General features: G+C 66.2%; 63 protein-coding genes and 1 tRNA gene (2 of these 64 only partly in view). 34 read left to right on the plus strand and 30 right to left on the minus strand.

Annotated features, from left to right (window positions below; all coding sequences use genetic code 11):
* The 4 genes in view from glmM to AC07M1_RS15295 are tightly spaced (at most 4 nt apart) and all read left to right on the plus strand, a layout consistent with a single transcriptional unit that may run on beyond the window.
* Nucleotides 1–360 carry the end of a phosphoglucosamine mutase gene (gene glmM / locus AC07M1_RS15280; protein ID WP_495163480.1) on the plus strand. 981 nt of this gene lie to the left of the window's left edge, so only the last 360 of its 1341 coding nucleotides appear in the window; the start codon falls outside the window, past its left edge; its stop codon occupies nucleotides 358–360.
* Entirely contained in the window at nucleotides 360–1211 is an 852-nt protein-coding gene (locus AC07M1_RS15285; protein ID WP_495163481.1) for a DUF4253 domain-containing protein, read from the plus strand. The genes glmM and AC07M1_RS15285 overlap by 1 nt, the downstream gene beginning before the upstream one ends.
* A gap of 4 nt (nucleotides 1212–1215) precedes the next feature.
* Nucleotides 1216–1440: a DUF1272 domain-containing protein gene (locus tag AC07M1_RS15290; RefSeq protein WP_495163482.1), complete on the plus strand. Its 225-nt coding sequence runs from the start codon at nucleotides 1216–1218 to the stop codon at nucleotides 1438–1440.
* Nucleotides 1441–1444: 4 nt separating this feature from the next.
* On the plus strand, nucleotides 1445–1810 hold the full coding sequence (locus tag AC07M1_RS15295) for a DUF6463 family protein (protein ID WP_495163483.1): 366 nt from the start codon (nucleotides 1445–1447) through the stop codon (nucleotides 1808–1810).
* Between the two features lie 2 nt (nucleotides 1811–1812).
* Here AC07M1_RS15295 and AC07M1_RS15300 read toward each other — a convergent pair whose 3' ends face one another.
* Entirely contained in the window at nucleotides 1813–2286 is a 474-nt protein-coding gene (locus AC07M1_RS15300; protein WP_495163484.1) for an Lrp/AsnC family transcriptional regulator, read from the minus strand.
* A gap of 110 nt (nucleotides 2287–2396) precedes the next feature.
* Between AC07M1_RS15300 and AC07M1_RS15305 the strand changes: the two genes are divergently transcribed.
* From AC07M1_RS15305 to AC07M1_RS15320, 4 genes are all read left to right on the plus strand, one after another.
* Complete coding sequence (locus AC07M1_RS15305) at nucleotides 2397–3284, plus strand: EamA family transporter (protein WP_495163485.1); 888 nt, start codon at nucleotides 2397–2399, stop codon at nucleotides 3282–3284.
* Nucleotides 3285–3345: 61 nt separating this feature from the next.
* Nucleotides 3346–4128 carry a bifunctional hydroxymethylpyrimidine kinase/phosphomethylpyrimidine kinase gene (gene thiD, locus AC07M1_RS15310; RefSeq protein WP_495163486.1) on the plus strand — a complete coding sequence of 261 codons (783 nt, stop codon included), beginning with the start codon at nucleotides 3346–3348 and terminating at the stop codon, nucleotides 4126–4128.
* Nucleotides 4121–4741, plus strand: coding sequence for a ribonuclease HII (gene rnhB / locus AC07M1_RS15315; RefSeq protein WP_495163487.1), 621 nt, complete (start codon nucleotides 4121–4123; stop codon nucleotides 4739–4741). The genes thiD and rnhB overlap by 8 nt, the downstream gene beginning before the upstream one ends.
* Nucleotides 4742–4851: 110 nt before the next feature.
* Nucleotides 4852–5286, plus strand: a complete 435-nt coding sequence (locus AC07M1_RS15320; protein WP_495163488.1) for a VOC family protein — start codon at nucleotides 4852–4854, stop codon at nucleotides 5284–5286.
* A 136-nt stretch (nucleotides 5287–5422) separates the two neighbouring features.
* Here the strand turns inward: AC07M1_RS15320 and AC07M1_RS15325 are convergent, their stop codons facing one another.
* Nucleotides 5423–7018, minus strand: a complete 1596-nt coding sequence (locus tag AC07M1_RS15325) for an isocitrate lyase (protein ID WP_495163489.1) — start codon at nucleotides 7016–7018, stop codon at nucleotides 5423–5425.
* A gap of 344 nt (nucleotides 7019–7362) precedes the next feature.
* On the opposite strand from AC07M1_RS15325, the gene AC07M1_RS15330 reads away from it, so the two are divergent.
* On the plus strand, nucleotides 7363–8511 hold the full coding sequence (locus AC07M1_RS15330) for a site-specific DNA-methyltransferase (RefSeq protein WP_495163490.1): 1149 nt from the start codon (nucleotides 7363–7365) through the stop codon (nucleotides 8509–8511).
* 118 nt (nucleotides 8512–8629) lie between these two features.
* Nucleotides 8630–9718 (plus strand): dihydropteroate synthase, encoded by a 1089-nt coding sequence (gene folP, locus AC07M1_RS15335; RefSeq protein ID WP_495163491.1) that lies wholly within the window; start codon nucleotides 8630–8632, stop codon nucleotides 9716–9718.
* Nucleotides 9719–9722: 4 nt separating this feature from the next.
* Here the strand turns inward: folP and AC07M1_RS15340 are convergent, their stop codons facing one another.
* A complete protein-coding gene (locus tag AC07M1_RS15340; protein WP_495163492.1) occupies nucleotides 9723–10265 on the minus strand; it encodes a hypothetical protein in 543 nt (180 codons plus the stop codon).
* A 112-nt stretch (nucleotides 10266–10377) separates the two neighbouring features.
* On the opposite strand from AC07M1_RS15340, the gene AC07M1_RS15345 reads away from it, so the two are divergent.
* Nucleotides 10378–10929, plus strand: a complete 552-nt coding sequence (locus tag AC07M1_RS15345; protein WP_495163493.1) for a cytochrome b — start codon at nucleotides 10378–10380, stop codon at nucleotides 10927–10929.
* A 45-nt stretch (nucleotides 10930–10974) separates the two neighbouring features.
* On the opposite strand, the gene AC07M1_RS15350 is transcribed toward AC07M1_RS15345, so the two are convergent.
* On the minus strand, nucleotides 10975–12405 hold the full coding sequence (locus AC07M1_RS15350; protein ID WP_495163494.1) for a sigma-54-dependent transcriptional regulator: 1431 nt from the start codon (nucleotides 12403–12405) through the stop codon (nucleotides 10975–10977).
* A gap of 86 nt (nucleotides 12406–12491) precedes the next feature.
* Here AC07M1_RS15350 and AC07M1_RS15355 point away from each other — a divergent pair, with 86 nt between their 5' ends.
* The 6 genes from AC07M1_RS15355 (at nucleotide 12492) to AC07M1_RS15380 (ending at nucleotide 17907) form a co-directional block, all read left to right on the plus strand.
* Complete coding sequence (locus AC07M1_RS15355; protein WP_495163495.1) at nucleotides 12492–12680, plus strand: aa3-type cytochrome c oxidase subunit IV; 189 nt, start codon at nucleotides 12492–12494, stop codon at nucleotides 12678–12680.
* A 1-nt stretch (nucleotide 12681) separates the two neighbouring features.
* On the plus strand, nucleotides 12682–13803 hold the full coding sequence (locus tag AC07M1_RS15360; protein ID WP_495163496.1) for an NAD(P) transhydrogenase subunit alpha: 1122 nt from the start codon (nucleotides 12682–12684) through the stop codon (nucleotides 13801–13803).
* A 403-nt stretch (nucleotides 13804–14206) separates the two neighbouring features.
* A complete protein-coding gene (locus AC07M1_RS15365; protein WP_300497114.1) occupies nucleotides 14207–14485 on the plus strand; it encodes an NAD(P) transhydrogenase subunit alpha part 2 in 279 nt (92 codons plus the stop codon).
* Nucleotides 14486–14489: 4 nt separating this feature from the next.
* A complete protein-coding gene (locus AC07M1_RS15370; RefSeq protein WP_495163497.1) occupies nucleotides 14490–15923 on the plus strand; it encodes an NAD(P)(+) transhydrogenase (Re/Si-specific) subunit beta in 1434 nt (477 codons plus the stop codon).
* 37 nt (nucleotides 15924–15960) lie between these two features.
* Nucleotides 15961–16857, plus strand: a complete 897-nt coding sequence (locus AC07M1_RS15375; RefSeq protein ID WP_495163498.1) for a hypothetical protein — start codon at nucleotides 15961–15963, stop codon at nucleotides 16855–16857.
* 132 nt (nucleotides 16858–16989) lie between these two features.
* Nucleotides 16990–17907: a hypothetical protein gene (locus AC07M1_RS15380; RefSeq protein WP_495163499.1), complete on the plus strand. Its 918-nt coding sequence runs from the start codon at nucleotides 16990–16992 to the stop codon at nucleotides 17905–17907.
* A 24-nt stretch (nucleotides 17908–17931) separates the two neighbouring features.
* On the opposite strand, the gene AC07M1_RS15385 is transcribed toward AC07M1_RS15380, so the two are convergent.
* The 3 genes from AC07M1_RS15385 to folK all read right to left on the minus strand — a co-directional run bounded on the left by AC07M1_RS15385 (nucleotide 17932) and on the right by folK (nucleotide 19149).
* Nucleotides 17932–18007: transfer RNA gene (locus tag AC07M1_RS15385), tRNA-Lys, on the minus strand.
* Nucleotides 18008–18050: 43 nt separating this feature from the next.
* Nucleotides 18051–18665 (minus strand): M23 family metallopeptidase, encoded by a 615-nt coding sequence (locus AC07M1_RS15390; RefSeq protein WP_495163500.1) that lies wholly within the window; start codon nucleotides 18663–18665, stop codon nucleotides 18051–18053.
* Between the two features lie 10 nt (nucleotides 18666–18675).
* Complete coding sequence (folK, locus tag AC07M1_RS15395; RefSeq protein WP_495163501.1) at nucleotides 18676–19149, minus strand: 2-amino-4-hydroxy-6-hydroxymethyldihydropteridine diphosphokinase; 474 nt, start codon at nucleotides 19147–19149, stop codon at nucleotides 18676–18678.
* A 23-nt stretch (nucleotides 19150–19172) separates the two neighbouring features.
* Here folK and AC07M1_RS15400 point away from each other — a divergent pair, with 23 nt between their 5' ends.
* A complete protein-coding gene (locus AC07M1_RS15400) occupies nucleotides 19173–19829 on the plus strand; it encodes a uracil-DNA glycosylase (protein ID WP_495163502.1) in 657 nt (218 codons plus the stop codon).
* Nucleotides 19830–20102: 273 nt separating this feature from the next.
* Here AC07M1_RS15400 and aguB read toward each other — a convergent pair whose 3' ends face one another.
* Nucleotides 20103–20957, minus strand: a complete 855-nt coding sequence (aguB, locus tag AC07M1_RS15405; protein WP_495163503.1) for an N-carbamoylputrescine amidase — start codon at nucleotides 20955–20957, stop codon at nucleotides 20103–20105.
* A gap of 78 nt (nucleotides 20958–21035) precedes the next feature.
* On the opposite strand from aguB, the gene AC07M1_RS15410 reads away from it, so the two are divergent.
* Nucleotides 21036–21470, plus strand: a complete 435-nt coding sequence (locus AC07M1_RS15410) for a hypothetical protein (protein ID WP_495163504.1) — start codon at nucleotides 21036–21038, stop codon at nucleotides 21468–21470.
* 129 nt (nucleotides 21471–21599) lie between these two features.
* Here AC07M1_RS15410 and AC07M1_RS15415 read toward each other — a convergent pair whose 3' ends face one another.
* From AC07M1_RS15415 to AC07M1_RS15425, 3 genes are all read right to left on the minus strand, one after another.
* Nucleotides 21600–22262, minus strand: a complete 663-nt coding sequence (locus AC07M1_RS15415; protein WP_495163505.1) for an FABP family protein — start codon at nucleotides 22260–22262, stop codon at nucleotides 21600–21602.
* A gap of 193 nt (nucleotides 22263–22455) precedes the next feature.
* Nucleotides 22456–23421 (minus strand): agmatine deiminase family protein, encoded by a 966-nt coding sequence (locus AC07M1_RS15420; RefSeq protein ID WP_495163506.1) that lies wholly within the window; start codon nucleotides 23419–23421, stop codon nucleotides 22456–22458.
* Nucleotides 23422–23427: 6 nt separating this feature from the next.
* Nucleotides 23428–25074 carry a M28 family metallopeptidase gene (locus AC07M1_RS15425; RefSeq protein ID WP_495163507.1) on the minus strand — a complete coding sequence of 549 codons (1647 nt, stop codon included), beginning with the start codon at nucleotides 25072–25074 and terminating at the stop codon, nucleotides 23428–23430.
* Between the two features lie 124 nt (nucleotides 25075–25198).
* On the opposite strand from AC07M1_RS15425, the gene AC07M1_RS15430 reads away from it, so the two are divergent.
* Complete coding sequence (locus AC07M1_RS15430; protein WP_495163508.1) at nucleotides 25199–27148, plus strand: alpha/beta hydrolase family protein; 1950 nt, start codon at nucleotides 25199–25201, stop codon at nucleotides 27146–27148.
* 62 nt (nucleotides 27149–27210) lie between these two features.
* Here the strand turns inward: AC07M1_RS15430 and rpsD are convergent, their stop codons facing one another.
* From rpsD to rpiB, 5 genes are all read right to left on the minus strand, one after another.
* On the minus strand, nucleotides 27211–27825 hold the full coding sequence (gene rpsD, locus AC07M1_RS15435; RefSeq protein WP_447727493.1) for a 30S ribosomal protein S4: 615 nt from the start codon (nucleotides 27823–27825) through the stop codon (nucleotides 27211–27213).
* A 225-nt stretch (nucleotides 27826–28050) separates the two neighbouring features.
* Nucleotides 28051–28776 carry an RNA methyltransferase gene (locus AC07M1_RS15440; RefSeq protein ID WP_495163509.1) on the minus strand — a complete coding sequence of 242 codons (726 nt, stop codon included), beginning with the start codon at nucleotides 28774–28776 and terminating at the stop codon, nucleotides 28051–28053.
* Entirely contained in the window at nucleotides 28773–29249 is a 477-nt protein-coding gene (nrdR, locus tag AC07M1_RS15445) for a transcriptional regulator NrdR (RefSeq protein WP_495163510.1), read from the minus strand. Before nrdR ends, AC07M1_RS15440 begins: the two co-directional genes overlap by 4 nt.
* Before the next feature lie 172 nt (nucleotides 29250–29421).
* On the minus strand, nucleotides 29422–30729 hold the full coding sequence (gene glyA, locus AC07M1_RS15450) for a serine hydroxymethyltransferase (RefSeq protein WP_495163511.1): 1308 nt from the start codon (nucleotides 30727–30729) through the stop codon (nucleotides 29422–29424).
* A 13-nt stretch (nucleotides 30730–30742) separates the two neighbouring features.
* Nucleotides 30743–31180 carry a ribose 5-phosphate isomerase B gene (gene rpiB / locus AC07M1_RS15455; protein ID WP_495163512.1) on the minus strand — a complete coding sequence of 146 codons (438 nt, stop codon included), beginning with the start codon at nucleotides 31178–31180 and terminating at the stop codon, nucleotides 30743–30745.
* Between the two features lie 107 nt (nucleotides 31181–31287).
* Here rpiB and AC07M1_RS15460 point away from each other — a divergent pair, with 107 nt between their 5' ends.
* From AC07M1_RS15460 to AC07M1_RS15470, 3 genes are all read left to right on the plus strand, one after another.
* Complete coding sequence (locus AC07M1_RS15460) at nucleotides 31288–31755, plus strand: hypothetical protein (protein WP_495163513.1); 468 nt, start codon at nucleotides 31288–31290, stop codon at nucleotides 31753–31755.
* Between the two features lie 185 nt (nucleotides 31756–31940).
* A complete protein-coding gene (locus AC07M1_RS15465; protein WP_495163514.1) occupies nucleotides 31941–33176 on the plus strand; it encodes a BtaA family protein in 1236 nt (411 codons plus the stop codon).
* Nucleotides 33177–33196: 20 nt separating this feature from the next.
* On the plus strand, nucleotides 33197–33820 hold the full coding sequence (locus AC07M1_RS15470; protein WP_495163569.1) for a class I SAM-dependent methyltransferase: 624 nt from the start codon (nucleotides 33197–33199) through the stop codon (nucleotides 33818–33820).
* Here AC07M1_RS15470 and AC07M1_RS15475 read toward each other — a convergent pair.
* The 3 genes from AC07M1_RS15475 to AC07M1_RS15485 all read right to left on the minus strand — a co-directional run bounded on the left by AC07M1_RS15475 (nucleotide 33817) and on the right by AC07M1_RS15485 (nucleotide 35571).
* The gene (locus tag AC07M1_RS15475) at nucleotides 33817–34392 is read right to left on the minus strand and encodes a hypothetical protein (protein ID WP_495163515.1); all 576 of its coding nucleotides are present in this window, start codon (nucleotides 34390–34392) and stop codon (nucleotides 33817–33819) included. The genes AC07M1_RS15470 and AC07M1_RS15475 overlap by 4 nt on opposite strands.
* 8 nt (nucleotides 34393–34400) lie before the next feature.
* Nucleotides 34401–35177, minus strand: coding sequence for an SDR family oxidoreductase (locus AC07M1_RS15480; RefSeq protein ID WP_495163516.1), 777 nt, complete (start codon nucleotides 35175–35177; stop codon nucleotides 34401–34403).
* Nucleotides 35178–35280: 103 nt separating this feature from the next.
* On the minus strand, nucleotides 35281–35571 hold the full coding sequence (locus tag AC07M1_RS15485) for a 4a-hydroxytetrahydrobiopterin dehydratase (RefSeq protein WP_495163517.1): 291 nt from the start codon (nucleotides 35569–35571) through the stop codon (nucleotides 35281–35283).
* A gap of 39 nt (nucleotides 35572–35610) precedes the next feature.
* On the opposite strand from AC07M1_RS15485, the gene AC07M1_RS15490 reads away from it, so the two are divergent.
* Genes AC07M1_RS15490 through AC07M1_RS15500 form a run of 3 tightly spaced genes read left to right on the plus strand, consistent with a single transcriptional unit; the run spans nucleotide 35611 to nucleotide 37240 of the window.
* Entirely contained in the window at nucleotides 35611–36018 is a 408-nt protein-coding gene (locus AC07M1_RS15490; RefSeq protein ID WP_495163518.1) for a metallopeptidase family protein, read from the plus strand.
* Nucleotides 36015–36599, plus strand: a complete 585-nt coding sequence (gene ccmA, locus AC07M1_RS15495; RefSeq protein WP_495163519.1) for a heme ABC exporter ATP-binding protein CcmA — start codon at nucleotides 36015–36017, stop codon at nucleotides 36597–36599. The genes AC07M1_RS15490 and ccmA overlap by 4 nt, the downstream gene beginning before the upstream one ends.
* Nucleotides 36596–37240, plus strand: a complete 645-nt coding sequence (locus tag AC07M1_RS15500; protein WP_495163520.1) for a heme exporter protein CcmB — start codon at nucleotides 36596–36598, stop codon at nucleotides 37238–37240. Before ccmA ends, AC07M1_RS15500 begins: the two co-directional genes overlap by 4 nt.
* 130 nt (nucleotides 37241–37370) lie before the next feature.
* Here AC07M1_RS15500 and AC07M1_RS15505 read toward each other — a convergent pair whose 3' ends face one another.
* The 8 genes from AC07M1_RS15505 to AC07M1_RS15540 all read right to left on the minus strand — a co-directional run bounded on the left by AC07M1_RS15505 (nucleotide 37371) and on the right by AC07M1_RS15540 (nucleotide 43746).
* The gene (locus AC07M1_RS15505; RefSeq protein ID WP_495163521.1) at nucleotides 37371–38255 is read right to left on the minus strand and encodes a class I SAM-dependent methyltransferase; all 885 of its coding nucleotides are present in this window, start codon (nucleotides 38253–38255) and stop codon (nucleotides 37371–37373) included.
* A 150-nt stretch (nucleotides 38256–38405) separates the two neighbouring features.
* Nucleotides 38406–39806, minus strand: a complete 1401-nt coding sequence (thrC, locus tag AC07M1_RS15510) for a threonine synthase (protein WP_495163522.1) — start codon at nucleotides 39804–39806, stop codon at nucleotides 38406–38408.
* Nucleotides 39807–39849: 43 nt separating this feature from the next.
* The gene (locus tag AC07M1_RS15515) at nucleotides 39850–40509 is read right to left on the minus strand and encodes an SURF1 family protein (protein ID WP_495163523.1); all 660 of its coding nucleotides are present in this window, start codon (nucleotides 40507–40509) and stop codon (nucleotides 39850–39852) included.
* Nucleotides 40510–40623: 114 nt separating this feature from the next.
* Nucleotides 40624–41529, minus strand: a complete 906-nt coding sequence (locus tag AC07M1_RS15520) for a cytochrome c oxidase subunit 3 (RefSeq protein WP_495163524.1) — start codon at nucleotides 41527–41529, stop codon at nucleotides 40624–40626.
* 136 nt (nucleotides 41530–41665) lie between these two features.
* Nucleotides 41666–42199 (minus strand): cytochrome c oxidase assembly protein, encoded by a 534-nt coding sequence (locus AC07M1_RS15525; protein WP_495163525.1) that lies wholly within the window; start codon nucleotides 42197–42199, stop codon nucleotides 41666–41668.
* Between the two features lie 2 nt (nucleotides 42200–42201).
* Nucleotides 42202–42348 carry a cytochrome c oxidase system small membrane protein gene (locus tag AC07M1_RS15530; protein ID WP_495163526.1) on the minus strand — a complete coding sequence of 49 codons (147 nt, stop codon included), beginning with the start codon at nucleotides 42346–42348 and terminating at the stop codon, nucleotides 42202–42204.
* Nucleotides 42345–43247, minus strand: a complete 903-nt coding sequence (locus AC07M1_RS15535; RefSeq protein ID WP_495163527.1) for a heme o synthase — start codon at nucleotides 43245–43247, stop codon at nucleotides 42345–42347. Before AC07M1_RS15535 ends, AC07M1_RS15530 begins: the two co-directional genes overlap by 4 nt.
* A gap of 70 nt (nucleotides 43248–43317) precedes the next feature.
* Nucleotides 43318–43746: a GFA family protein gene (locus tag AC07M1_RS15540; RefSeq protein WP_495163528.1), complete on the minus strand. Its 429-nt coding sequence runs from the start codon at nucleotides 43744–43746 to the stop codon at nucleotides 43318–43320.
* Between the two features lie 95 nt (nucleotides 43747–43841).
* Between AC07M1_RS15540 and AC07M1_RS15545 the strand changes: the two genes are divergently transcribed.
* Nucleotides 43842–44186: a winged helix-turn-helix transcriptional regulator gene (locus tag AC07M1_RS15545; protein ID WP_495163529.1), complete on the plus strand. Its 345-nt coding sequence runs from the start codon at nucleotides 43842–43844 to the stop codon at nucleotides 44184–44186.
* Here AC07M1_RS15545 and AC07M1_RS15550 read toward each other — a convergent pair.
* From AC07M1_RS15550 to coxB, 3 genes are all read right to left on the minus strand, one after another.
* The gene (locus tag AC07M1_RS15550; protein WP_495163530.1) at nucleotides 44179–45267 is read right to left on the minus strand and encodes a serine hydrolase domain-containing protein; all 1089 of its coding nucleotides are present in this window, start codon (nucleotides 45265–45267) and stop codon (nucleotides 44179–44181) included. The two genes, AC07M1_RS15545 and AC07M1_RS15550, sit on opposite strands and share 8 nt — an antisense overlap.
* Nucleotides 45268–45417: 150 nt before the next feature.
* Nucleotides 45418–47094, minus strand: a complete 1677-nt coding sequence (gene ctaD, locus AC07M1_RS15555) for a cytochrome c oxidase subunit I (protein ID WP_495163531.1) — start codon at nucleotides 47092–47094, stop codon at nucleotides 45418–45420.
* Nucleotides 47095–47097: 3 nt separating this feature from the next.
* Nucleotides 47098–48228 (minus strand): cytochrome c oxidase subunit II, encoded by a 1131-nt coding sequence (coxB, locus tag AC07M1_RS15560; protein ID WP_495163570.1) that lies wholly within the window; start codon nucleotides 48226–48228, stop codon nucleotides 47098–47100.
* 214 nt (nucleotides 48229–48442) lie between these two features.
* On the opposite strand from coxB, the gene pyrE reads away from it, so the two are divergent.
* The 7 genes in view from pyrE to AC07M1_RS15595 are tightly spaced (at most 6 nt apart) and all read left to right on the plus strand, a layout consistent with a single transcriptional unit that may run on beyond the window.
* Entirely contained in the window at nucleotides 48443–49027 is a 585-nt protein-coding gene (gene pyrE, locus AC07M1_RS15565) for an orotate phosphoribosyltransferase (protein ID WP_495163532.1), read from the plus strand.
* Nucleotides 49024–49752 (plus strand): pyridoxine 5'-phosphate synthase, encoded by a 729-nt coding sequence (locus AC07M1_RS15570; RefSeq protein ID WP_495163533.1) that lies wholly within the window; start codon nucleotides 49024–49026, stop codon nucleotides 49750–49752. Before pyrE ends, AC07M1_RS15570 begins: the two co-directional genes overlap by 4 nt.
* On the plus strand, nucleotides 49749–50153 hold the full coding sequence (gene acpS / locus AC07M1_RS15575) for a holo-ACP synthase (protein WP_495163534.1): 405 nt from the start codon (nucleotides 49749–49751) through the stop codon (nucleotides 50151–50153). The genes AC07M1_RS15570 and acpS overlap by 4 nt, the downstream gene beginning before the upstream one ends.
* A gap of 2 nt (nucleotides 50154–50155) precedes the next feature.
* Nucleotides 50156–51031, plus strand: coding sequence for a signal peptidase I (gene lepB, locus AC07M1_RS15580; protein WP_495163535.1), 876 nt, complete (start codon nucleotides 50156–50158; stop codon nucleotides 51029–51031).
* Nucleotides 51032–51037: 6 nt separating this feature from the next.
* Nucleotides 51038–52174: an AI-2E family transporter gene (locus tag AC07M1_RS15585; RefSeq protein ID WP_495163536.1), complete on the plus strand. Its 1137-nt coding sequence runs from the start codon at nucleotides 51038–51040 to the stop codon at nucleotides 52172–52174.
* Complete coding sequence (maiA, locus tag AC07M1_RS15590) at nucleotides 52171–52797, plus strand: maleylacetoacetate isomerase (protein ID WP_495163537.1); 627 nt, start codon at nucleotides 52171–52173, stop codon at nucleotides 52795–52797. The genes AC07M1_RS15585 and maiA overlap by 4 nt, the downstream gene beginning before the upstream one ends.
* Nucleotides 52794–53110: the start of a TonB-dependent receptor gene (locus AC07M1_RS15595; RefSeq protein WP_495163538.1), read on the plus strand. Its footprint extends 1717 nt past the window's final position; 317 of the gene's 2034 nt are visible here — the first part of the coding sequence; it begins with the start codon at nucleotides 52794–52796; the stop codon falls past the right edge of the window. Before maiA ends, AC07M1_RS15595 begins: the two co-directional genes overlap by 4 nt.

Consider the following 53110-nt stretch of genomic DNA (forward strand, 5'->3'; position numbering starts at 1 on the left):
TCAGGCCACATCATCCTGTCGGACTATGCCACCACCGGCGACGGCCTTGTCGCGTCACTTCAGGTGCTGGCCGAACTGGTCCGTTCGGGCGTGCCGGCGAGCGAGCTGCTCCACCGCTTCGACCCGCTGCCACAATTGCTCAAGAATGTCCGCTTCTCGGGCGGCAAGCCGCTCGACAATGACGAAGTCCAGTCGGTGATCGCCGCCGCCCGGGCCGAGCTCGACGGCACCGGCCGCATCGTCATCCGCGCCTCGGGCACCGAACCGGTGATCCGCGTGATGGCGGAGGGCGAGGACCCCAAACAGGTCGAGGCGGTGGTCGACCGCATCTGCGACGCGGTGCGCAAGGCCGCCGCCTGATGCTCTCCCGGCGGGAGTTCGGGATTGCGGCGACGGTATCGCTGTTCTTGCCTCACTCCCTGAGAGCGGGTCAGGCATCACCCGATCTCTCGGCGCTGACACCGGAGCAACGCGACCAAGCCAAGGTGCACCATGCCCGGATGCTGGCCGCATTCGACTATGAACGGTTGCGCGTACCCGGCTCGAACGCCCTTACCGAATGGGAGAGGCGTTCGGCCCTTTCGGCCAAGATACCGGTCGTGGTCGGCGACGCTGAACAGCTTGAGCGCCTCGCCGATCAGTTCACGATTGACGATGAAACCGTATCGGGTTCGGGAAACAAACGTCCCCCTCCCGTGTCCGAGATACTTGCCGCAGCGTCCAGGCTGCAATTTCCCGATGATCTGGGGAAGTGGCCGGGCGCCTATGCGGCGACCGATCTGACGGCGCCGCTCGGGGAATGGCCCAAGGCCGTGGTGAAGGCGGACCTTCCCGGCCTGACCGTCGCGAACGACCCGGTGTCGGGCAGGCCGTTATCCGAAGTCTATCTGCTGTTGCTTCCCACGCGGGCGTCCTGGGAGATTCCGGCCTATCTGCGCTGGGGCAACTGGAATGCCTGCCCGCCGGCTGAATATCACGTCGCCGCCCTTAAACGCTGGCACGAGCGCTTCGGGGCAGAGCTGGTCGGCATCGACGCGGATACGATGAATGTCAGGGTAAAACAGCGGCCGTCCACGCGCGACGAAGCCCTCGCACTGGCCGACGAGCAGTATCGCTATTGCCCCGACATCATCGATCAGGGGGTAGGCAGCCGGTCCGCGCTGGCCGCCTCGCTGATGGCCAGCGACTGGTGGTTTTTCTGGTGGGATTAGACTGATGCTTGAGATGCGCCCGGATTGCGAACGCTGCGGCAGCGACCTTCCCGCCGATCAGGGCGGGGCGTTCATCTGCTCGTTCGAATGTACCTTCTGCGCGCCTTGCGCCGACTCGATGGATGAGGTCTGCCCCAATTGCGGCGGCGAGCTGCTCGACCGCCCCGCGCGCGTCGGCGACGCGCTCAAGCGCAACCCGGCAAGCACCAAACGCATGTTCAAGGGCTGAACGGATGGAAACTGGAACCCCCCGCCGCTGGATCGGCCGCTGGATCGTCGCCGTCGGCCTGCTTCACGCGATCGGCGCCCTGTTCATCTACCCGGCGCCGCTGCGCGAGATGGCCGGTGCCGGACTGATCGCCACCGCCGACGACTATTCGCTGCGCGCGACGGCCTATTGGTTCTTCGCCTTCGCACCCATTCTCGCGGTGCTGGGCCTACTGGTCGATGCGATCGAGGCGCGCCGCGTCCCGGTTCCGTTCGGCGCCGCCTTACTCCTTCTGCTCACCTTGATCGCCATGGTCGCGGTGATGCCCGCCAACGGCGCCTGGCTGCTCTTTCCTCCGGTGATCGCCCTGCTGCTACGCAGCCGCGGCTAAGCTCAGTCCGCCACCGGAATCGGGCTCAGCTCCTTGAGCTCGCGGATCACCACCAGGGTCTGGAACGCGCGCACCCGCGGGTTGGCGGAGAACAGCCGCACCACCGTGTCGTCATAGCTTTCCATGTCGCGCGCGATCATCCGCACCGCGATGTCGAAATCGCCGGTGACGTTCCACGCCTCGATCACCTCGGGCTCGGCGCGCAGGATCGCCATCATCTCCTGCGTGGTCCGCGCGTCCTCGCGTTCCAGCGTCACCATCACCAGCATCGACAGTGGCCAGCCCAGCGTCCGGGGCCGCACGATCGCGACCTCGCGCGCGATCGCGCCGCTCGCGCGCAGCCGCCGCATCCGGCGATAGCAGGCAGGCACCGACAGCCCGACCGCCTCGGCCACCGCCGCCATCGGCCGCTGCGTGTCCTGCTGCATCAGTTCGAGCAGCTTGAGGTCGAATGGGTCCAGCGCGTCATTTCGCATCGCGAACGTCCATCTTATCGATAAAAATTATCGACATAACGTCAAAATCGAGCGCCTTTGTCAAAACCTCCCGGTAAATTGCCAATGACAACGTTTCCCCGAGTGAGTCCATGACCGTCCTTGCTTCCCGGCCGGCGCCCGCGCGCGTCGATATCCTCGCCCTGCTGACCTTGCTCGCCGCGATGATTTCGGTCGCGACCGGCGCGTCGTTCGCCAAGACGTTGTTCCCCTCGGTCGGGCCGGAGGGGGCGACGACGCTGCGCCTGATCATCGGGGCGATTATCCTCTCGGCGATCTTCCGGCCGTGGCGGCTGAACTGGCGCGGCGGCTGGCGCTCGCTCGCCGGCTACGGCCTCGTCCTCGGGCTGATGAACCTGACCTTCTACAAGTCGCTCACCTTCATCCCGCTCGGTATCGCCATCGCGATCGAGTTCATCGGGCCGCTCTCGGTCGCCGTCCTCACCTCGCGGCGCAAGTCCGACCTTGTCTGGATCGGTTTCGCGGTGGCCGGCCTGTTGCTCCTGCTCCCGCTCTGGGGCGGCACGACTCAGCTCGACTGGCGCGGCATCGTCCTAGCGCTGATCGCCGGTGCCTGCTGGGCGGGCTATATCCTGCTTGGCAAGCGCGCGGGTGAGGAACATGGCGCGGGCGCTGTCGCGGGCGGCATGATCGTCGCCGCCTTCGTCGCCGCACCCGTCGGCATCGCCCATGCCGGCACCGCGCTGCTCCGGCCGGAGATCCTGATGCTCGGCGTCGCCGTCGGCATCGCGTCGAGCGCCATCCCCTTCGCGCTTGAGATGATCGCGCTGCGCCGCCTTCCCTCGAACACCTTCAGCACCATGATCAGCGCCGAGCCCGCGATCGGCGCGATGGTCGGCGTCATGCTGCTCGGCGAGCATCTCTCGCCCTTCCAGTGGTTCGCGATCCTGCTCGTCGTCCTCGCCTCGGTCGGCGCGGCGCTCGGCAGCAAGAACATACCGGCGCCCGAACAACCCTAGTCCCCGCGCACAGGGATGGCGCTTTGCGCCACCCCCATCCCTGTGCAATGGGGTTCGCCTCATGAGCATTCCCCGCATCCTCATCATCGCCGGATCGGACTCGGGCGGCGGCGCGGGCATTCAGGCGGATATCAAGACCGTCACCATGCTCGGCGGCCACGCCATGACCACGATCGCCGCGATCACCGCGCAGAACACGCTCGGCGTCACCGCCGTCCACCCGGTCCCGGTCGAGATGGTACTGGCCCAGATCGATGCGGTCGCGTCCGACATCGGCGTCGACGCGGTGAAGATCGGCATGATCGGCTCGGCCGACATCGCCCATGCCGTCGCCGACCGGCTCGAAACATTGCCGGGCGTCCCCGTCGTGTTCGATCCCGTCATGATCGCCACCAGCGGCTCGATCCTCGCCGACAATGCCACGATCGCGGCGTTCGAGCGGCTGATGCGGCGCGCGGCGGTCGTCACCCCCAACCTCCCCGAACTCGCCGCGCTCGGTGGCCGCGAGGCCGTGCTCGCTCATGGCTGCCACCTCGCCGAAAAGGGCGGCCATGCCGAGGGCGACAGCGTCCACGATCAGCTCTTCGCTCCCGACGGAGCCCTCGTCGCGGAGATGGTCGAGCCGCGCCTCGACACCGTCCACACCCATGGCACCGGGTGCAGCTTCGCCAGCGCGCTCGCCACCGGCCTCGGCGCCGGCCTGCCCGTCGCCGACGCCTTCACCCGCGCCGTCCGCTATGTCCGCGCCGCGATCCGCCACGCGCCGGGCCTCGGCGCCGGCCATGGGCCGATCGGCCATACGCTCGGCACAATCCCGTTCGACCGGCTCGCCCCCGATGCCTGACCTCGCCTACGAGACCCGCCACGGCATCCACGGCCCCGTCGCCGGCGTGGACGAGGCCGGGCGCGGCCCGCTCGCCGGCCCGGTGGTCGCCGCCGCGGTGATCCTCGACCCCGCCCGCATCCCTCCCGGCATCGACGATTCGAAGGCGCTGACCGCCGCGAAACGCACCCGGCTCCACGACGCCATTCTCGCATCCGCGCGCGTCGGCATCGGCATCTGCAGTGTCGAGGAGATCGACCGGCTAAACATCTTCTGGGCGACGATGCTGGCGATGACCCGCGCGGTGGCCGCGCTCGATCTTCGCCCCGGTTTCGTCCTCGTCGACGGCAATCGCTGCCCCGATTGGGAGCATGCATCAGAGGCCGTGGTCGGCGGCGACGCGCGCTGCTTGTCGATCGCCGCCGCCTCGATCGTCGCCAAGCAGCACCGCGATGCGATGATGATCGAGCTCGACGCCCTCCACCCCGGCTATGGCTGGGCGAGCAACAAGGGCTATGCCGCCAAGGTCCACCAACTGGCCCTGCGCACCCTCGGCCCCACCCCGCACCACCGCCGCAGCTTCGCCCCGGTGGCGCAGGCGGAACTCGACTTCGGCCCGGCGGTTGGGGTCTGATCGTTTGAAGCCGCACCGGCCCGCTCCCCCACCCGGCCACCCATAGGATATTGGCGTTGGGTGGCCGGGTGGGGGAGCGGGCTGGCGCCGCCAACCGCAAAGGACTCCCCATGGAAACCCAGCAGCTCCACCGCGGCCGCCTGATCGACCATATCCAGCTCGTCGTCGCTGATCTCGACGCGTGCCGCCGCTTCTACACCGCCATCTTCGACACGCTCGGCATCCCGATCGCGGGCAGCGGCGACGATTATCTCTGGGCGGACGAGCTGTTCATCTCGACCGCCGACAGCGAGGCGGCGCTGGGCAAGCTCACCGGCTACCACCATCTCGCCTTCCAGGCCGCCGACCGAGCCATGGTCGACGCCTTCCACAAGGCCGGCCTGGCAGCGGGCGGCACCGATAATGGCGCGCCGGGCGAACGGCCCTATCACCCCGGCTATTACGGCGCGTTCCTGCTCGATCCGGCGGGCAACAATATCGAGGCGGTCTATCACGGCCCCGCGCGCAAGAGCGCCGATTCGGTCCTGATCGAGTTCGAGATGTGACGGAAAAGGTCCGCCGCCACGCAAGGGCGTGACGACGGACCTCCTTTCCTCCCCAGGAAATCGGTTCGTTGGCTTGAGTGCGCCTTGCGGCGCACTGCGGCACCAGCCCGCTCCGGCGATGGCCGGATCCAGCAACCTACGCCGCGAACTGGTTCATCGTGTTGTGCGCGCCGCCCGCCTTGAGCGCGGCCTCACCGGCGAAATATTCCTTGTGGTCGTCGCCGATGTCGGACCCGCTCATATTCTGGTGCTTCACGCACGCGATGCCCTGGCGGATCTCCTCGCGCTGCACGCCCTTGACGTAACCCAGCATCGCCGCGTCGCCGAAATATTCCTTGGCGAGGTTGTCGGTGCTGAGCGCCGCGGTGTGATAGGTCGGCAACGTGATCAGGTGATGGAAGATGCCCGCGCGCGCCGCGGCATCGCGCTGGAACGTCCGGATCTTCTCGTCCGCTTCGGTCGCCAGGTCGGTGCCGTCATAGTCGACGCTCATCAGCTTCGCCCGGTCATAGCCGCTGACATCCTTGCCCGCCTCGGCCCAGGCATCGAACACCTGCTGGCGGAAGTTCAGCGTCCAGTTGAAGCTCGGGCTGTTGTTGTAGACCAGCTTGGCGTTCGGGATCACCTCGCGAATGCGGTCGACCATCGACGCGATCTGCTCGATATGCGGCTTCTCGGTCTCGATCCACAGCAGGTCGGCGCCATGCTGCAGGCTGGTGATGCAGTCGAGCACGCAGCGGTCCGCCCCGGTCCCCTCGCGGAACTGGAACAGGTTCGACGGCAGCCGCTTGGGCCGCATCAGCTTGCCGTCGCGCTCGATCACGACGTCGCCGCGCAGGGTCGACGGATCGGTCACCTCCTCGCAATCGAGGAACGCGTTATACTGGTCGCCCAGATCGCCCTTCTCCTTGGAATAGGCGATCTGCTTGGTGAGGCCGGCGCCGAGCGAGTCGGTGCGCGTGACGATGATGCCGTCATCGACACCCATCTCCAGGAACGCGTAGCGGCACGCACGGACCTTCGCGAGGAAGTCCTCATGCGGCACGGTGACCTTGCCGTCCTGATGCCCGCACTGCTTCTCGTCGCTGACCTGATTCTCGATCTGCAGCGCGCAGGCGCCGGCCTCGATCATCTTCTTGGCGAGCAGATAGGTCGCCTCGGCATTGCCGAAGCCCGCATCGATATCGGCGACGATCGGCACGACATGCGTCTCGAAATTGTCGATCGCGTTCTGGATGCGCGCCGCCTCGACCGCGTTGCCGCTGTCGCGCGCCTTGTCGAGGTCGCGAAACAACAACCCCAGCTCGCGCGCATCGGCCTGTTTGAGGAAGGTGTAGAGCTCCTCGATCAGCGCCGGGACGCTGGTCTTCTCATGCATCGACTGGTCGGGCAGCGGCCCGAAATCGCTGCGCAATGCCGCCACCATCCAGCCGGAAAGGTAGAGATACTTGCCCTTGGTCGTGCCGAAATGCTTCTTGATCGAGATCAGCTTCTGCTGCGCGATGAAGCCGTGCCAGCAGCCGAGCGACTGGGTGTAGGCGGCCGGATCGGCGTCATAGGCCGCCATGTCGCGGCGCATGATGCCGGCGGTGTACTTGGCGATGTCCAGACCCGTCTTGAACCGGTTCTGCAGCCGCATCCGTGCGACCGATTCAGCGTCGATGCCGTTCCAGCGGCCATTCTCGGCGGCGATGGGCGCGTTGGCGCGGGCGATTTCGTCTTGATAGGTCATCTGAGCACCTCGTTCGATTTGAGGTGCGTCTATTCATCTTTACACACACGATGCCTGCAAAACCGCCATATCACGAGGTGAAGAGGTCGCCTGACACCGGCCCGTGCGTGTGAGTTTGTAAATTCATGACAAAAACTACTACTCAATTCGGCGCAAATTGAGTCTTCCCCGCCACACCCCATCCCTAGGGCCTGTGGATAACTTCCAGACTCAACATCTGGTCCGATCTTGGAATGTTCCGCCAAGTTAACGGAATCCCAAGGATTTTCGTTAACTAATGTTCGCTTGACGGAGTCCGTGCTTTCATGGCGTTTCGCCCCTTCAATAGGGGTATGGAGTAGTTAATGGGGGTCATCGAGAAGGTCGCGCCGGCGCGCCAGCGCGAGCGAGCAGAGGTTCGCACACGCAGCTGGATCGACGTCCTGCCGCTCGACACGATCATCCAGCAGGATTGTATCGAGGCGATGCGCGCGCTCCCCGCCGCGTCGATCGACATGATCTTCGCCGATCCGCCCTACAACCTCCAGCTCGGCGGCGACCTCAATCGCCCCGACGGCAGCTTCGTCGATGCGGTCACCGACGATTGGGACAAGTTCGATTCATTGAACGCCTATGATGCGTTCACCCGCGCCTGGCTGACCGAGGCGCGCCGCATCCTCAAGCCCAACGGCACCATCTGGGTGATCGGCAGCTACCACAATATCTTCAAGGTCGGCTCGGCGATCCAGGATCTCGGCTTCTGGATCCTCAACGACATCATCTGGCGCAAGGCCAACCCGATGCCCAATTTCAAGGGCACGCGCTTCACCAACGCGCATGAGACGCTGATCTGGGCGTCGATGGGCGAGAAGTCGAAATACACCTTCAACTACCGCTCGATGAAGACGCTCAACGACGAGCTTCAGATGCGCAGCGACTGGGAATTCCCGATCTGCGGCGGGCAGGAGCGGCTCAAGAAGAACGGCGTCAAGGTTCACCCGACCCAGAAGCCCGAAGCCTTGCTCTACCGCGTGATGCTCGCCTGCACCAAGCCGGGCGACGTCATCCTCGACCCCTTCTTCGGCACCGGCACCACCGGCGCGGTGGCCAAGCGCCTGCGCCGTCACTGGATCGGCATCGATCGCGAGGGCACCTATATCGAAGCGGCGCAGGAGCGCATCGACGCGGCGTTGCCGCTCGACGAGAGCGCGGTCACCACGATGATGGCCCCGCGCCAGGCGCCGCGCGTCGCCTTCGGCACGCTGATCGAGACCGGCTATCTGACCCCAGGCACGGTGCTGTGCGACACCAAGCGCCGCTGGCGCGCGGTGGTGAAGGCCGATGGCTCGCTGCTCACCGATTGCGGCACCTCGGGCTCGATTCACAAGGTCGGCGCGACGCTTCAGAACGCACCGTCGTGCAACGGCTGGACCTTCTGGCACTATGAGGCGGAAAATGGCCTCAAGCCGATCGACGCACTGCGCCAGACCTATCTTCTCGCGACCCAGCCCTGAGGGGAAACTGGAGTTTTCCTACATCGCGCGATTCTGCGATGACCGTCCCGTTCGCCACTCCGGCAAGCAGCCCCGAAACGCCTCGCGCGCGTAGGGGCATGACTTTTGGGACTTTCCAATGACGTTCAATCTGCCGGCGCAGGCCCGACTCTATCTCCGTCCCGTGCAATTCGCCGACTCGCCGATCGAGCGCGATGGTGAGGTCGCGCGGCTGGCGGGCGGGCTCAACTGGTTTTCGGCCTGGGAACTGATCGCGGTCGAGAATGGCAGGCGCGTCCTCCAGCGCACGATCCCGATCGCTGACCTGCCCGATGACGAGCGGCTCCAGGCGATCGCCGCCCGCATCACCGCGCCGCGCACGCCGCTCCAGCTTGGTGAGCGTGTGCTGCGTTTCGACCAGCCCCAGGTCATGGGCATCCTCAACATGACCCCCGACAGCTTCTCGGATGGCGGCAGGCACAGCGACGATGCCGAGGCCGCCGCCGCAGCCGGGGTCGGCATGGCCGCCGAGGGCGCGGCGTTGATCGATGTCGGCGGCGAATCGACTCGGCCGGGCGCTCAGGAGGTCTGGGAGGGCGACGAGATCAAGCGCGTCGTTCCCGTGATCGAACGTCTGGCGCGCAGCGGCACGTTGGTCTCCGTCGACACGCGCAAGGCCGGGGTGATGGAAGCGGCGCGCGCGGCGGGCGCGCATATCATCAACGACGTGTCGGCGTTGTTGTGGGACGACCGCGCACTCGAAATCGTCGCGCGCGCGCAATGCCCGGTGGTGCTGATGCACGCCGGCGACCCCAAACAGGGTGCGGACGGCGGGGCGAGTTATGGCGACCCGCTGATCGAGGTCTATGATTGGCTGGCGGCACGGATCGACGCGGTCGTCGCGGCGGGCGTCGAGCGTTCGCGCATCATCGCCGATCCCGGCATCGGCTTCGGCAAGACGGTCGCGCACAATCTCGCGCTGTTGAACGGCCTCGCGCTGTTCCACGGCCTGGGCGTGCCGTTGCTGCTCGGCGCCAGCCGCAAGCGCATCATCGGCGCACTCTCCAACGAAGCGCCCGCCGATCAACGGCTCGGCGGCTCGCTAACGCTGGCGCTCAAGGGCGCGGACCTCGGCGCGCAGCTATTGCGCGTCCATGACGTGCCGGAAACGGTGCAAGCCCTGCGCGTGTGGCGCGGCATGCGCGACGCCGCGCTGATCGGGCGTTAGGATGCTAGCTCAGCGGATCGGGCCGGGTGCGCTGCTCGACATAGGTCCGCTGCACCGTGAAGGCGCTCACGCGGGTCTCGCGGAAGCGGTCACGGCGGCGGTCCGCCTCGGCGCCGATCTTCTCGAGGCTCTCGACCAGATCCTCGAGGTTGCGGCGGCGCTCGGCCCCGGTCGCATCGCGGCATTCGTTGCGGCACGCCGCGACCAGGTCCGGCACGCGGCGGCGCACGACATTGGCCCAGTCGACCGCGTCGGCGGCCAGCGGCTCGGCATCGGCGATCGCGATCAGCCGCGCGCAGCTCGTCCGCGCCGCCGCGATCCGGCTCACCGCCCAGTCCGCCTCGGCGGCGGCGGCGGCCCATGCCGCTTCCAGCGGATCGGCGGGCCGCGCCTGCTTCATTCGCTTGAGCTTGGCGCCGGCAAGATGCTGGCGCAGCTTGCGCACGCCGAAGAACAGGGCAAATCCCCCTGCGGCCACCGCGAACAGCGTGACCGCGACAAAGGCCAGTGCCGCCAGGGCGACAATCGCGAGCAGGAATCGAAGCATCGTCGCCAGTATATGGGAAGCCGCACCGGTTTCGCCAGACCGGGAATACCGCCGCCGGAACAATCCGCCGCTTCATGCGATTGACGACCTTCAGGTCGTCGGGAGAGGAGCCATGCGCGAAGCCTATGACCGTTATTCGAACGTATCGATCCTGATCCACTGGACCGTGGCCGCACTCGTGGTCGTCAACCTCGTGATCGCCATCACGATGCCCAACGATCGCGAGCTGTTTTCATGGTACAAGTCGATCAACATCGCCGTGCTGTTGCTGACCATCCTGTGGATCGGCTGGCGCGTCGCCCATCCGTGGCCGCGTTTCCCCGACAGCGTACCCAATTGGGAACGTATCTTCGCCCGCACCGTCTATGTCGGCTTCTATGTGCTGCTGCTCGCGGTGCCGTTGCTCGGATGGGCGGCGATGTCGGCTGGGGGTGGAACCGGGGAGATCTTCGGCGGCATCCAGTGGTTCGACCTGCCGATCGGCAAATCCCCCGAACTGCGAGAACAGCTGGCCTGGACGCAGGAGCTCGCCGTCTATTTCCTGCTGGCGCTGATCGTCATCCATATCTGCGGGGCACTCAAGCACCAGTTCTTCGACGAGGATGTCGTCTTCCACCGCATGCTGCCCAGCCTGCGGCAAAGCCATATGGACGACGAGATCTAGAGGGTTGCCGGGGCGGCACCGGCGCCAGCCGATGTCGCCACCCGGCTACGCTGCGTTCTGATCGATCCCCAGCTCGCCGAGCTTGCGGTAGAGCGTCGAGCGGCCGATGCCCAGGCGGCGCGCCACCTCGGTCATGCGCCCGCGATAATGGCCGATGGCGAGACGGATCACATCCGCCTCGATCTCTTCCAGCGCGCGCAAATTCCCGTCGGCACGGAACAGGGTGATGCCGGCCCCCGACGCGGCGCCGCCATGGGCCATCCCGCCGACCGCCGGCCGCCCTTCGGAAAGCTGGGCGATCTGCGGGAAATCGGCTCGGGTCAGCGCGTCGCCATCGCACAGCACCGCCGCGCGGAACAGCGCGTTCTGGAGCTGGCGGACATTGCCCGGCCAGTCATAGCCGGCAAGCAGCGCGATCGCGTCGTCGGTGATTCCCAGCGGTCGCAGCCCCGGCTGTTCGGCGATCCGCGCCAGCAAATGCCGGGCAAGCGGTGCGATATCGCCCGCTCGCTCGCGCAGCGGCGGAATCGTCACCTGCACCACGTTGAGGCGGTAGTAGAGATCCTCGCGGAACCGTCCCTCCTCAACCTCGGTCAGCAAGGTCTTGTTGGTCGCCGCGATCACGCGGACGTCGACCTCGCTGACATGGCGCGCACCGATCGGATGGACTTCACCCGATTGCAGCACACGCAGCAATTTGACCTGCGCCTCGAGCGGCATCTCGCCGATCTCGTCGAGCAGAATGGTGCCGCCCTCGGCTTCCTGGAAACGGCCGATCTTGCGCTCGAACGCGCCGGTAAAGGCGCCCTTTTCGTGCCCGAACAGTTCCGATTCGACGAGGTTGGCGGGGATCGCACCGCAATTGACCCGGACGATCGGTTTGGCATGGCGCGGAGAGGCGGCGTGAATCGCCTCGGCGACCACCTCCTTGCCGACGCCGCTTTCGCCCTCGATCAGCACCGGGACGCGCGCACGTGCCGCCTTGGCGGCGATCGCGAGCGCCGCGCGGAACTGGGGCGCCGAACCGACGATCTCGTCAAAGGCGAGGTTCGCACCCATCTTCTCGGTCAACGGGCGCAGCTCGCCGCCGACCTTGGCGCCGACCGCGGTGTCTAGGGCCGCGAGCAGCCGTTCGGGCGCCAGTGGCTTGACCAGGAAGTCCGTGGCCCCGGCGCGCATCGCGCTGACCGCGGCGGCGACCGATCCGTTGGCGGTGAGGAGAAGGATCGGGAGCATCGGGCGATTGGCACGCAGTTCAGCGATCAGCCCCGCCGCATCGAAATCGGGCGCCCAGTGATCAATCACGATCGCATCCAGCGCCATCCCATCGGGCGTACCGAGCGTCGCCAGTGCGGTCTCGCCGTCACTCGCCGACACAGTGCGCCAGCCGCGGCGCGCGGCGATCGCCGTCACCAGCCGCCGCTGGGCCGGTTCGTCGTCGATCAGCATCAGGAGGCGCTGGCCGTTGCGCGTCATTTTCTGTCCCTATTGTCCCTAAATCGGTCACTCGGGATAACGCCGTTGGGTAAAGACCCGCTTAAGCCTGCCAAAGTCCGTGGGGCTTGAGGGTCGGGGACACCCCGTCTAATGAAGCTGCCAACAACGCGTCAGAGGGGAAGCTACGCATGGCACAGAGCGCCGACATGAAGGCACATGAGAACACCTATGGTGGGTTCATGCGGATGATGAAGATCGGCACCGTCATCACCGTCATTCTCGCCGCAATCGTCATCTGGTTGATCGCTTCCTGACGTGAAGATCGCGGTCCTCAAGGAGACCGCCGCCGGTGAGCGGCGCGTCTCTGCGACGCCGGAAACGGTCAAGAAGTTCGTCTCGCTGGGCGCCGAAGTGGCGGTCGAAAGCGGGGCGGGTGACACCGCTTCCCTGGACAACAACGCCTTTTCCGCCGTCGGCGCGAAGATCGGATCGCGCGCCGAGGTGCTCGCGGATGCCGATATCGTGCTCGGCGTGGCCGGGCCGGATCCGGCGAGCCTTGCCGGCATCAAACCCGGCGCCTGGTTGGCAGCGGGCCTCAACCCGTTCGGGGAGCGGGCGCGAATCGACGCCTATGCCGAACTCGGGATCGAGGCGCTGGCGATGGAGTTCATGCCGCGCATCACCCGTGCGCAGTCGATGGACATCCTGTCGTCGCAGTCGAACCTTTCGGGTTACAAGGCGGTGCTCGACGCCGCCGCCGAATATGGCCGCGCTTTCCCGATGATGATGACCGCGGCGGGCACGGTTTCAGCCGCCAAGGTGTTCGTGATGGGCGTCGGCGTCGCCGGCCTCCAGGCAATCGCCACCGCCCGACGCCTTGGTGCGCAGGTCTCGGCGACCGACGTGCGCTCGGCGACCAAGGAGCAGATCCTCTCGCTCGGCGCCAAGCCGATCTTCGTCGAGAGCGTCGCAGGCATCGAGGGCGAAGGCTCGGGCGGCTACGCGACCGAGATGAGCGACGAATATAAGGCCGCTCAGGCAGAGCTCGTCTCTAGCCACATCGCCAAGCAGGACATCGTCATCACCACCGCACTGATCCCGGGGCGCCCCGCGCCACGTCTGATCAGCGACGCGCAGATCGCATCGATGCGGCCGGGCAGCGTCATCGTCGACCTCGCGGTCGAAGCTGGCGGCAATGTCGAAGGCGCGGTAGCGGGCGAAGTGGTCGAGAAGCATGGCGTCAAGATCGTCGGGCACAGGAACGTGCCCTCGCGCCTCGCCTCCGACGCCTCGGCGCTGTTCGCGCGCAACCTCTACAATTTCCTGTCGGCCTTCTGGGACAAGGAAGCGGGCAAGCCGATCCTCGATGAGGAGATCGGCGACGCGATCCGGCTGACCCGCGAGGGCAAGGTGGTGAACGAGAGGCTGCTCGGGTGAGTCCAAGTGCAGGCTTGGCGCTAATCTACGCAGCAGTCAGCGTAGCTGGTCCTCAAGTCGGCGAACCGGACAAGCGGGAACTTCTGGCCGCATATGATAACGCTGATGCGGACAGCTTTTGGTTGGCGCGACGTTGTCTCCACCCGTCCGAACATCGCGGAATCGATAGGCGACTAGAAATCGCAAGAGAAAGGCTGGTCGCGTTGCTTGGCGAGGAAACCATGGCTGAGCATGAGTATGTAGCCAATAAGGGGGCAATAGCTCCCCCTTGTCACCTTATCCCCGCACGACGGGCGCTGCGTGAGTATGCACGTTCTGTCGATGCCCTCGGAAAAGCGATCCGGCGAATAGACGCAGGCTCGGCAACCGACCCGGCACCCCTCAAGGCTCAATGAGGTAAATCATGGACTTCATCTCGATCCTGTCGATCTTCGTGCTGGCGTGCTTCGTCGGCTATTATGTCGTTTGGTCGGTTACGCCGGCGCTGCACACGCCGCTGATGGCCGTCACCAACGCCATTTCCTCGGTCATCATCGTCGGCGCGCTGATCGCATCGGCCGCGGCGGGGAGCGAAACGGCGAAATGGCTGGGGCTAATCGCGGTCGCGCTTGCCAGCGTGAACATCTTTGGCGGCTTCGCCGTCACCGAGCGTATGCTCGCCATGTACAAGAAGAAGGGCTGAGCCGATGCACGAGGCTGCTCCCGTCAACCCCTGGGTTGCGCTCGCCTATCTGATCGCGGGCGTCTGTTTCATCGTCGCGCTGCGCGGCCTGTCCTCGCCGGCGACCAGCCGCCGCGGCAACCGCTTCGGCATGGCCGGCATGCTGATCGCGGTGGTGACCACACTGGTCACGCACGAGATCGCGTCATTGCCCGAGATCCTCGGCGCAATAGCCATCGGCGGCGGCTTTGGCTGGATCGTCGCACGCAAGATCAAGATGACCGATATGCCGCAGCTGGTCGCGGGCTTTCACAGCCTTGTCGGCCTCGCTGCCGTACTGGTCGGGGTCGCGGCCTATCTCAATCCAGCGGCGTTCGGGATCGTTTTTCCCGAAACCTCGAAGTTCGCCGGGCTGATCCTGCCGGTCAGCCGCATCGAGCTGGGCTTGGGCGTTGCGATCGGCGCGATCACCTTCTCGGGATCTGTCATCGCCTTCCTCAAGCTTAACGGTAATATGGGCGGCAAGCCGATCATGCTGCCGGGTCGCCACGTCATCAACCTCGGCACGCTGGCCGCGATCCTGGGCCTGATCGCCTTCTACACGGTCGAGCTTCAGGCACCGGCGTGGGTGTTCTGGACCGTCCTGGCGCTGTCCTTCGCCATCGGCTTCCTGCTGATCATCCCGATCGGCGGCGCGGACATGCCGGTCGTGGTGTCGATGCTCAACAGCTATTCGGGCTGGGCCGCCGCGGCGATGGGCTTCACCCTCGGCAACACGGCGATGATCATCACTGGCGCGCTGGTCGGCAGCTCGGGCGCGATCCTGTCCTACATCATGTGCCGCGCGATGAATCGCAGCTTCATCAGCGTTATCGCCGGCGGCTTTGGCGGCGACAGCGGCGGCGGCACAGCTGCCGCTGCGACCGACCGGCCGTGGAAGCGCGGATCGGCCGAGGATGCGGCGTTCCTGATGCAGCAGGCCGAACAGGTCATCATCGTCCCCGGTTACGGCATGGCGGTGGCGCAGGCGCAGCACGTGCTGCGCGAGATGGGCGACAAGCTCAAGGAGCATGGCGTCCGCGTGAAATACGCGATCCACCCGGTCGCGGGCCGCATGCCAGGCCACATGAACGTGCTGCTGGCCGAAGCGAATGTGCCCTATGACGAGGTGTTCGAGCTGGAGGACATCAACAGCGAGTTCGCCCAGACCGACGTCGCCTTCATCATCGGCGCCAACGACGTGGTGAACCCGGCGGCGAAGACCGACAAGTCCTCGCCCATCTACGGCATGCCCGTGTTCGACGTGAACAAGGCCAAGACCGTGCTGTTCATCAAGCGCTCGATGGGTGGCGTTGGCTATGCGGGGGTGGACAACGACGTCTTCTATCAGGACAACACGATGATGCTGCTGGCCGACGCCAAGAAGATGGTCGAGGAAATCGTGAAGTCCCTCGACTGAGCGGGCGTCGCGGCCAGCCGAACAAGGGGTTGGGGCGATGATCAGTGTCGGAAGAATTCTGGAAGGCGCATTCGGCGTCTTTCGCGAGCATTTTACCGCGGTGGCGATCTGGGGTGGGATCTATCTTGCCGGCAACCTCGCGATGCTGCTGGCGATGCAACCCTTGTTCGGCGCCGCCACCGCCCCGGCGCTCGCCGACGACCCCGCCGGCGCGGTTTCCGCGATGGTCCCGGTCTGGCTGACCGGCTTCTTCACCTCGATCGTGGGCGTGGTGCTCTATACCGCGTCGATGCGGTCCGTGCTGCGCCCCGAAGCGGGCGGAATCGCCTTTCTGCGGCTCGGCATGGACGAATTGCGCACGCTCGCCCTTGTGCTGCTGTTCAGTATCGTAGCCTTTGTGCTGATCTTCGCCGCCTCCCTTGTCGTCGGCCTGTTCATCGGGGGCGTGGCCGGGGCCAGCGGATCAATGGCGCTCACCGCTATGCTTTCCTTTCTGGTCGGTCTTGTCGTGTTCGGCGCGCTGATCTTCTTCATCGTCCGCTTCTCGCTCGCCTTCCCGCTCACGCTCCATCGCCGCGCCTTCGCGATCGGAGAGGCCTGGACACGGAGCCGCGGACATTTCTGGAAGCTCTTCGGCGCCGCCCTTGTCGTCACCATGATCGGCCTCGTTGTGTCGGTCCCTATCAATATGATCGCGGTAGGCGGCTATTTCGCCGACATACTGGCAGCGGCGGGCGATCCAGAAGCTACCGCGCTCGCCGCTGAACGTCAGGCGGCCAATATGGGCAGCTTCAGCGTTTTCATGATCCTTCAGTCGATCGGCAGTGCGGTTGTGGCCGCAATCTGGCTCGCTCTCAGCGGCGGTAGCGTCGCAAGCGCCGCACGGTTGTTGATCGACGATGAGTTCGATGACGCCGAAGAGGTATTCGGCTAATCCATCACTTGCGTTCCCGGTCCGTTCTGGAGATAATTCATCCGAAACGGATTGGGAACGGAGGCAGTTTTGCTTACGTCTATGCAACGAACCGGTGAAACATCCGCAATGCAACGCAAAGCGGAGGTTTCGATGCCTGAGACGATCGCCCCTGCCCCCCTTTCGCCGGCCGCGGGCGGTGGCACGCTCATCGTCGCCATGCCGGATCGATTGGCGGCGCTTCAACACATGGTCGAGGCTTCGGGCGCCCGCCTTCTCGGCATGGCCACCCCGGAACAGGCGGAAGCTCGACTTGCCGACCAGATCAGCCTGGACCTGTTGCTCTTCGACACCGCGGGGCTATCCAGCAGCGAGGTCGCGGATCGTGCGGTCGCGATCGCCGAATCGCTCGCCGGGCGTGATTGCCGAACGGTGGTGCTGCTCGACGCGAGTTCGATTGACGCGGTAGCGGGCCCCATGCTCGCGGCGAACGCCATCCTGCTGTGCGACGCCAGCGCAGCCGAGCGGGCCGCCGCTCTGGCCGGTGCGCTCGTGCCGGCAACCATGCGGCTGCACGATGCGGCTCGCGAGCGGGAAGCGCAGCGGCTGCGGCTGCTGAACGAAGAGGTCGCCCGGTTCGCCGAAGTGCTGAGCCAGCTTACCGCCGAGCCCCCTGCCGGCGTCCGCGACCGCACGCCGGACTATCGCGGGGAACCCGAGCCCGAGCCGGATCCGCGTACCATCCGAGCCACGATTCGTGCCCGGCGACTACGCGACCAGCATTTCGCGTCGGAGCTGTTCGCAGACCCGGCATGGGATATGCTGCTCGACCTCTATGCCGCCCGGCTGGAAGGACGGCGCGTGTCGGTCTCCAGCCTGTGCATCGCGGCGTCGGTGCCGCCGACCACGGCGCTGCGCTGGATCGGAACGATGCACGACGCCCAGTTGTTCGGTCGTGAGCCCGACCCAACCGACAGGCGCCGAGCCCATATCACCCTCACCGATCGCGCCGCAGCGGCGATGCGCGGCTATTTCGGCGCCGCGGGACGCGCCGGGCTGGTGCCGGCCTGAGCAAGGGATCGAGAACGCCTCAAGTGGTGGGCTCGTCGGGGCTCGAACCCGAGACCTACAGATTAAAAGTCCGTTGCTCTACCAACTGAGCTACGAGCCCGCACTTGAGGGTGGAGTGCCCCTAAGGGCGTGATCCCGCGCGGTCAACCGGGACAACGCCGGGCGACATGGACTTCCTCCTTGTTGATCGTTCCCTTGACGCCGCAGAAGCGCGGTTCACGGTTGCGCTTGCCGCCGTCATTATCGGTCAGGAAGCCGCCGGCATCGACCGGCTGGGCGGGACTGGGCGCCGCGACCTCGAAATGAAGATGCTCGAGCATCGAGCAACCGACATCGCCCTCGATCCCGATCAGCTGCCCGGCGCGCACCGTCTGACCGACCTTGAGCTTCGCGACTCCTGTCGCCGACCCCTTGGCCATGTGCGAATAGCCGGTCCACTCGCCGTTGGGATGCGCGATCCACACGAAATTGTTGCGGCACTCGCTTGCCGGCCGGCCGGTCTGACGCTCGCCATAGCCGTCCTGGATCGCCATCACCCGGCCTGCGGCGGCAGCGACGAGGCGATAGGGTTTACGCGGGCCGGTAGCGAACACATCGATCCGGGCACGCGGGCGATGGGTGCGCGTATCGTCGAACACCTTCACCTGCGTGCCGTCGGCATAGGGCAGGCGGTAAATGCCCGTGCTGGGCTGCGGTGGTGGTGGAGCCTCCGCGGCCTGAAACGCGGCCAGCATCAGCGGCAGAAACATCGTCGGCATCGCTCTCTCCCTACCCCTCCACCAGCGCGGCGAGCTGCCGGACCGTACGACCGGTGAGCGGATCGCGCCAGCCGGGGACAATCGCCTTCAACGGCTGCAGCACAAAGGCGCGGCGGCGGAATTGCGGGTGCGGGACAGTCAGGCCGGGACTCGCCCATGCCCCACCCGACCAGAGGATGATGTCGAGATCGATCACCCGGCTGTCCCAGCGCCGCCCACGCCGACGACCGAAGACGCGCTCGATCGCCTTAAGGCGCAACAGCAGTTCGGGCGGTGCTTCGTCGCTCTCGATCAGCGCTGCAGCGTTGGCGAAACGACGGCGCGACGGGCCGAGCGGTGTGGTGGCGATGATCGGAGACGCCCGAACCACCCCGCCGATCGCGGCGAGCGCGGCGCGCAGCTCCGCCTCCGGCGCGCCATGACGGCCGCGGCGGTTGGAGCCGAGGGCAATGACATAAAGATGCGCCGGGGTTGAGCTGGTCACGCCGCACGGCCTATCGCTGGCGCATGATTCCGCCAAGCCCGTTGCCCGAGTCCGAGCCGCCGCACGATTGCCCGCGCTGTCCGCGACTGGTGGGGCTGCGCACGGACCTGCGGACAGAACATCCCGACTGGTGGAACGCGCCGGTGCCCGCATTCGGCGATCCGCAGGCATGGCTGGGCATCATCGGCCTGGCACCGGGCAAGCATGGCGCCAACCGCACCGGGCGGCCGTTTACCGGCGATTTCGCCGGCGACCTGATGTTCGCGACGCTGGCCAAGTTCGGCTTCACCGAGGGCGCGTACGAGTCGCGGGCCGATGACGGGCTTCAGCTCAAGGGCGCGATCATCATCAACTCGGTGAAATGCCTGCCGCCCGAGAACAAGCCGACGCCCGAGGAAGCGCGGGCCTGCCGCCCCTTTGCCGACGCACAGGCCAATGCGATCCCGGCGAGAATCTTCATCGCACTGGGCCAGATCGCGCATCAGAGCGCGGTCAAGATACTGGGCGGCAAGCTGCCCAAATGCCGCTTCGCGCATCTGGCCGAACACCGCGTGCCCGACGGGCGCGTGCTGATCGATAGCTATCACTGCTCGCGCTACAACCAGAATACCGGGCGGCTGACGGCCGAGATGTTCGAGGCGGTGTTCGAACGGGCGCTGGCGCTGCGGGCGACGCTCTAAGGCCCGGCGCGAACGCCGGAAAGTCCCAAAAGTCACGCCCCTACGCGCGCGCGAGGGATTGAGGCCGTCGACGCGTGCGCTGATATCGGTGGTGGCTGGGCTGTTTCGTTCCATCGACAAGGATGGAGCAAATCAGTTCCAACATTTCAACCGGTCATGCTCTTGTGCCGGTGTGCGTTGTACCAAGGGCGCGAGCCGCTCCGCCAGCCCGTCGGGAACCTTGGATCCCGGCACAAGGCCGGGATGACGGGTGGTGGCATTCGGCGCTGATGCTCAGATATCCTCGACCATCCGCCTGTACAGCTCGGGCCGGCGGTCACGGAAGAAGCCCATGCCGGCGCGGTGCTTGCGCGCGCGATCGAGATCGAGCGTTGCGGTGAGCACGCCGGTTTCGGTGGCGCCGAACTCCGCGACCATGTCGCCCCATTCGTCGCAGATGAAGCTGTGGCCGTAAAAGCGCTGATCACCCTCGGTGCCGATGCGGTTCGAGGCGATCACGGGGACGACGTTGGACACGGCATGGCCGATCATCGCGCGGCGCCACATGCGGCTGGTGTCGAGATCGGCGTCATAGGGCTCCGACCCGATCGCAGTGGGGTAGAAGAGCAGCTCCGCCCCCATCAGCATCATCGTGCGCGCGGTTTCGGGATACCATTGGTCCCAGCAGATGCCGACGCCGAGCGTCGCGTCCGCCGCCGGCCCGTCCCATACCTTGAACCCGGTGTTGCCGGGGCGGAAATAATATTTCTCCTCATAGCCCGGGCCGTCGGGGATGTGGCTTTTCCGATAGACGCCCGCGACCTTGCCGTCGGGACCGATCATCGCGAGGCTGTTGTAGAAATGCGGGCCGTCGGCCTCGAAGAAGCTGGTCGGGATGTGGATGCGCAGCTCGGCGGCGAGCGCCTGCATCGCGGTGACGGCCGGATGGGTGGCGAGCGGCTTGGCACTGGCGAACAGGCCCTCGTCCTCGACGCGGCAGAAATACTCGCCCTCGAACAGTTCGGGCGGGAGGACGACCTGAGCACCCTTCCCCGCCGCTTCGCGCACGAGTTCGGTGACGTTGGCGATATTGCCCGCCATGTCGTTCGAGAAGGCGAGCTGGAGCGCGGCGACGGTGATCTGGGTCATGCCGGGTTATTTAGGGGAGCGCGACGGGAATGGCACGTGATTCGAGACAGAGACCGCGCGACGTTTAGAAGGATGCTCATGACCGCGTTTTCAATCGATCCCGGCACGGGCGCGATCCTCCTCGCCGATCATGGCGCCCTCTCGCCGCAAAAGACGAAGGAAGCCATTCTGGCGGAAATTTCCGATTTGGTGTCACACAGGAGAGGTCACGCCAACGGCTACGAATGGCTTCATCTGGGAGGGCTGTCATTCGGCGGCGAATCCGCGACGCTCGCTATCTGCTTTCTCGACGAACGGCTCGAGGAAGCTAGCTGGAGCGTGCAGATCAAGGACGCGCCGATGGACGGCGGCTGGCCGACAAGGGAAGCGATCGATTCGGAAATTTCATTCGTTCGCAGGACGCTGGCGAAAGCCGGAATCTCGCTGGGACAGCACGATTGGGGCGAGGTTTGGAGTTCCTTCGATGCGCAGGGTTTTCTTGCCGCGAATGGCCTTCGCTATCGTTCCGTTTAGCTACACCCGTCACCCCGGCCCTGTGCCGGGGTCCACAGTTCGGCAGGCGATTCTGCATCAGGGTGAGGGAAGTGCTGGCGGCACGGTGGACCCCGGCACAAGGCCGGGGTGACGATGGCTTTCGGTGGGTCAGCCGGACGGATGCGCGGCGCGGCGGTCGAGGATCTGCTTGAGCGGATTGGGCCGGCCTGCGGCAACGCGCTTCAGGCGGTTCTGGTCGTGATGCTCGAACGGATCGGGGCGGCCATGGACCAGCAGCATGGTGCGGATGTCGTAGCTCCAGGCGTCGTCGCCGTCGAAGGTGATATCGATGCTGTAGCTGTCGGTGCGGAAGCCATAGTCGAGGAACGCGGTCGAGCAGATGCCGTATTGCGTCTCGCCGCGCGTCGCGGTGAGCGACAGTCTGTCGTCATCGGCCCCGGTCTTGCCCGATGCGAGCGCGACCTGGCCGCGCGGGATCGCCAGCGTCTGGAGCACCAGCCCCGTCGCCGGCTCCCATAGCCAATAGCCGACCTGCTCGTGGAAGGTGATGTCCTCTTCCCTGGTGGTGATGTGGATATGGTAGCGCAGGCCGTAGAGCAGCTGCGGGCCGTTGGTCTGCGGATCGATCGCGTCGAAGGCGATGCGTTCGATGAACTCGCGTCGCTCGGGCGCAGCGGCCTTGGGGTTGATGTCGATACCCTTATGCGCCTCCCACCGCCCCGCCAGCCGCCGCAGCGGCCCGAGATTGGCGAGCGTGTCGGGATCGACGTCGCTGGGTTCGGTGAAGATGTCGTGCGGGAAGGGATTCACGGCCGGCTCCCATTCTGTGGTCCAGCACGATCATAGGCCGGGGAAGGCGCGCGATTCCACCCTCGCCGTCACCCCGGCCTTGTGCCGGGGTCCACGGCTCGTCGGGCGACGCGGCATGAGCGTGAGGGCATCGCCGGCGGCGCGGTGGATCCCGGCACAAGGCCGGGATGACGGTAGTTGGTGATGGTGCGCGTTACTTCGGAATCTGCTGGCTGATGCAGTGGAAACTGCCGCCGCCGGTCAGGATATGGTCGGCGCGCAGGCCCACCGTCTCGCGGCCGGGGAAGAGCGCGCCGATGACCTCGACCGCCTTGCGATCATTGGGCTGGCCATAGACCGGCACGACCACCGCGGCGTTGCCGATGTAGAAGTTCATGTAGCTCGCGGGCACGACCTCATCGCCGCGGATCACGCGGCCGGGCGAGGGGATCGGGACGACCTCGACCCCGAACGCCTCGGCGCGGCGTTTGGCATCGGCATAGACCAGCCAATTGGGATCGTTCTCCTCCGGCTCGGGAATCGCCAGGCGATTGGGGCCGACGAAGCGGGCGAGGTTGTCGACATGCCCGTCGGTGTGATCCATCGCCAGGCCGTTGCCGAGCCACAGCACGCGATCGAAGCCGAGGTCGTTATACAGCCGTTCCTCCGCCTCATGCTGCGAGAGCGTGGGATTGCGGTTGCGGTTGAGCAGGCATTGTTCGGTGGTGACGACCAGGCCGGTGCCGTCCCAGTCGATCGAGCCGCCTTCGAGCACCCAGTCGTGCGGCTCGACCTCGATCCGGCGCTTGTCGGCGAGCAGGCGGCCGACCTCCTCATCGCCGTCATATTCGTATTTGCCGCCCCAGCCGTTGAAGCGGAACGCATGGCCGACGCCCTTGTCGTCGAGGATCACCCCGGTGTCGCGCAGCCAGATGTCGCCGAACGGGGCGACGACGATCTTGGCCGCGTCGCCCGCGAGCAGGCGCGCGGCGGTGGCCGCTTCCTCGTCCGCGGCGACGAGCAGCACCTGCTCACCCGCGCCACCGGCATGGACCGCGCGGGCGAAGGCGGCGACCTCGGCCCGGGCGGCGTTCAGCGATTCCCACAGATCGGGATGGCTGGGGAAGCCGATCCATACGGCCTTGTGCTTGGCCCATTCGGGTGGGGGCGTCGGCTTCATTGTACCTTACTTCGCTCCTTGGCGGCTTTTGTCGCGGGCGGCGCGGAATTCGTCGCCCTCGTTCCAGTTGGGCCAGTCGCTGCCCGTCGCGAGCATGCGGCCGACCGCGTAATAGAGTTGCAGGTCCTTCTCGACCCCGGCCCAGTTCCAGTTCGGGTCGTACTCGTCCTTGGGGCCGTGGTACTTGTTCTTCTCATAGTCCTGGGCCGCGGCCTTGCCCGCCGCGGTGCCGCCCTCGACCAGATCGTCGCCCGCGTCGAAATAGAGCATCGGCACGCCGTGCTTGGCGAGCATGAAGTGGTCGGAGCGGTAGTAGAAACCCTTCTCAGGCGTCGGCTCGCCGCTGGCGGTGCGGCCCTGTGCGGCGAGCGCGCGGTCGAGATAGGCCTCGAGCCCCGACTTGCCCTTGCCGACGACGACGACATTCTTGGCCGGGGGCGTCAGGTTGAGCGCGTCCATGTTCACGCCGCCGACGGTCTGGGCGAGCGGGAAGATCGGGTTGTCGCCATAATATTTGGAACCGAGCAGGCCCGATTCCTCGGCGGTGACGGCGAGGAAGACGAGCGTGCGGTCGGGCGCGCCGGCCTTGACCTGCGCTTCGGCGAGCGCGACCAGCGCGGCGGTGCCGGTGGCGTTGTCGATCGCGCCGTTGCAGATATCGTCGCCGTCGGGCGCCGCCTCACACCGGCCGAGATGGTCCCAATGCGCGGTGTAGAGGACATATTCGTTGGGCTGCTTCTTGCCGGGCAGGATGCCGATCACGTTCTTCGACGCGTGCTTGCGGATGTCGTTGTCGAAGCTGATCGACGCCTTCACGTCGCCGAGCGCGACGGGCTTGAAGCCCTTAACCTTGGCGGCGGCGGCGAGCTTGTCGAAATCCTGGCCGGCGCTGGCGAAGAGCTGCTTCGCCTTGTCGAGCTGCATCCAGCCGACCGCTGCCGACTGGTCGGCATGGCCGTTGGCGGCGTCGGCGACCTGCTGCTCGCCGGTCCAGCTCGACTGGACGACGTTCCAGCCATAGGCGGCAGGCTCGGTCTGGTGGACGATGATCGCGGCGGCGGCGCCCTGACGCGCGGCCTCCTCGAACTTGTAGGTCCAGCGGCCATAATAGGTCATGGCGCGGCCGTTGAATTCGCCCTTGGCCTCCGCCGTCTGCCAGTCGGGGTCGTTGACGAGGATGACAACGGTCTTCCCCTTCACGTCGAGGCCGGCATAGTCGTTCCAGCCCTTCTCCGGCGCGTTGATGCCGTAGCCGACGAACACCACCGGGCTGTCCTTGAGCGCGACCTTGGGCGTCACGCGATAGGTGCCGGCGACGAATTCGGCGCCGTATTTGAGGCTGATCGGCTCGGCGCCACCGGTGAAGGTCAGCGGCGAGACATTCTTCGCGGTGATCGCCACCAGCGGCACGTCCTGGAACCAGCTGCCGTTGTTGCCGGGCTGGAGCCCCGCCTTCTGGAATTGCTGGACGAGGTAGTCGAGCGTCTTCTTCTCCCCCGCGGTGCCGGGCGCGCGCCCTTCGAATTCATCGGAGGAAAGGACGCGGGTCGCTTCCTTCATCGTCTCCATCGGTATCGCGGGCAGGTCGGGCGCGGCGGACTGGCCGCCGCTGCACGCGGCAAGGCCCAGCAGGGCAAGAAGGGCGAAGCGCATCGACATCGTCTCCGGGTAATTTCGTTGCGCGACTTGTGACAGCGGGCGGCGCGGGGGGCAAGCGGATCACTTGCGAACGAACGGTCGGCGTTGCAGATTGCCGGGCATAGGGGGAGGAAGCCACGTGAAACGTTGGATTTATCTGGCGCTGCTTTCGTCCGCGAGTCCGACCGTTGCACAAAGCTTCGACGCGGCGCGCGCATTCGGGGTGCGGGAATCGATCGAACAGGCGAGCCTTTCGCCCGACGGAACCAAGCTTGCCTATCTGATACCGATCGCCGGGCAGGGGTCGGCGGTGATGATCGCCCGGCTCGGCGTTCCGGACGCGGTGCCGAAGCGGATCATGGAAGCCTCGGGCGATCCCGAGCGCCTCAGCCAATGCCGCTGGGCGAGCAACACGCGCCTAGTGTGCAGAGCCTATGCGGTGAGCAAGGTCGAGGGGACCATCCTGGCCACCATCAGCCGGATCGTGTCGTTCAACGATGACGGAAGCAAGATAGCCGTCCTCCAGCACAATCGCGGCACCGGCGACCGGCTCGGCTATGCGTTGTTCGGCGGCGCGGTGATCGACTGGAATCCCGGTGAGAATCAGGTTCTGATGATCCGCCAGTATATTCCCGAGACAAGCACCGGCACGCGACTGGCCCAGCGCATGGAAGGGATCGGCGTCGACGCGGTCGACCCGGTCACGCTCAAGATCAAGGTCGTCGAACCCGCCCAGCGCAACGCCAGCGAGTTCATCACCGACGGACGCGGCACCGTGCGGATCCGCGGCATGAGCGAAGTGCGCGACGGCTACACCACCGGCACGCGCAACTATTCCTTTCGCCGCAAGGGACAGCGCAACTGGGAAACGCTGAGCAGGGTCGAGGACGGTGAAGGCTTCGACCCCAGCGGCGTCGATCCCACGCTCGACCTTGCTTACGGGTTGAAGCGCACCAACGGACGGCTGGCGGCCTATAGCGTCGCGCTGGACGGAAGCGGCACCGAGAAGCTCGTCTTCGCCCATGACACCGTCGATGTGACCGGATTTGCCCGGATCGGCCGCAACGGCCGGATCATCGGCGCGCGCTACGCCACCGATGTCGAGGCCGTGCATTATTTCGACCCCGCGGTCGGCGCGATGATCCGTACCCTGTCCAAGGCGCTGCCCAAGCTGCCCCTGATCCGGGTGATCGATTCGAGCGAAGACGAGACTCGCATGCTGGTCTGGGCGGGCAGCGACACCGATCCCGGTCGCCTGTTCCTGTTCGACCGCGCGAAGAAGAACCTCAACGAACTGATGCTTCAGCGTCCGGAACTGGAGCATGTCGCGCTCGCGCAAGTCAAGCACATCACCTACCCCGCCGCCGACGGCACGATGGTTCCGGCCTATCTCACGCTACCCGCAGGCGGAGGGGCCAAGGGTCTGCCGGCCATCGTGCTGCCGCACGGCGGTCCGCAAGCCCGCGACGAATGGGGCTTCGACTGGCTGTCGCAATTCTACGCCAACCAGGGTTTCGCGGTGCTTCAGCCCAACTTCCGCGGATCGGCCGGCTATGGCGACGCCTGGCTGCGCGAGAACGGCTTTCAGAGCTGGAAGACCGCGATCGGCGACGTCAGCGATGCGGGTCGCTGGCTGGTCAAGCAGGGGATCGCCGACGCCGCGAAGCTGAGCATCGTCGGCTGGTCCTATGGCGGCTATGCGGCGCTGCAATCGGCCGTGGTCAATCCCACCCTGTTCAAGCGCGTGATCGCGATCGCGCCGGTCACCGACCTCGAGCGGCTCAAGACCGATGCGCAGGTCTATACCTCAGCCAACGAGGTGGAGCGCTTCGTCGGTACGGGCCCGCATATCCGCGAGGGCTCTCCGGCCCGCCAGGCCGCGGGGATCAGGGTCCCGGTGCTGATGTTCCATGGCGACATGGACCTCAACGTCGGGATCGGTCATTCGACCCTGATGCAGTCCCGCATCACCGAAGCGGGCGGAAAGTCCGAACTGATCACCTTCAAGGGCCTCGACCATTATCTCGAGGACAGCAACGCGCGCGAGCAGATGCTGCGTAAGAGCGTCGAGTTCCTGAAGATCCCCTGAGGCCATAACGAAAAGGGCGGCCCCGAGGGGCCGCCCTTTGCTGTTTCGGCTGAAGCCGGACCTTAGCGCGAATAGAATTCGACGACGAGGTTCGGTTCCATCTTCACCGGGTACGGCACCTCGTCGAGGGTCGGGACGCGGGTGAAGGTGATCTTCGACGCACCGTCCGGAGCGACGTAATCAGGGATGTCGCGCTCGGCGAGGCTCTGCGCCTCCATCACCAGCGCCATTTCCTGCGCCTTCGAACCCAGCTCGACGGTCTCGCCCGGCTTGATGCGGCGCGAACCGATGTTGCACTTCTCGCCATTCACCTTGACGTGGCCATGGTTGACCAGCTGGCGCGCGGCGAAGATCGTCGGCGCGAACTTGGCGCGATAGACGATCATGTCGAGGCGCATTTCGAGCAGACCGATCAGGTTCTGACCGGTGTCGCCCTTCATCTTCGAAGCGTCTTCGTACGAGCGCTTGAACTGCTTCTCGGTGATGTCGCCGTAATAGCCCTTGAGCTTCTGCTTGGCGCGCAGCTGGATGCCGAAGTCCGACATCTTGCCCTTGCGGCGCTGGCCGTGCTGGCCGGGGCCATACTCACGCTTGTTGACGGGCGACTTGGGACGACCCCAGATGTTCTCGCCCATGCGGCGATCGAGCTTATACTTGGCGCTGGAGCGCTTCGACATTTGAAATTCCTTACAATTGCTACGACGTTGACCCGGCGGTTTCCCGCCTGATCGCGATTCCGGTATCGCCCGTGGAAACCACAGGGCCGCTGCTTCACCGGAGTGCAGGGCCGATTGCGAAGGCGCGCGGTTAGCGGTGACCCCGCGCGGAGTCAAGGTTTCAGAGTCTGCTTGAAAGGCGGCACCGGCCGCGAAACGCGCCGCGGCGCGTTTCCAAACCGTCTCTTACGCCTTGGGCTGCTTCTTGCCCTGAATCGCCGACAATACGCCGCGCACCGTCCGCACCTCCTGCGCGGTCCAGCCCGGCTTGGTCAGCAGATTACGCAAGGTCAGCCGCGTCACCGCCACGCGTTCGGGCGGATAATAATAGCCGCTGTCGACGAGCAGCATCTCGAAATGGCCGATCATTCCCTCCAGCTCCTCCTGTGGGGCAGGCGGGTGGAGCTCGGTGCGAGGCGGTTGGGCAAGCCCCTGCGCCTTCGACCATTCATAGGCGACCAGGATGACGGCCTGCGCCAGGTTGAGCGAGCCGAATTCCGGGTTGATCGGCACGGTGAGGATCGTGCGGGCGAGGTTGACGTCCTCGGTCGCGAGGCCGGAACGCTCGGCGCCGAACAGGATCGCGCTGCGGCCGGGCGCGCCGTGGATTTCCGCCGCGGCCTCGACCGGGGTTACCACCGGCTTGGTCACGCCGCGCTTGCGCACCGTGGTGGCATAGACATGTTCGCAATCGGCGACGGCATCGGCGACGCTTTCGAACACGCGCGCCCGCTCCAGGACGATGTCCGCGCCGCTCGCCGCCGGGCCCGCACCGGGGTTGGGCCAGCCGTCACGCGGAGAGACCAGGCGCATTTCGGTCAGCCCGAAATTGAGCATGGCTCGCGCCGCCTTGCCGATATTCTCGCCAAGCTGGGGTCGAACCAGGACAATGACGGGCGAAGGCGCGATCATTCGCCCCGCGCCTTTTCATGGCCCACCGCGTTCACGCTGCTCGCGAACGCCTCGAAATCCTTGGCCTCGCGGAAATCGCGATAGACGCTGGCGAAGCGGATATAGGCGACCGAGTCGAGCCCCTTGAGGCCCTCCATCACCATCTCGCCGATGCGCTTGGACGGGATTTCGCCATCGCCGAGCGTTTCGAGCTGGCGCTGAATGCCCGAGACGAGCTTTTCGATCTGGGTCGAGTCGATCGGGCGCTTGCGACAGGCGAGCGAGACCGAGCGGATCAGCTTGTCCCGTTCGAACGGTTCGCGCTTGTCTTCGGACTTGAGCACCGTGAGCTCACGCAGCTGAATCCGCTCGAAGGTGGTGAAGCGCGCCGCGCATGCCTCGCACTGGCGACGACGACGGATCGCCGCCCCATCTTCGGTGGGGCGGCTGTCCTTTACCTGGCTGGCCTCATGTCCGCAGAACGGGCAACGCATTATTCGGCACCCTCACGGGCGTGCGGCGCCAGCCAGTGTGCTGGTGAATAGCGCCCCGCGCTATTCAGGTCATGCTGGGAGCATGACCGGCCAGCCACTCCCCACCCGGCCACCCATAGAATACCCTTCCGGTGGGTGGCCGGGTGCGAAAGCGAACTGGCGCCGCTCAACCTTACGCCTCCGGGTAGATCGGGAAGCGCTCGCACAGCGTGCGGACACGCTCACGAACATTGGCTTCGACCTGGGCGTCGCCCTGCTCGCCATTCTTGCGCAGGCCGTCGAGCACGTCGGCGACCATGTTGCCGATCTCACGGAATTCGGCCGGGCCGAAACCGCGCGTGGTGCCGGCGGGCGAACCGACGCGGATGCCGCTGGTCTTGACCGGCGGCAGCGGATCGTTGGGGATGCCGTTCTTGTTGCAGGTGATCGCCGCACGCTCGAGCGCCTCGTCGGCGTCCTTGCCGGTGACGCCCAGCGGGGTGAGGTCGATCAGCGCGAGATGCGTGTCGGTGCCGCCCGAAACCACGGCCGCGCCGCGCTCGGTCAGCGTCGCCGCCAGCACCTTGGCATTCTCGACGATCGCGGCGGCATAGGCCTTGAAGTCGGGACGCAGCGCTTCGCCGAACGCAACCGCCTTGGCCGCGATGACGTGCATCAGCGGGCCGCCCTGAAGCCCCGGGAACACCGCCGAGTTGATCTTCTTGGCGATCGCCTCGTCATTGGTGAACACCGCGCCACCGCGCGGGCCGCGAAGCGTCTTGTGCGTGGTGGTGGTGACGACATGGGCGTGACCGAACGGGGTCGGATGCACGCCGCCGGCGACGAGGCCCGCGAAATGCGCCATGTCGACCATGAAAATCGCGCCGACTTCATCGGCGATCGCGCGGAACTTCGCGAAATCGATGTGGCGCGGATAGGCCGAGCCGCCCGCGATGATGATGCGGGGGTTGTTCGCGCGGGCGAGTTCCGCGACCTGATCGTAATCGATCAGATGGGTGTCGGGCTTCACGCCATACTGGACCGCGTTGAACCACTTGCCCGACATCGCCGCCTTGGCGCCGTGCGTCAGGTGGCCGCCCGAATCGAGGCTGAGGCCGAGGATCGTGTCGCCGGGCTTGGCGAGCGCGAGCATCACCGCGCCATTGGCCTGCGCGCCCGAGTGCGGCTGGACGTTGGCGAAGTCGCAGCCGAACAGCTGCTTGGCGCGGTCGATCGCCAGCGTCTCCACCTCATCCGACGGGTGGCAGCCCTGATAATAGCGCTTGCCCGGATAGCCTTCGGCGTACTTGTTGGTGAACACGCTGCCCTGCGCTTCGAGCACGGCCTTGGAGACGATGTTCTCCGAAGCGATCAGCTCGATCTGGTAGCGTTCGCGCTCCAGCTCATGACGGACGCCCGCGAACACGGCGGGATCGGCGGCGGCGAGGTCGTTGGTGAAGAAGCCGTCGGGCTGGACGGCAGAAATCGGATTAGTGCTCATGGTCTCTGGTCCTTCAGAGGGCCGGGTTGGTCAGCTTGTCCACCCGGCGCTGATGACGATCGCCGCCGAAGTCGGTGGCGAGGAATTCGGTGATGCAGGCCTTGGCCATTTCGGGGCCGATCAGCCGGGCGCCCATGGCGATGACGTTCGCATCATTATGCTCGCGCGCGAGACGGGCGGAGAGCGGTTCCGAAACCAGCGCGCAGCGGGCCTGGCGCACGCGGTTGACCGCGATCGAGATGCCGATGCCCGAGCCGCACAGCGCGATACCGCGCTCGGCCTGATTTTCCGCAATCGCCTTGCCCAGGGCAAGGCCGAAGTCGGGGTAATCGACGCTCGCCGGGCCATCGGTGCCCAGATCGAGCACCTCGTGTCCTTCGCCGCGCAGCCATTCGGCGAGCGCGGACTTGAGTTCCCAGGCGGCGTGATCCGAAGCGATGGCGATTCGCATTGGAAGAGCGGTTCATTCCTTGAGCTGAACGGATGCCCGGCTCTCTAGGCGCTTGCAGCGGCAAAGGCTACACCAGATGCACGAAACTTATCCTGGGGGAGGCCATGATGCGGCTTTGGGCAGTTGGAACGATGCTGGTCGGCGCGGCGACGCTGGCGGGATGCGGCGAGATGAGCAATGAGCAGCAGGCGGCTTTGGTCGAGAATGCCGTCGCCAACGCCCAGGCGATCGCCGAGAATGTGACGGCCGAGGCGGAGAAGGCCGAGAAGGCGGCGGAAGCGCCGAGCCGCGATGGTTGGATCGGCAAATGGGTGGGCGTCGAGGGACTGGTGCTGACGATCGAGAAGGATACGTCGGGACCGGGCCGCTATCGCCTGATCAACACCTATAGCCTCGACGAGGGCGCGACCGGTACGTTTGCCGGGGTCGCGACCAACGAGGGCATCGCCTTCACCCGGCCCGATGGCGCCAAGGTGATGCGCGCGACCGACGGCGCGGCGACCGGCCTCAAATATCTCGACGGCAAGAAGGACTGCCTGACGGTGACCGTTGGTGAGGGATACTGCCGGGATTGACGTTGTTTGTGGGCGGCGCCGGCCGCTCCCCCACCCGGCCACCCGACGCCAGTATCCTATGGGTGGCCGGGTGGGGGAGCGGCCGGCGCCGAACCCAACGAAACATGACCGTTGCGTGACGATCGGCGTCACGCGCCTGACATGCAGCGGACCTACGGGCCGGGAAATTCCCGGGAGCCAAGACCATGGGTTCGATTGCCAGCCAGCCGCGCAACCGCGCGGTGCGCACCGCCGTCCATCGCCACGACCATCTGAGCAAGGAAGGCCTGCTCGAACGCGCCTTCACCTTCGCGTTTCGCGGTCTGGTCTATGCCCAGATCTGGGAAGACCCCGAGGTCGACATGGAGGCGCTGGCGATCACGCCCGACTGCCATGTCGTGACGATCGCGAGCGGCGGGTGCAACGTTCTCTCCTACCTGACCGCCAACCCCGCGAAAATCACCGCGGTGGACCTCAACACCGCACATATCGCGCTCAACAAGCTGAAGGTCGCGGCGGCACGGCATTTGCCCGATCATGCCGCGTTTCATCGTTTCTTCGGTCAGGCGAACCGGCCCGAGAATGTCGCGGCGTATCGCGAGACGCTCGCTCCGCATCTCGACGAGACGACGCGCCGCTATTGGGAAGGTCGCGACCTTGCCGGCCGCCGCCGGATCAAGGGCTTTGCCGGCGGCTTCTACAAGCGCGGGCTGCTTGGCGGGTTCATCGGCGCGGCGCACCTGCTCGCCAAGCTCTACCGCATCGACCCGCGCGAGCTGCTCGCGGCGAAGACGCCCGAGGAACAGCGCGCGATCTTCGAGAGCCGGCTCGCTCCGGTGTTCGACAAGAAGTTCGTGCGCTGGCTGATCGACCAGCCGGCGTCGCTGTTCGGGCTGGGCATCCCGCCCGCGCAATATGAGGCGCTGGCGGCCGACGATCCGCGCGGGATCAAGGCGGTGCTGCTGCGCCGACTAGAGAAGCTGGCCTGCGACTTCGACCTTTCCGACAATTACTTCGCCTGGCAGGCGTTCGGGCGCGGCTATGGCGAAGGCGCCGACGCGCCGCTGCCGCCCTATCTGCGCGCGGCCAACCACACCATCGTTCGCGAACGCGCCGAACGGGTCGAGGTGCGGCACCAGAATTTCGTCGAGTATCTCGAATCGATGCCCGCCGAATCGCTCGACCGCTACATCCTGCTCGATGCGCAGGACTGGATGACCGACGCCCAGCTCAACCGGTTGTGGGGCGAGATCACGCGGACGGCGAAGCCCGAAGCGCGCGTGCTGTTCCGTACCGCCGCGGCGCCGACCCTGCTGCCCGGCCGGGTCGCCGACGCAATCCTCGATCGCTGGGACTATGCCGAAGCGGAGTCGCTCGACTTCACCGCGCGCGACCGTTCCGCGATCTATGGCGGCGTTCACCTCTATCGCCTGAAGCCGTGAACGGAAGCCACGCCGAGCGGATGGACGGCGTCTATACGGCGCAGCGGCACATCTATGACCTCACCCGCAAATATTATCTGCTGGGGCGCGACAAGCTGATCGCGGAGCTGGCGCCGCCGCCAGGCGGCACGGTTCTGGAAGTCGGTTGCGGCACCGCACGCAATTTGATCGCGGCGGCTCGGCGATGGCCCGATGCCCGCTTCCACGGCCTCGACATTTCCGAAGCGATGCTGGCGACGGCACGGGCCAAGGTGGCCGCCGCCGGACTGTCGGACCGCATCACGCTGGTTCAGGGCGATGCGGCGCGGTTCGATGCGAACGCGTTGTTCGGCATTGACGGTTTCGACCGGGTGTTCCTGAGCTACACGCTGTCGATGATCCCCGACTGGACCGGCGCAATCGAGCAGGCGGCCAAAGCGGTGGCGCCCGGCGGCACACTACGCATCGTCGATTTCGGACAGCAGGAGAAGTTGCCCGGCTGGTGGCGACGTGCGCTGTTCGCCTGGCTCGAACGCTTCCACGTCACCCCGCGCCGCGAGCTTCCGGTCGCGCTGAGGCACACCGCAATGGCCGGTGGATTGGAGCTAGGGTTCGAACCGTTGCTGCGCGGCTATGCGTGGAGCGGAAGCCTGCGGCGAACCTAGCTTTGCCAGCCCCACGGCAGGGGCGGCGGCGCGATGGGCTTGCTCAGGTCGAACTCGACGCGGAAATGGCGACCGGGGCGGCGCAGCTCATAGGCGAAGCGGCTTCCGTCCGCTTCCATCGCCCAGACATTGGTCACCGAGCGCTCGGCATTCAGCGAGCGGAACAGCGCGATCGATTCGGCATCGACCGGGAATTCCTGCCGCGTCGCGGTGCCGACCGCCGCCGTGTCGCCGCCGTACATGGTGAGCTTGTCCGATGTGCCGTCCTTGTGCCGGTGGTCATGCTTGAGACGGACGCCGGTCGCGGTGCGGGCCAGTACCCAGGTGCGCGAGCGATCCTCGCCGACATGGAAGGGGATACGCACGCGGCCTGGCTCACACGACGCGACATGCATCACCAGCTTCTTGTCGGCGAAGTCGGCGTCGGCGGGATCGTTGCTGACCACACGCCCTGCGAACGCCTTGCCACACAGGGGGGCGAGTCGCGCCATGAAGGCGTCGGCCGGCGCGGCGGGCTTCGACGCGAAACCGGGCAGCGCCGCGAACGCGGCAAGGGCAAGCAGAACCTTCATTCCATTCCTCATTTCGCGGCGCGGCGCGCCTGTTTGCGCATCGATCCGCGCAGGAAACGCGAAACGAACCACATGCGGCGCGCGGTCTTGCCCACCAAGGTGTGGAGCGTATCGCCATGCACCGCGTCCCACGCCGCCTGCGCGGCCTGTTCGACCGGCGTGAATTCGAGCTGCGCCGCACGGACACGATCGCGCATCGTTTCGTTGCTGCCCACCGGCGTGCCGTCGAGAATCGCGGTATCGATGAAGCTGGGCAGCAGCGCGCGGACTCGAATCCCCTCGCCATGCCATTCGGCATCAAGCGCTTCGGTGAAGCCGCGCACCCCGAACTTGGTCGCCGAATAGATCGCGACACCCATCGTGCCGTAGATGCCCGCCGCCGACGCGGTGTTGAGCAGGCAGCCGCCCGATGCCTTGAGATAACGATAGCCGGCATGCGCACCATAGACGACGCCCATCAGGTTGATGTCGACGCAGCGGTCGAGTTCGTCGACCGTGGTCTGCGCGAAATTGCCGCCGACCCCGACCCCGGCATTGTTGAACAGCACGTCGAGCCGGCCGCCGCTCTCGCCGACGAATTCCGCCAGCGCCCCGTCCCATGCCGCGCGATCGCGCACGTCGAGCTTGTGGACCGTGACCGGCGCCCCGCCGAGCAGCCGCGCGGTTTCCGCCATGCCGGCGTCGTTGATATCGGCAAGCCCGACACGCCAGCCGCGCGACGCGAACAGCACCGCGACCGCCCGCCCGATGCCCGATCCGCCGCCGGTGATGAAGATCGACTGCATGACCTCTCCCCTAAGATTCGCCGTACCGCTCTATCGAAATCGGCTTTAGATACAGGGGAGCAGAGCTGACCGACTTTTGCAAGCGGGCGTTACTCGACCCCAATCACTCGACCAGCGCGTCGATCGCCTGCGCCATATCGATATCGCGGCCCGACAGGCCGCCAGCGTCATGGGTAGTGAGCAGGACATCGACCCGGTTCCACACGTTCGACCATTCGGGGTGGTGGTCCGATTTCTCCGCGAGCAAGGCGACCTGAGTCATGAAGGCGAAGGCCTGGCTGAAATCGTCGAAGGTGAAGCTGCGCGTGATCGCGTCGCGCTCAGCCTGATGATCCCATTCGGGCAGCCCCTCCAGCGCTTCTTCACGTTCCGCCTGGCTCAGTTGCTCGACCATTCTTCCACTCCTTCGTTGGGTGGGGCATAGCGCAGGGCAATGACCAGTCAAACCGAGACCTTCGCACCCAGCGCCGAGCAGATGGAAGCACTGGCCCGCGCCGCGCTGGCCCGGATTCCCGAGCCGTTCGCGGCGTATCTGGCGGACGTCGTGCTGGTGATCGAGGAATTCGCCGACGAGCAGACGCTGCGCGACATGGGGATGGAGGATCCGTTCGAGCTGACCGGCCTCTATTCGGGGCGGCCGGTGGGCGAGAAGGACGGGTTCATGGGATCGCTGCCCCAGCCGGACACGATCCACCTCTATCGCCGCCCGCTGCTCGACGAATGGGTCGACACGGGCGTGAGCCTGGAAGCGTTGGTCACCCATGTCGTGGTGCATGAGGTCGGGCATCATTTCGGCCTGTCCGACGACGACATGCACGCGCTGGAGGACAGCGTCGGGTGAACACGCCGCGGCTCGCCTTTGAGGACGTGGCGTGCCAGCGCGGCGGGCGGCTGCTGTTCGAGGGGCTGAGCTTTGCGCTCGACGAAGGCGGGGCAGCACTGGTGACCGGGCCCAACGGCGCGGGCAAGTCGAGCCTGATCCGGGTGGCGGCGGGGTTGCTCAAGCCGGCGGCGGGCATCGTGACCATCGAGGGTGAATGCGCGTTGCTGACCGAGGCGACGGCGCTCGATCCCGAGCTGCCGGTCACGAAGGCGTTGGGGTTCTGGGCGGGATTGGACGGGCGGCGCGATTCGGTGGAGGCGGCGCTGGAAGCCGTGGGCCTTGCTCACCTTGCGCCGGTACCGGTGCGGCTGCTCTCGACCGGCCAGCGGCGGCGCGTGGGCATCGCGCGCGTCGTGGCGAGTGGGGCATCGGTGTGGCTGCTCGACGAGCCGGCCAACGGGCTGGATCAGGCTGCGGTCGCAATGCTGGGTCATTTGATTTCCGAGCATCGGTTGAACGGCGGGATCGTGATGGTCTCGACGCATCTGCCGATCCATATTCCCGGCGCGCATGGCGTGGTGATCGGGGAGGCGGCATGAGCGGCTTTGCCTCTTTGGTGTGGCGCGAACTGCGGCGCGCATGGGCAGCGGGTGGCCTGACGCTGCCGGTCGCCTTCTTCCTGCTCGTCGCGATCCTGTTTCCGTTCGCGATCGGGCCCGAGGGCAAGCTGCTCGCGCGGGTCGGCGGCGGGGTGATCTGGGCAGCGGCACTGCTCGCGGCACTACTGCCGGTCGAGCGGCTGGTGAACCCTGATCTGGAGAGCGGAGTCCTGGATCAGCTCGCGGTGCGCGGCTGGACGGATGCGAGCGTGGCGGCGGCGAAGACGCTGGGGCATTGGCTGGGCTTTGCGCCGACGTTGCTGGCGGCGACGGTGATCGCGGCGGCCTTGCTCAACCTCTCGCTCGACCAGACGCGCGCGGCGCTGATCGCGCTGTTGATCGGTACGCCCGGGTTGGCGGCTTTGGGCGTGGCGACCGCGGCGCTGACCGCAGGCCTGCGCGGCGCGGGCGCTGTGGCGGGGTTGGTGATGCTGCCCTTCGCGGTACCGCTGCTGATCTTCGGCGCGGGCGCGATGGGCAGCGACGCGAGCGCGATGAAACTATTGGGCGCGGTGAGCCTGGTGCTGGTAGCCGGGTGCCCGTTCGTCGCGGGCGCGGCGATGCGGATGGGGCGGGGGTAGAGCCTGCCCGTTCCTTCGTCATCCCGGCCCTGTGCCGGGATCCACGGTGCCGACCGCAGCTCGGCTGAGGCTCTGGTTCATGGCTCACCTCACGGTGGATCCCGGCACAGGGCCGGGATGACGGATCGGCCTAGCGACTCCACCGCGCGAAGATCGCGGTCGGCAGCAGCAGCCCCCTCGCCTCCTCGCGCACCGCGAGTTCGCCGCATTCGATCGTGCCGCCCAGATCCGCGAAATGCTGGTTGAGCAGTTCGCCGATCGCCAGCGCCGACATGCGGATCGCGTAGACGGTGAGGAACAGGAAGCGTGAGTCGGCATCCAATAGCTGGCGGCAATTGGCGATCAGGCCGGGCAGATCCTGTTCGAGCTGCCACACCTCTCCAGTCGGGCCGCGGCCGTATTTGGGGGGATCGAGCAGGATGCCGTCGTAGCGGCGGCCGCGGCGCACCTCGCGCGCGACGAATTTTCCGGCGTCGTCGATGATCCAGCGGATCGGCTTGTCGCTCATGCCCGACAGCGCGGCATTGCCCTTGGCGGCCTCGACCGATTTCTTGGACGCATCGACATGCACCATCTGCGCGCCCGACGCCGCCATCGCCAGCGTGCCGACGCCGGTATAGCCGAACAGGTTCATGACGGTGGGCGCATCGACCCCTTCGGTCCGCTCACGCATCCAGCTCCACACCGGCGCCATGTCGGGGAAGAAGCCGAGATGGCGGAAGGGCGTGGTCTGGGCAGTGAACCTTGCCTCGTTCCACGCCAGCGGCCAGCCCTCACGCGGGACCGGTTGATCCAGGCCGCTATGGCCGAACACCCAGCGGCCGCCGCCTTCATCGTCCGACGCGGGCATGAACTCGCCATGCGCCTGCCAGTCTTCGGACGCGGGTGACCACATCGCCTGCGGCTCGGGACGGATGAAGCGATAGTCGCCATAGCGCTCGAGCTTGCGGCCATGGCCCGAGTCGACAAGGCCGTAATCGGCCCAGGGTTCGCCGGTGAGGGTAACGAGGTTCATGGGAGCCTTTAGCGCCATTCGGCCCGCTAAGGTCAACCGTCGCCCTGGACCCGTTCCGGGGTCTACCGGGGTGCCAGCGGTACATGCCAGGCCAAAGGGCAGCGCGCGGGGCGACGTGGACCCCGGCGCAAGGCCGGGGTGACGAAGCGGTTATGCGCGGGGTTTCGCCCGTTCCGCGATGAACGACGTCACCGCATCGAACGTCGCGGGAAGCACGTCGTAGCGCTCCTCTCGGTCGAACAGGTCGCCGATACGCGCGGGGAGCGATGGGCGGATGCCGGTGGCCCGCTCGACCGCGTCGCCGAACTTGGCTGGGTGCGCGGTGGCGAGGGTGACGATCGGCACGTCGACGGCGAGGTCGGCGCGGCGCGCGGCGGCAAGGCCGATCGCGGTGTGGGGGTCGAGAACCTCATCGGCACGGCTGGCAGCCCAGGACATCGCCTGCGCCATCTCCGCCGCGTCGATGCGGTCGCTGGCGAAGAGCGCGGCGGCACCTTCCTGCTGGGTGTTGGTGAGGCGCATCGCCTTGCTCATCTCGAACCCGTGCATCTGCTCGGCGAGCGCGGCGCCATCGCGGCCGGCGAGGTCAAACAGCAGCCGTTCGAAGTTCGAGCTGACCTGGATGTCCATGCTCGGTGCGGCGGTTGGCGTGACCGTGCCGGTCGAATAGTCGCCTGCCGACAGCGCGCGGTGGAGGATGTCGTTGACGTTGGTGGCGACGATCAGCTTCGCGACAGGCAGTCCCATGCGCGCCGCGACATAACCGGCGAACACGTCGCCGAAATTGCCGGTGGGGACGCTGAACGCGACCTCGCGGTTCGGCGCGCCCAAGCGGACGGCGGCGTAGAAATAATAGACCACCTGCGCCATCAGCCGCGCCCAGTTGATCGAGTTGACCGCGGTCACCTGGAACCGGCCGGCAAAACCGGCGTCGTTGAACATCGCCTTCACCATCGCCTGAGCGTCGTCGAAGCTGCCTTCGATGGCGATGTTGTGGACGTTGGGGGACAGCACCGTGGTCATCTGGCGGCGCTGCACGTCGCTCACCCGCTTGTTGGGGTGAAGCATGAAGATGTCGATGCCCTCACGCCCCGCGACCGCGTCGATCGCGGCCGAGCCGGTGTCGCCGCTGGTCGCGCCGACGATGGTGAGGTGTTGGTTCGTGCCCTTGAGGAACCGTTCGAATAGCAGACCGAGTAGCTGGAGCGCGACGTCCTTGAAGGCGAGCGTCGGACCATGGAACAACTCGAGCAGGAAATGGCGGTGATCGAGCTGGACCAGCGGGGTCACCGCGTCGTGGCTGAAACGGCCGTAAGCCTGCGTGCAAAGTTCGCGCAGTTCGGCTTCGCTGAGGCTGCCCGCGGTGAAGGGCGCCATCACGCGGACAGCGGTCTCGACATAGGAAAGGCCCGCGAAACCCGCGATCTGATCCGGCGTGAATCGCGGCCATTCGACCGGGATATAAAGGCCGCCGTCCTTGGCCAGCCCAGCGAGGGTGACGTCACGGAAATCGAGTTCGGGCGCGGTGCCGCGCGTGCTCTGGTAGCGCATGGCTGCGCGGGTTAGCCGCGACACCGTTACGGAGCAAGAAAGTCTAGCTTTGCGGCGGCCCGGGTTCGGCGGGGGAAGCCGGCGGTGTCGCCTTCCGCTCGCGCCAGCGCAGCGCGAGGACGTAGATCACCGCCGCCGCCAGCGCGAACAGGAACCATTGCACGGCATACGCGAGGTGGTTGTTGGGGACGCTCGACGGATCGGGCCGTGCGCTCTCCAAAAGGCCTGGCGCGGGGGTTTCGGAGACGAGCATCAGCGGGCGCGGCGGACGCTTGCCGAACAGCGACGCGAGCAGCGGAGTCGGATCGGGCGCCTGGGTGATGCTGCCCGTCACCTCGCCGCCGCTCCACACTGGGATCACACCGGGCGCGGTGGTGATTCCCATGTCGAACTTGGTCGTCAGCGCCTCAACCCCCGTGCGGCACTCGGCGATATGGCGCCAGCCCTTGGTGCCATTCTCGGCGCGACCGGCCTGCTCGCTCCAGCCGGTGACTTCCAGGCACATGGCCGACGCGCGGCGGAACAGATTCTCGTCACCGATCGGCGGGCGCGGAAACGCCATCACGGGCAGGTCGCGATTGCCGGCATAGCGCGCGATCGCGGCTTCCTTTTCGGCGCGACGGTCGAGCTGCCAGACGCCCAGGCCGATCATCGCGGCGACGGCGAGCGCAACGACGAGGGTGGGAATGACCGGGAACTTCATGCGTCGGACTCCTTCACCCGGCCCACAAACAAAGAGGGCGTGCCGCGATGCGGACACGCCCCCTTCAGTACCGTTACGATGACCGGAGGCAATGCCTCGCTCATCGTCCTTGCGTCATCCGTGGACCGGCGCGCCCGCGCTGCCCCAGACATAGACGACGACGAACAGGAACAACCAGACGACGTCGACGAAATGCCAGTACCAGGCAGCAGCTTCGAAGCCGAAATGCTGGCGCGGCGTGAAATCGCCCTGATAGGCACGCATCAGGCAGACCATCAGGAACAGCGTGCCGACGATGACGTGGAAACCGTGGAAACCGGTCGCCAGATAGAAGGCCGACGAATAGTTCGACTTGCCGAACACGAACGGCGCATGGGCATATTCATAGGCCTGGATGCTCGAGAAGATCAGACCCAGGATGATGGTGAGCCACAGGCCCTTCTTGACCACGTCGTTCTCGCCGACGCCGATAAAGCCCCACAGACCCTTCAGTTCACCACCACGCTGATTGTGAATCAGGCCATGGTGCGCCCAGGTGAGGGTGGTGCCCGACAGCAGCAGGATGAAGGTGTTGAGCAGCGGCAGGTGGAAGGCATCGAGTACTTCCATGCCCTTGGGCGGGAAGGTCGCGACCGCGCCCTCAAGCACCTCGACCACGCTGGCATGCTCACCGCTGACCGCGATCGCGGCGGGGAAGAGCGCGAAATCGAACCAGGCCCAGAACCAGCCGACGAAGAACATCACTTCCGAAGCGATGAACAGGATCATGCCGTAGCGCAGGTGGAGCTGGACGACCGGGGTGTGATCGCCTGCCTTGGCCTCGCGAACCACATCGACCCACCACGACGCCATGCAGAACAGCGTGGCGGCGAGGCCCGACAGGAACACCCACTCGCCGTGGCCTGCGCCCTTCATCCACATGAGGCCGCCGATCGCCAGCCACAAAGCGGCGAACGAGCTGAGCATCGGCCACGGGCTGGGCGGGAGAATATGATAATCGTGGTTCTTGGCGCCGGCCATTTTCCGTCCCTGTTCTAATGGCGTGTTTCCAGCCTCCCCTAAGGGGTGAGCTTGGCGGGCGCAATGGTGGTTGAACCGCTTGCGCCGCCGCCCGATGTACCGCCCCCGCCCGGCAGGACGGCGAGCGATCCGATCCTCAGCCGTTCGGCTTGGACTTGTCGGTCGGGTAGAAGGTGTAGGAGAGCGTGATCTTCTCGATATCCTTGGTGTCGGGATCGGTCAGGATCTTGGGATCGACGAAGTAGATCACGGGCATGCGCACGGTCTCGCCCGGCTTCAGCGTCTGTTCGGTGAAGCAGAAACACTGGATCTTGCTGAAATATTTTCCGGCCGCCTCAGGCGTGACATTGTAGGTCGCGGTGCCGGTGACAGGCACGGTGCCGGTATTGGTCGCGGTGTAGAAGGCCATGTCGCGCGCGCCGATCGCGATCTCGTCCGACGCCATTTCCGGCTTGAACTTCCAGGTCAGCGCGGGGCTGACATTGCTGTCGAACGCGACGGTAATCTTGGCGTCCACCGCGCCGGGCGCGGCGTCCGCGCGCATCGTCGTGCCGCCAAAGCCGGTGACCTGGCAGAAGAGGCGGTAGAGCGGCACGCTGGCAAAGGCGACGCCCGTCATCGTGCAGACACCGAGTACGGCCAGCAGCGCGGTACGCAGCTTACGGTCCATCTTCACGTCGCCTTCAGCGGGATGCCGGCGGCGATCTTCACGATGCTGATCGCGAAGACGAGGATGACAAAGGCGAGCAGCAGCAACGCCATCACCCGGGCGCGCGACTTCTGCCGCGCGCGGACCAATTCTTCTTCTTGCGGAGTCATGCCAACCACCGGTCTGCGGCAACGGCCGCGAACAGAATGAACAGATAGGAAATCGAATAGGCGAAGAGCCGCTTTTCGGGCTTCATCGCATCGCCCTCAACCGCCATGCGGGTCGCGACCTGCGCGGCGAAGAGCGCGAACAGTGCGGTCGTCACAACCGCGGTGACGCCATAAAGCGCGCCGGTCAGGCCGAGCGGCCAGGGCGCGATCGCGGCGATCGCCATCGGGATGGTATAGAGGCCGATCTGAACCCGCGTCGCCTTCTCGCCCGCGACGACGGGAAGCATCGGCACCCCGGCATTGGCGTAATCGGTCTTCACGAATAGCGCGAGCGCCCAGAAATGCGGCGGGGTCCACAGGAAGACGAGACCGAACAGCAACACCGGAAGCAACGCGACATCGCCGGTCGCCGCCGCCCAGCCGATCAGCGGCGGAAAGGCACCGGCGGCACCGCCGATGACGATGTTCTGCGGGGTGCGGCGCTTTAGCCAGACCGTGTAGACGAGGACGTAGAAAAGGATCGACAGCAGCAGGATGCCCGCCGCGACATAATTGACCGCGAGCCCCATCAGGATCACCGAGAGCGCCGCGACCCCGACCCCGAAATGCAGCGCCGACTGGCGGTCCATGCGGCCGGCGGGAAGCGGGCGCCCCTGGGTCCGCTTCATCTTCGAATCGAGGTCCGCCTCATACCATTGGTTGAGCGCACCCGCCGCGCCCGCGCCCAGCGCGACGCAGAGAATCGCGGTGAAGCCGATCACGGGATGAATCGGCACAGGCGCCGCGAGCATGCCGCAGAGGCCAGTGAACACCACCAACGTCATCACCCGCGGCTTGGTGAGCGCAAGGAAGTCACGCCAATCGGCGGGCAGGATCAGGGCGTGGTTGGCGACGGACATGATTGGGGCGGCCTATAGGCCGGGTTGACGCTTGGGGGAAGGGGACGGAATGTCCCACGCCCCGCCCCGGTCACACCGTCGGCGCAAACGCCTCCAGATCGAGCCAGGGCGCCGCCCGATGGAGGTTGTGGATCGCCGCCGGAGCCGGAAAGTCGCGCTCGACGAAGCAGCCCATCGATACCGAGATCGCGCCGGGCAATGCCTCCGCGCTCATGTACAGCAGGGTGCCGCAGCCGGGGCAGAAATGCTGGTCGATCCAGCGGCCGACATCGCTGGTCCGGCGCCAGCTGCGCACCTCGCCGACGACCTCCCGCACCGCTTCGTCGGCAAAGATCGCACGATAGGCGAAGGCGGTACCGGTCGCGCGCTGGCATTCGATGCAGGCACAGCCATAGACGCGGCGCGGTGCCCCCGAAAGCCGCAGCGACAGATCGCCGCAGCTGCAACGGGCGATGCGATCGGACTCGGTCGTATTCGTTTCGGGGCTGGCAATCGGCATCCTCGGTTCCCAAGTTATTGGAATAATGGATGCGGCCGATACCGTTCCGCTTCCGCCACCGAAACTACGCACTTTGAAGTAAGGACGATCCGGAGATGAAACGCCTTCCGCCCGACGAGTGCGGCTTTTCCACCGCGCTCAACGTAGCCGGCGGCAAGTGGAAGATGGATATCCTTTGCGAAATCAACGATCAGCCGCGCCGCTTCGGCGAATTGCGCCGGCTGCTGCCCGGGATCAGCGAGAAGGTGTTGACGGAACAGTTGCGCCAGATGGAGGCCGACGGCCTGATCGCCCGCACCGTCTATGCCGAGTCGGTCCAGCGCGTCGAATATCTGGCGACCGAGATCGGCCGCTCGCTCAACAACGCGATCGACATGATGGCGAGCTGGGGCAGGGCGCATAGCGCGCGGATGGCGGCCGCCGGGGCTGCGGCTATCTAGCGGGCCCGGGCTGGAACATCGTCCGGGCGATGCCGCGCGCGATATCGCGCGGCTCGGCCGCACCGTTGTTGGTGAGGACGATGATCGCGAGCTTCGCGTGCGGGTAGCGCGCATAATAGGAACGGAACCCCGGCAGGCTGCCGCCATGGCCGATCTCGGTCTGCCCATCGACCGTTTCGATGCGCCACCCGAAGCCATAGGGTGCCGTCTCGCCATTCGCGAGCCGCGCGGGCCGCCACATCTCCGCGCGGGCCGCGCCGTCGGAGAGACCGCCGCGCGCGAGTACCGCCTCCCATCTGGCGAGATCAGCGGCGGTCGAGGTGAACGCCCCGCTGGGCCGGAGCGCGCGGAAGGATATCGCGTTCTCGAACCGCCCGGCATTCCATTCATAGCCGCGCGCGCGATGCGGGATCAGATCGGTGAGGCTGGTCGGACGCGTCGCTGTCATGCCGGCCGGACCAAAGACGCGCTCGGCGAAGACGGCCGGCCATGGTTTACCTGCTGTGCGGGTGATGATCTCCGCCAGGATGAAATAGCCAAGATTACAATATTCGAACCGCGTCCCGGGCGGTGCGTTGAGCGGGGTCGTATAGGCCGACCGGATCACATCGATGTCGCTCTGCACCTTGTCGCCGTCGAAGCCGGGCGCTTCGCGAACCAACCCGCTGGTATGGCTGAGCAGGTGGCGGACGGTGATCCCCGACCAGCTGGCCGGGGCATCGGACAAATAGCGCGACACCGGCGCATCGAGCGCGATCTTGCCGTCCCGCACGAGCAGGAGCACCCCCTCCGCGACAAACTGCTTGCTGAGCGAACCCACATTGAACGCGGTGTCCGGCCGGACGGACAGGTTCTGCTCGAGATCGGCAGCCCCGAAGCCCGCCTGATGGACCACCTTTCCATCGCGCAGAATCACGAGCGCGACACCGGGGATATGCTGCTTCTGCATCTCGTCGCGAACGATCCTGTCGGCCGCGGCGAACGTGGTTCCGGCGGCGACGGGAGATTGGTGCGCAATAGCAGGATTGCCAGAGGCCAAGACCGCGAACGCCGCGATGCGAAGGAGCAGGACGGCACGCATTCGAAACCCCCGTGAGACCGTGAACCGGATGGAACGGGCGGGAGGCTATCGCGAGCGTCTTATGATCGCAATACAGCGTCCGTCACGTGCCCAACGAAAACGCCCCGGAGTTTCCCCCGGGGCGTTCCGTTTCAGCCGTCGCTGAAAACCTTAGTGATGCTTGTCGTCGTCGATGACAGGCAGCGTCTCGAACTGGTGGAACGGCGGCGGGCTGGACAGCGTCCATTCCAGCGTCGTCGCGCCCTCGCCCCACGGGTTGGCTTCCGCCTTCTTGCCCGCGAACAGCGACCAGAACAGGTTGATGAAGAAGATCACCATACCGGTCAGCATGATCAGATAGCCGAAGCTGGAGATGTGGTTCCAGAACGCGAACTGATCGCCATAGTCGGGAATGCGACGCGGCATGCCCTGGAGACCGAGGAAGTGCTGCGGGAAGAACATCACGTTCACGCCGATGAAGAATACCCAGAAGTGCAGCTGGCCCAGGAACTCGCTGTACATCCGGCCCGACATCTTCGGGAACCAGTAGTAGAAACCGGCGAACAGGCCGAACACCGCGCCCAGCGAGAGCACATAGTGGAAGTGCGCGACGACGTAATAGGTGTCGTGCATATAGTCGTCGACGCCGCCGTTCGCGAGCACCACGCCGGTGACGCCGCCCACGGTGAACATGAAGATGAAGCCGATCGCCCAGACCATCGGGGTCTTGAAGCTCATCGAACCGCCCCACATCGTTGCGATCCACGAGAAGATCTTCACGCCCGTCGGCACCGCGATGATCATGGTCGCGGCGGTGAAGTACATCTTCACGTTCACGCTCATGCCGGTGGTGAACATGTGGTGCGCCCACACGACGAAGCCGACCACGCCGATCGCGACCATGGCATAGGCCATGCCGAGATAGCCGAACACCGGCTTGCGGCTGAAGGTCGCGACGATCTGGCTGACGATGCCGAAGCCCGGCAGGATCATGATGTACACTTCGGGGTGGCCGAAGAACCAGAACAGATGCTGGTACAGCACCGGATCGCCGCCGCCGGCGGGATCGTAGAAGGTGGTGCCGAAGTTACGGTCGGTCAGCAGCATGGTGATCGCGGCGGCCAGGACCGGCAGCGCGAGCAGCAGCAGGAAGGCGGTGATCAGCACCGACCACACGAACAGCGGCATCTTGTGCAGGGTCATGCCCGGCGCGCGCATGTTGAAGATGGTGGTGATGAAGTTGATCGCGCCAAGGATCGAGCTGGCGCCCGCGAGGTGGAGCGACAGGATCGCCATGTCGACGGCCGCCTGCGGCTCGCCATAGGTCGAGAGCGGCGCATAGACCGTCCAGCCCACGCCCGCGCCGCCGCCGACGAAGGGCGAGGCGAGCAGGAGCAGGAAGGCGGGCACGAGCAACCAGAAGGACAGGTTGTTCATGCGCGGGAACGCCATGTCCGGCGCGCCGATCATGATCGGGACGAACCAGTTGCCGAAGCCGCCGATCATCGCGGGCATGACCATGAAGAACACCATGATCAGGCCGTGCGCGGTGATCAGCACGTTCCAGAAGTGGAGCGCCTGGTCGAAGGTCTGCGGGCCGCCATGGACCCACTCGGAGATGTAGCCGAGATGCTGGATGCCGGGCTGGGCCAGTTCGAGGCGCATGATGCCCGAAATGCCGCCGCCGATGATCCCCGCGAGAATCGCGAAGATCAGATACAGCGTGCCGATGTCCTTGTGGTTGGTCGACAGGAACCAGCGCGCGAAGAAGCCGGGCTTGTGATCCGCGTCATGGTGGTGGTCGTCGTGCGCCGTGAAGGCGTGGGCGTCGCGGGCTGCGTCGGTCATGGCTTACTGGTCCGTCTTGCCGGTGGCGGCTTGATTGGTGGTGGCGGCCGCTTCGGTCGTGTTGGTCGCTTCGACCGTGTTGCCGGCGGGTGCGGCAGCGGCGGGTGCGGCTGCCGGGGTAGCGGCCTTGGCTTCGGGCATCTTGCCGCCCTTGGCCGCGACCCACTGCGCGAACACCGCGGGCTCAACCGCCTCGACGACGATCGGCATATAGCCGTGGCGCGCGCCGCACAGTTCCGAGCACTGGCCGAAATAGACGCCGGGCTTGTCGACGATGAAGCTGGTTTCGTTGAGGCGGCCAGGGACCGCGTCGATCTTGATCCAGAAGGCCGGGATCGCCCAGCTGTGGATCACGTCGTTGGCGGTGGCGATCAGGCGGATCGGCGTGCCGACCGGAACGACGATACGATTGTCCGTCGCGAGCAGGCGCGGACCGTCGACATCGGTGCGGTAGCGCGTTCCGGCGGGAACCTCGCTCTTTTCCTTGAGCATGTTCGCGGTGATCGAGATCGCGCCATGGTCAGGATATTCGTAGCTCCAGAACCACTGGTTGCCGATCGCCTTGATCGTCACGGCATTTTCGGGCGCGGGCTTGAACTGCTTGGCGAGCAGCGAGATCGACGGCCAGGCGATGACCGCGAGGATCAGCACCGGAACGACGGTCCAGATGATCTCGATCAGCGTGTTGTGGCTGGTCTTGGAGGGGTTGGGGTTCGCCTTGCGGCGGAAACGCACGATCGTCCATGCGAGCAGGATCAGCACGAAGATCGACACCGCGAAGATAATCGGCAGCAGGATCCAGTTATGGAAATGCGCCGCACTCTCGCCCAGCTTGGTCACCTGCGGCTGGATGCCGAAATGCTTGTCGACCGGCTGGCCGATCCCGGCGACCGGGCCGTTCTTGTGCGTACCGTCGGGGTTCAGCGTCGGATCCGCCGGAGTCGCGGCGGCCGGAGCCGGAGCGGGCGCGGCGGTTGCCGCCGGCGATTCGACCGCGACCGGCGCGGGCGCTTCGGGTGCCTGGGCGGCGGGCGCGGCCGGAGCCGTGGCCGGAGCACTCTGGGCCTGGGCCATGCCCCCGGCGAGCGCGAGGCCAGCGGCCAGGACGATCGCCTTCAATCCATGCATGCGCATCTTGTCGTTCAACCCCATGTTTCCTTGACCCCTGATACGGGGGCGCCGGGTCTCCGGTCGCGCGGGCGCAACTTGCCCGTTGGCGCAGGCCTATAGCAGCAAGATCGCATGCCTCAAGCTTGTCGGGCCTCTTTTTAGTTGCGGTTGCGGCGCAGACGGGCCGCGCCTAGATGCGAACGGCGCGAACAAGACGGGCGAAAAGGCGGGATGACGCATGACTGACGAAGAGGTTCTGGACGAGTTTCGGGCGGCGCAGGCGCTGCTGGAAGGCCATTTCATTCTCTCGTCGGGCCTGCGCAGCCCGCGCTATCTGCAATGCGCGCGCGTGCTGATGAGCCCGGCACGCGCCGGTCGGCTCGCGCAGGCGGTGGCTGCGAAGATTCCCGTCGAGCTTCGCGAACAGATCAGCGCCGTCGTCGCGCCCGCGATGGGCGGGGTGATCGCCGGACAGGAAGTGGCGCGCGCGCTGAATGTCGACGCGATGTTCGTCGAACGCCCCACCGGCACCTTCGAACTGCGTCGCGGTTTCCGCCTGTCGCCGGGGCAGAAGGTATTGATGATGGAGGATGTCGTCACCACCGGCGTGTCCTCACGCGAGGCGATCAAGGCGATCGAGGAGGCCGGCGGCGAGGTGATCGTGGCGGCATCTTTGGTCGACCGGTCGAACGGCACCGCCGATCTCGGCGTCCCCTTCTTCCCGCTGATCCGGCTCGACGTGCCGAGCTACGACCCCGAGTCGCTGCCGCCCGAGCTGGCGGCGATTCCCGCGATCAAGCCGGGGAGCCGCGTGGAGGCATGATGGGGCATCTCCGACTCGGCGTGAACATCGACCATGTCGCGACCGTGCGGAATGCGCGCGGCAGCGGCTATCCCGATCCGGTGCGCGCGGCCTTGCTGGCGGCGGATGCCGGCGCCGACGGCATCACCGCGCATCTGCGCGAGGACCGGCGCCACATCACCGACGACGACATCGCCCGGCTTTCCGCCGAGCTGCCGATTCCGCTCAACCTCGAGATGGCGGCGACCGACGAAATGCTGGGCATCGCGCTGCGCCACAAGCCGCACGCGGCGTGCATCGTGCCGGAGAAGCGCGAGGAGCGCACCACCGAGGGCGGGCTCGATGCGCGCGGGCAGCATAATCTGCTCGCGCCGATGGTGGCCGAGCTCAAGAACGCCAATATTCGCGTCTCGTTGTTCATCGAGCCCGATCCCGCGCAAATCGAGGCGGCGCTGCGACTCGGCGCGCCGGTGGTGGAGCTGCACACCGGCCGCTATTGCGAGCTGGAGGGTGAGGCGCAGACCGCCGAGCTGCGCCGCATCGCCGACGCCGCGGCACTGGCGGCGAAGAACGGGATCGAGGTTCATGCCGGCCACGGCCTGACCTTCGACAATGTCGTGCCGATCGCCGCGATCCCGCAGCTCGCCGAGCTCAATATCGGCCATTTCCTGATCGGCGAGGCGATCTTCGACGGGCTGGCACCAGTGGTGAAGCGGATGCGCGCGCTGATGGATGCGGCGCGTTGATCATCGGCATCGGCTCCGACCTCTGCAATATCGAGCGAATCCAGTCGTCGCTCGACCGGTTCGGGATGCGGTTCGAGAAGCGCGTGTTCACCGATGTCGAGCTGCGCAAGGCGGCGAGGCGCCCGCTCAACTATGCCGCGACGCTGGCCAAGCGCTTTGCCGCCAAGGAGGCCTTTTCCAAGGCCGTCGGGACGGGATTCAAGGCCGGGGTGTTCATGCGCGACATCGGCGTGGTCAACGCGCCCAGCGGCGCGCCGACCCTCGCGCTGACCGGCGGCGCGAAGGCGCGGCTTGACGCCATGACTCCGGCGGGTCACGTCGCGAAGGTGCATCTGACGCTGACCGACGATCACCCCTGGGCGCAGGCGCTGGTGGTGATCGAAGCGCTGCCGGCGGAGTGAATATGGCCGAGGAGCTGGCGTTGACGGCGAAGACCGATGTGAAGACGGGACGGACCGACTGGTGGGGTGAGGCCAAAGGCATCTTCTGGCTGGTCGTCGCCGTGCTCGGCTTTCACAGCCTGATCGCCAAACCTTTCTACATTCCATCCGAATCGATGATGCCCAGCCTGGTCATCGGCGACCGGCTGGTGGTGACGAAATATCCGTACGGCTATTCCTATGTCAGCCCGACCTTTCACGTGCTGCCGTTCATGAAAGGGCGCCTGTTCGGCAGCCTGCCCAAGCGCGGCGACATCGTCATCGTCACGCCGGTCGATGCGCGTACCGATTACATCAAGCGCGTGATCGGCCTGCCGGGCGATCTGATCGAGGTGCATGGTGGCCTGCTTTACATCAACGGTCGTCAGGTGGCCCGCTCGCGCCAGGACGATCGGCTGATCCCGATCGACGCCAACACCCGCTGCGGGCTCGATACGCCCCCGGATGAGCGCAACATCTATGAAGGCCGCGTGGTGAGCGACGCTGCGGGCAGGCAGTTCTGCAAGGTTCCGATCATCCGCGAGACCCTGCCCGAGGGTGCGAGCTATGACACGATCGACCTGGCGGTAACCGGCGCCGACAATTTCGGACCGGTGCGCGTTCCGGCCGACCATGTCTTCCTGATGGGCGACAATCGCGACAATAGCGCCGACAGCCGCATGAGCCTGAGCCAAGGCGGTCTGGGCGGTCCGGTGCCGATCGAGAATATCGGCGGGCGCGCCGAGTTCATCACCTTCAGCCTCGACGGCAGCGCGAGCTGGAACCCGCTGAGCTGGGCGGGATCGTTCCGCTCGGGTCGCGCGGGCAGCTCGCTCCACCCCGAACGCCCCTCGGAGTAAACGGCCATGAGCAAGGACAACGTCTCGGTCATCCGCGAGCCCGGCCCCAACGAGATGCGCGATCCGGTGATGCGCGCCGAGTTGCGCCGGGCATCGGTCTGGTTCGGCCTGGCGATCGCGACGGCGTTGGTGGTGCTGCTGATCCAGCCGCTGCTGCTGATCTTTGCCGGCCTGGTCGTCGCATCGATGCTCGACGGCGGCACGCGCCTGATCCGCAAGGTCCTGCCGATCCCACGCGGCTTCGCGCTGGCGATCGTCGTGTTGCTGGTCATCGCCTTTGTCGGCGGGGTGATTTACCTCACCGGGGTCGAGATCGCCGCGCAAGCCGAACAGCTGCGACAGACGCTGGAGGCGCAGGCGAACCGCGTCAGCGCCTGGCTGACCGAGCTCGGCATCATGCCGGCGGCGTCGGACCTCACCGGGCTCGCCCAGCAGGCGCTCGGGTCGGTCGGTCGGGTGACCTCGTTCATCGGCGGCGCGATCGGTGCGATCGGCAGCTTCTTCCTCGTCCTCGTCATCGGACTGTTCGTCGCGATGGAGCCGCGCATCTACGAGCGCGGGCTGCAGTGGATGGTCCCGATGGCGACGCGCGACCAGTTCGCGATCACACTGGCGCGCATGGCGCGGACGATGCGCGTGCTGCTCGCCGGACGCATCCTTGGCATGATCTTCGAGGGGGCGCTCACCTGGATACTCCTGTCGCTCGCGGGCGTGCCGATGGCACTGCTGCTGGGCATCCTCACCGGCATTCTCGCCTTCATCCCCAATATCGGCGCGTTTATCTCGGGCGTGCTGATGGTCGCCGTCGGCTTCAGCGCAGGCCCTGAGCAGGGTCTCTGGGCGATCGCGATCTATTTCGGGGTGCAGACCTTTGACGGCTATGTGCTGCTGCCGCTGGTCGCCAAGCATACGGTCGACATGCCGCCGGCGCTCACCGTCTCGTCGCAGATCCTGGCCAGCACCTTGTTCGGTTTCCTGGGCCTGGCGCTGGCCGACCCGATCGTGGCGATGATCAAGGTCGCGCTCGAGCGCAAATCGGAACAGGCGATCGCCGCCGGGATCGGCGCCGAACCCGAGCCGGACCCCGCCCCGCCACCCCCAAGGCCGCGCGCGCGCCGCGCCGTTCCCCGGAAATCCGCATGATCCTCTACGACTATTTCCGTTCGTCCGCCGCCTATCGCGTGCGGATCGCGCTCAACCTCAAGGGCGTCGAGGCCGAGCGCCGCGAGGTGCATCTGGTCAAGGGCGATCAGCGCTCGCCCGAACATATCGCGCGCAATCCGCAGGGCTTTGTGCCCGCGCTCGACATTGGGAACGGACGCATCCTGACCCAGAGCCTCGCGATCATCGAATGGCTCGACGCCACCTATGCCGAGCCGCGGCTCATCCCCGCCGATCCGCTCGACCGCGCCGACGCGATGGCGCGTGCGCTGCTGATCGCGGCGGACACCCATCCGGTAAACAATTTGCGCATCCTCAAGCGCCTCGAGACCCAGTTCGGCGCGGACGAGGCGGCCAAGGCGGAATGGTATCGCCACTGGATCGCGGAGGGATTCGCGGCGCTGGAAGCCATGGCCGGGAACGGCCCTTTCCTGGGCGGCGACGCGCCGGACGTGAGCGACGTGCTGCTGGTACCGCAGATGTACAATGCGCGCCGGTTCGAACTGCCGCTCGACGCCTATCCCAAGCTGGTCGCGGCCGATGCCGCCGCGTCCGCGCTCGCCCCCTTCGCCGCCGCGCATCCGGACCGGGCCAAGCCCGAATGAAGGCGGCTCTCGGGCTGCTCCTTCTTCCCCTGCCCGCCATCGCTCAAGAGATCGTCGTAACCGGGCGTGGACTTGACGCGCCGCCGGGTGAAGCCGCCTATGCGGTTGCAGAGATCGATCGCGAACGGCTGACCGAAAGCGCGAGCGGGCGATTCGAGGATGTGCTGCGCGATGTCGCGGGCGCCGCGCAATTCCGCCGCGCCGATTCGCGTTCGGCCCATCCGACGGCACAGGGAATCACCCTGCGCGGGCTGGGCGGCAATGCGTCGAGCCGGGCGCTGCTGCTGCTCGACGGCGTCCCCCAGGCTGACCC

It is taken from the genome of Sphingomonas sp. GW821-FHT10C01 (genome assembly GCF_059415525.1).

What these genes read in the sequence shown, in the direction of transcription:
- lepB (WP_495163535.1), top strand. Translation starts at nt 50,156, where the DNA reads ATGGCCGAGGAGCTGGCGTTGACGGCGAAGACCGATGTGAAGACGGGA.
- AC07M1_RS15300 (WP_495163484.1), bottom strand. Translation starts at nt 2,286, where the DNA reads ATGCGAAATGACGCGCTGGACCCATTCGACCTCAAGCTGCTCGAACTG.
- AC07M1_RS15285 (WP_495163481.1), top strand. Translation starts at nt 360, where the DNA reads ATGCTCTCCCGGCGGGAGTTCGGGATTGCGGCGACGGTATCGCTGTTC.
- AC07M1_RS15390 (WP_495163500.1), bottom strand. Translation starts at nt 18,665, where the DNA reads ATGCCGACGATGTTTCTGCCGCTGATGCTGGCCGCGTTTCAGGCCGCG.
- AC07M1_RS15470 (WP_495163569.1), top strand. Translation starts at nt 33,197, where the DNA reads ATGGACGGCGTCTATACGGCGCAGCGGCACATCTATGACCTCACCCGC.
- AC07M1_RS15570 (WP_495163533.1), top strand. Translation starts at nt 49,024, where the DNA reads ATGATGGGGCATCTCCGACTCGGCGTGAACATCGACCATGTCGCGACC.
- thiD (WP_495163486.1), top strand. Translation starts at nt 3,346, where the DNA reads ATGAGCATTCCCCGCATCCTCATCATCGCCGGATCGGACTCGGGCGGC.
- AC07M1_RS15320 (WP_495163488.1), top strand. Translation starts at nt 4,852, where the DNA reads ATGGAAACCCAGCAGCTCCACCGCGGCCGCCTGATCGACCATATCCAG.
- coxB (WP_495163570.1), bottom strand. Translation starts at nt 48,228, where the DNA reads ATGCGCATGCATGGATTGAAGGCGATCGTCCTGGCCGCTGGCCTCGCG.
- AC07M1_RS15530 (WP_495163526.1), bottom strand. Translation starts at nt 42,348, where the DNA reads ATGACTCCGCAAGAAGAAGAATTGGTCCGCGCGCGGCAGAAGTCGCGC.
- AC07M1_RS15550 (WP_495163530.1), bottom strand. Translation starts at nt 45,267, where the DNA reads ATGCGTGCCGTCCTGCTCCTTCGCATCGCGGCGTTCGCGGTCTTGGCC.
- rnhB (WP_495163487.1), top strand. Translation starts at nt 4,121, where the DNA reads ATGCCTGACCTCGCCTACGAGACCCGCCACGGCATCCACGGCCCCGTC.
- AC07M1_RS15420 (WP_495163506.1), bottom strand. Translation starts at nt 23,421, where the DNA reads ATGAAGCCGACGCCCCCACCCGAATGGGCCAAGCACAAGGCCGTATGG.
- AC07M1_RS15295 (WP_495163483.1), top strand. Translation starts at nt 1,445, where the DNA reads ATGGAAACTGGAACCCCCCGCCGCTGGATCGGCCGCTGGATCGTCGCC.
- AC07M1_RS15375 (WP_495163498.1), top strand. Translation starts at nt 15,961, where the DNA reads ATGATCAGTGTCGGAAGAATTCTGGAAGGCGCATTCGGCGTCTTTCGC.
- AC07M1_RS15460 (WP_495163513.1), top strand. Translation starts at nt 31,288, where the DNA reads ATGCGGCTTTGGGCAGTTGGAACGATGCTGGTCGGCGCGGCGACGCTG.
- rpsD (WP_447727493.1), bottom strand. Translation starts at nt 27,825, where the DNA reads ATGTCGAAGCGCTCCAGCGCCAAGTATAAGCTCGATCGCCGCATGGGC.
- nrdR (WP_495163510.1), bottom strand. Translation starts at nt 29,249, where the DNA reads ATGCGTTGCCCGTTCTGCGGACATGAGGCCAGCCAGGTAAAGGACAGC.
- AC07M1_RS15425 (WP_495163507.1), bottom strand. Translation starts at nt 25,074, where the DNA reads ATGCGCTTCGCCCTTCTTGCCCTGCTGGGCCTTGCCGCGTGCAGCGGC.
- AC07M1_RS15330 (WP_495163490.1), top strand. Translation starts at nt 7,363, where the DNA reads ATGGGGGTCATCGAGAAGGTCGCGCCGGCGCGCCAGCGCGAGCGAGCA.
- folP (WP_495163491.1), top strand. Translation starts at nt 8,630, where the DNA reads ATGACGTTCAATCTGCCGGCGCAGGCCCGACTCTATCTCCGTCCCGTG.
- pyrE (WP_495163532.1), top strand. Translation starts at nt 48,443, where the DNA reads ATGACTGACGAAGAGGTTCTGGACGAGTTTCGGGCGGCGCAGGCGCTG.
- AC07M1_RS15540 (WP_495163528.1), bottom strand. Translation starts at nt 43,746, where the DNA reads ATGCCGATTGCCAGCCCCGAAACGAATACGACCGAGTCCGATCGCATC.
- AC07M1_RS15365 (WP_300497114.1), top strand. Translation starts at nt 14,207, where the DNA reads ATGGACTTCATCTCGATCCTGTCGATCTTCGTGCTGGCGTGCTTCGTC.
- AC07M1_RS15345 (WP_495163493.1), top strand. Translation starts at nt 10,378, where the DNA reads ATGCGCGAAGCCTATGACCGTTATTCGAACGTATCGATCCTGATCCAC.
- AC07M1_RS15535 (WP_495163527.1), bottom strand. Translation starts at nt 43,247, where the DNA reads ATGTCCGTCGCCAACCACGCCCTGATCCTGCCCGCCGATTGGCGTGAC.
- AC07M1_RS15585 (WP_495163536.1), top strand. Translation starts at nt 51,038, where the DNA reads ATGAGCAAGGACAACGTCTCGGTCATCCGCGAGCCCGGCCCCAACGAG.
- AC07M1_RS15520 (WP_495163524.1), bottom strand. Translation starts at nt 41,529, where the DNA reads ATGGCCGGCGCCAAGAACCACGATTATCATATTCTCCCGCCCAGCCCG.
- AC07M1_RS15515 (WP_495163523.1), bottom strand. Translation starts at nt 40,509, where the DNA reads ATGAAGTTCCCGGTCATTCCCACCCTCGTCGTTGCGCTCGCCGTCGCC.
- AC07M1_RS15465 (WP_495163514.1), top strand. Translation starts at nt 31,941, where the DNA reads ATGGGTTCGATTGCCAGCCAGCCGCGCAACCGCGCGGTGCGCACCGCC.
- AC07M1_RS15400 (WP_495163502.1), top strand. Translation starts at nt 19,173, where the DNA reads ATGATTCCGCCAAGCCCGTTGCCCGAGTCCGAGCCGCCGCACGATTGC.
- AC07M1_RS15370 (WP_495163497.1), top strand. Translation starts at nt 14,490, where the DNA reads ATGCACGAGGCTGCTCCCGTCAACCCCTGGGTTGCGCTCGCCTATCTG.
- AC07M1_RS15325 (WP_495163489.1), bottom strand. Translation starts at nt 7,018, where the DNA reads ATGACCTATCAAGACGAAATCGCCCGCGCCAACGCGCCCATCGCCGCC.
- AC07M1_RS15440 (WP_495163509.1), bottom strand. Translation starts at nt 28,776, where the DNA reads ATGATCGCGCCTTCGCCCGTCATTGTCCTGGTTCGACCCCAGCTTGGC.
- AC07M1_RS15485 (WP_495163517.1), bottom strand. Translation starts at nt 35,571, where the DNA reads ATGGTCGAGCAACTGAGCCAGGCGGAACGTGAAGAAGCGCTGGAGGGG.
- glyA (WP_495163511.1), bottom strand. Translation starts at nt 30,729, where the DNA reads ATGAGCACTAATCCGATTTCTGCCGTCCAGCCCGACGGCTTCTTCACC.
- AC07M1_RS15500 (WP_495163520.1), top strand. Translation starts at nt 36,596, where the DNA reads ATGAGCGGCTTTGCCTCTTTGGTGTGGCGCGAACTGCGGCGCGCATGG.
- AC07M1_RS15545 (WP_495163529.1), top strand. Translation starts at nt 43,842, where the DNA reads ATGAAACGCCTTCCGCCCGACGAGTGCGGCTTTTCCACCGCGCTCAAC.
- AC07M1_RS15490 (WP_495163518.1), top strand. Translation starts at nt 35,611, where the DNA reads ATGACCAGTCAAACCGAGACCTTCGCACCCAGCGCCGAGCAGATGGAA.
- AC07M1_RS15350 (WP_495163494.1), bottom strand. Translation starts at nt 12,405, where the DNA reads ATGACGCGCAACGGCCAGCGCCTCCTGATGCTGATCGACGACGAACCG.
- rpiB (WP_495163512.1), bottom strand. Translation starts at nt 31,180, where the DNA reads ATGCGAATCGCCATCGCTTCGGATCACGCCGCCTGGGAACTCAAGTCC.
- thrC (WP_495163522.1), bottom strand. Translation starts at nt 39,806, where the DNA reads ATGCGCTACCAGAGCACGCGCGGCACCGCGCCCGAACTCGATTTCCGT.
- AC07M1_RS15305 (WP_495163485.1), top strand. Translation starts at nt 2,397, where the DNA reads ATGACCGTCCTTGCTTCCCGGCCGGCGCCCGCGCGCGTCGATATCCTC.
- AC07M1_RS15480 (WP_495163516.1), bottom strand. Translation starts at nt 35,177, where the DNA reads ATGCAGTCGATCTTCATCACCGGCGGCGGATCGGGCATCGGGCGGGCG.
- AC07M1_RS15525 (WP_495163525.1), bottom strand. Translation starts at nt 42,199, where the DNA reads ATGGACCGTAAGCTGCGTACCGCGCTGCTGGCCGTACTCGGTGTCTGC.
- AC07M1_RS15505 (WP_495163521.1), bottom strand. Translation starts at nt 38,255, where the DNA reads ATGAACCTCGTTACCCTCACCGGCGAACCCTGGGCCGATTACGGCCTT.
- maiA (WP_495163537.1), top strand. Translation starts at nt 52,171, where the DNA reads ATGATCCTCTACGACTATTTCCGTTCGTCCGCCGCCTATCGCGTGCGG.
- AC07M1_RS15380 (WP_495163499.1), top strand. Translation starts at nt 16,990, where the DNA reads ATGCCTGAGACGATCGCCCCTGCCCCCCTTTCGCCGGCCGCGGGCGGT.
- AC07M1_RS15340 (WP_495163492.1), bottom strand. Translation starts at nt 10,265, where the DNA reads ATGCTTCGATTCCTGCTCGCGATTGTCGCCCTGGCGGCACTGGCCTTT.
- ctaD (WP_495163531.1), bottom strand. Translation starts at nt 47,094, where the DNA reads ATGACCGACGCAGCCCGCGACGCCCACGCCTTCACGGCGCACGACGAC.
- AC07M1_RS15410 (WP_495163504.1), top strand. Translation starts at nt 21,036, where the DNA reads ATGACCGCGTTTTCAATCGATCCCGGCACGGGCGCGATCCTCCTCGCC.
- AC07M1_RS15290 (WP_495163482.1), top strand. Translation starts at nt 1,216, where the DNA reads ATGCTTGAGATGCGCCCGGATTGCGAACGCTGCGGCAGCGACCTTCCC.
- aguB (WP_495163503.1), bottom strand. Translation starts at nt 20,957, where the DNA reads ATGACCCAGATCACCGTCGCCGCGCTCCAGCTCGCCTTCTCGAACGAC.
- AC07M1_RS15475 (WP_495163515.1), bottom strand. Translation starts at nt 34,392, where the DNA reads ATGAAGGTTCTGCTTGCCCTTGCCGCGTTCGCGGCGCTGCCCGGTTTC.